The 57671-nt window shown below is 56.2% G+C and carries 51 protein-coding genes (2 of these 51 cut by a window edge); 19 read left to right on the top strand and 32 right to left on the bottom strand.

The genetic code is table 11. The annotated features are described in order from the left end of the window. On the bottom strand, positions 1-87 hold the 5' portion of the coding sequence (locus OQV00_RS18285) for a flavin reductase family protein (RefSeq protein ID WP_004859806.1). It extends 528 nt beyond the left edge of the window; 87 of the gene's 615 nt are visible here — the first part of the coding sequence; its start codon is at positions 85-87; its stop codon lies beyond the left edge, outside the window. A gap of 95 nt (positions 88-182) precedes the next feature. Between OQV00_RS18285 and rlmF the strand changes: the two genes are divergently transcribed. Next, positions 183-1103: a 23S rRNA (adenine(1618)-N(6))-methyltransferase RlmF gene (gene rlmF, locus OQV00_RS18280; RefSeq protein WP_015584842.1), complete on the top strand. Its 921-nt coding sequence runs from the start codon at positions 183-185 to the stop codon at positions 1101-1103. 52 nt (positions 1104-1155) lie between these two features. On the opposite strand, the gene ybiO is transcribed toward rlmF, so the two are convergent. The 6 genes from ybiO to rhtA all read right to left on the bottom strand — a co-directional run bounded on the left by ybiO (position 1156) and on the right by rhtA (position 7807). Further along, entirely contained in the window at positions 1156-3369 is a 2214-nt protein-coding gene (gene ybiO / locus OQV00_RS18275; RefSeq protein WP_266279196.1) for a mechanosensitive channel protein, read from the bottom strand. A 117-nt stretch (positions 3370-3486) separates the two neighbouring features. Next, positions 3487-4209 (bottom strand): glutamine ABC transporter ATP-binding protein GlnQ, encoded by a 723-nt coding sequence (gene glnQ / locus OQV00_RS18270; RefSeq protein ID WP_004859814.1) that lies wholly within the window; start codon positions 4207-4209, stop codon positions 3487-3489. After that, positions 4206-4865: a glutamine ABC transporter permease GlnP gene (glnP, locus tag OQV00_RS18265; protein WP_004859816.1), complete on the bottom strand. Its 660-nt coding sequence runs from the start codon at positions 4863-4865 to the stop codon at positions 4206-4208. Before glnP ends, glnQ begins: the two co-directional genes overlap by 4 nt. Before the next feature lie 150 nt (positions 4866-5015). Beyond that, complete coding sequence (glnH, locus tag OQV00_RS18260; RefSeq protein ID WP_004859818.1) at positions 5016-5762, bottom strand: glutamine ABC transporter substrate-binding protein GlnH; 747 nt, start codon at positions 5760-5762, stop codon at positions 5016-5018. Between the two features lie 404 nt (positions 5763-6166). Then, positions 6167-6670 (bottom strand): DNA starvation/stationary phase protection protein Dps, encoded by a 504-nt coding sequence (dps, locus tag OQV00_RS18255; protein ID WP_004859819.1) that lies wholly within the window; start codon positions 6668-6670, stop codon positions 6167-6169. A gap of 249 nt (positions 6671-6919) precedes the next feature. Beyond that, the gene (gene rhtA / locus OQV00_RS18250; RefSeq protein WP_004859821.1) at positions 6920-7807 is read right to left on the bottom strand and encodes a threonine/homoserine exporter RhtA; all 888 of its coding nucleotides are present in this window, start codon (positions 7805-7807) and stop codon (positions 6920-6922) included. A gap of 353 nt (positions 7808-8160) precedes the next feature. On the opposite strand from rhtA, the gene ompX reads away from it, so the two are divergent. Then, positions 8161-8670, top strand: coding sequence for an outer membrane protein OmpX (ompX, locus tag OQV00_RS18245; protein WP_004859826.1), 510 nt, complete (start codon positions 8161-8163; stop codon positions 8668-8670). A gap of 107 nt (positions 8671-8777) precedes the next feature. Here ompX and OQV00_RS18240 read toward each other — a convergent pair whose 3' ends face one another. Continuing rightward, positions 8778-10355 carry a phosphoethanolamine transferase gene (locus tag OQV00_RS18240; RefSeq protein ID WP_015584840.1) on the bottom strand — a complete coding sequence of 526 codons (1578 nt, stop codon included), beginning with the start codon at positions 10353-10355 and terminating at the stop codon, positions 8778-8780. Between the two features lie 269 nt (positions 10356-10624). Next, positions 10625-10750: a manganase accumulation protein MntS gene (gene mntS / locus OQV00_RS18235; RefSeq protein ID WP_004859832.1), complete on the bottom strand. Its 126-nt coding sequence runs from the start codon at positions 10748-10750 to the stop codon at positions 10625-10627. A gap of 181 nt (positions 10751-10931) precedes the next feature. Between mntS and mntR the strand changes: the two genes are divergently transcribed. From mntR to OQV00_RS18210, 5 genes are all read left to right on the top strand, one after another. Then, entirely contained in the window at positions 10932-11405 is a 474-nt protein-coding gene (gene mntR / locus OQV00_RS18230; protein ID WP_004859834.1) for a manganese-binding transcriptional regulator MntR, read from the top strand. Continuing rightward, entirely contained in the window at positions 11402-12514 is a 1113-nt protein-coding gene (locus tag OQV00_RS18225; protein WP_136342436.1) for an anion transporter, read from the top strand. Before mntR ends, OQV00_RS18225 begins: the two co-directional genes overlap by 4 nt. Before the next feature lie 107 nt (positions 12515-12621). Then, positions 12622-13662: an aldo/keto reductase gene (locus OQV00_RS18220; RefSeq protein ID WP_162661519.1), complete on the top strand. Its 1041-nt coding sequence runs from the start codon at positions 12622-12624 to the stop codon at positions 13660-13662. Positions 13663-13816: 154 nt separating this feature from the next. Beyond that, a complete protein-coding gene (locus OQV00_RS18215) occupies positions 13817-15193 on the top strand; it encodes a glycoside hydrolase family 1 protein (RefSeq protein WP_032716938.1) in 1377 nt (458 codons plus the stop codon). Between the two features lie 96 nt (positions 15194-15289). Continuing rightward, positions 15290-16006 (top strand): GntR family transcriptional regulator, encoded by a 717-nt coding sequence (locus tag OQV00_RS18210; RefSeq protein WP_015584836.1) that lies wholly within the window; start codon positions 15290-15292, stop codon positions 16004-16006. A 295-nt stretch (positions 16007-16301) separates the two neighbouring features. On the opposite strand, the gene ldtB is transcribed toward OQV00_RS18210, so the two are convergent. Together ldtB and OQV00_RS18200 are read right to left on the bottom strand one after the other, a co-directional pair. Next, positions 16302-17225, bottom strand: a complete 924-nt coding sequence (ldtB, locus tag OQV00_RS18205) for a L,D-transpeptidase (protein WP_160873486.1) — start codon at positions 17223-17225, stop codon at positions 16302-16304. Between the two features lie 191 nt (positions 17226-17416). Further along, positions 17417-18199 (bottom strand): tyrosine-protein phosphatase, encoded by a 783-nt coding sequence (locus OQV00_RS18200; protein ID WP_004859850.1) that lies wholly within the window; start codon positions 18197-18199, stop codon positions 17417-17419. A 178-nt stretch (positions 18200-18377) separates the two neighbouring features. Between OQV00_RS18200 and OQV00_RS18195 the strand changes: the two genes are divergently transcribed. Next, the gene (locus OQV00_RS18195; RefSeq protein WP_004859854.1) at positions 18378-19973 is read left to right on the top strand and encodes an ABC-F family ATPase; all 1596 of its coding nucleotides are present in this window, start codon (positions 18378-18380) and stop codon (positions 19971-19973) included. Positions 19974-20379: 406 nt separating this feature from the next. Here the strand turns inward: OQV00_RS18195 and OQV00_RS18190 are convergent, their stop codons facing one another. The 3 genes from OQV00_RS18190 to OQV00_RS18180 form a co-directional block, all read right to left on the bottom strand. Beyond that, entirely contained in the window at positions 20380-20628 is a 249-nt protein-coding gene (locus OQV00_RS18190) for a hypothetical protein (protein ID WP_071359255.1), read from the bottom strand. A gap of 144 nt (positions 20629-20772) precedes the next feature. Continuing rightward, positions 20773-23139: a glycoside hydrolase family 31 protein gene (locus OQV00_RS18185; RefSeq protein ID WP_266279193.1), complete on the bottom strand. Its 2367-nt coding sequence runs from the start codon at positions 23137-23139 to the stop codon at positions 20773-20775. Between the two features lie 14 nt (positions 23140-23153). Then, on the bottom strand, positions 23154-24455 hold the full coding sequence (locus OQV00_RS18180; protein ID WP_015584831.1) for an MFS transporter: 1302 nt from the start codon (positions 24453-24455) through the stop codon (positions 23154-23156). A gap of 284 nt (positions 24456-24739) precedes the next feature. Here OQV00_RS18180 and OQV00_RS18175 point away from each other — a divergent pair, with 284 nt between their 5' ends. Further along, positions 24740-25831, top strand: a complete 1092-nt coding sequence (locus OQV00_RS18175) for a LacI family DNA-binding transcriptional regulator (protein WP_162098176.1) — start codon at positions 24740-24742, stop codon at positions 25829-25831. On the opposite strand, the gene OQV00_RS18170 is transcribed toward OQV00_RS18175, so the two are convergent. The 6 genes from OQV00_RS18170 to moeA all read right to left on the bottom strand — a co-directional run bounded on the left by OQV00_RS18170 (position 25828) and on the right by moeA (position 33918). Continuing rightward, the gene (locus tag OQV00_RS18170) at positions 25828-27093 is read right to left on the bottom strand and encodes a DUF1479 domain-containing protein (RefSeq protein WP_064359918.1); all 1266 of its coding nucleotides are present in this window, start codon (positions 27091-27093) and stop codon (positions 25828-25830) included. The two genes, OQV00_RS18175 and OQV00_RS18170, sit on opposite strands and share 4 nt — an antisense overlap. Before the next feature lie 146 nt (positions 27094-27239). Beyond that, positions 27240-28055, bottom strand: coding sequence for a Cof-type HAD-IIB family hydrolase (locus tag OQV00_RS18165; RefSeq protein ID WP_044348295.1), 816 nt, complete (start codon positions 28053-28055; stop codon positions 27240-27242). Positions 28056-28437: 382 nt separating this feature from the next. Continuing rightward, the gene (locus OQV00_RS18160) at positions 28438-30870 is read right to left on the bottom strand and encodes a formate C-acetyltransferase/glycerol dehydratase family glycyl radical enzyme (protein WP_266279191.1); all 2433 of its coding nucleotides are present in this window, start codon (positions 30868-30870) and stop codon (positions 28438-28440) included. A gap of 4 nt (positions 30871-30874) precedes the next feature. Then, entirely contained in the window at positions 30875-31774 is a 900-nt protein-coding gene (locus OQV00_RS18155; RefSeq protein WP_088884093.1) for a glycyl-radical enzyme activating protein, read from the bottom strand. 153 nt (positions 31775-31927) lie between these two features. Next, complete coding sequence (gene moeB / locus OQV00_RS18150; RefSeq protein WP_266279189.1) at positions 31928-32683, bottom strand: molybdopterin-synthase adenylyltransferase MoeB; 756 nt, start codon at positions 32681-32683, stop codon at positions 31928-31930. Further along, positions 32683-33918, bottom strand: coding sequence for a molybdopterin molybdotransferase MoeA (gene moeA, locus OQV00_RS18145; protein WP_064359920.1), 1236 nt, complete (start codon positions 33916-33918; stop codon positions 32683-32685). The genes moeB and moeA overlap by 1 nt, the downstream gene beginning before the upstream one ends. Before the next feature lie 279 nt (positions 33919-34197). On the opposite strand from moeA, the gene iaaA reads away from it, so the two are divergent. The 5 genes from iaaA (at position 34198) to gsiD (ending at position 40526) form a co-directional block, all read left to right on the top strand. Beyond that, the gene (gene iaaA / locus OQV00_RS18140; protein ID WP_004859879.1) at positions 34198-35139 is read left to right on the top strand and encodes a beta-aspartyl-peptidase; all 942 of its coding nucleotides are present in this window, start codon (positions 34198-34200) and stop codon (positions 35137-35139) included. Between the two features lie 11 nt (positions 35140-35150). Continuing rightward, positions 35151-37007 carry a glutathione ABC transporter ATP-binding protein GsiA gene (gsiA, locus tag OQV00_RS18135; protein WP_032724625.1) on the top strand — a complete coding sequence of 619 codons (1857 nt, stop codon included), beginning with the start codon at positions 35151-35153 and terminating at the stop codon, positions 37005-37007. A 37-nt stretch (positions 37008-37044) separates the two neighbouring features. After that, entirely contained in the window at positions 37045-38586 is a 1542-nt protein-coding gene (gsiB, locus tag OQV00_RS18130) for a glutathione ABC transporter substrate-binding protein GsiB (protein WP_004859883.1), read from the top strand. Positions 38587-38692: 106 nt separating this feature from the next. Then, positions 38693-39613, top strand: a complete 921-nt coding sequence (gsiC, locus tag OQV00_RS18125; RefSeq protein ID WP_015584828.1) for a glutathione ABC transporter permease GsiC — start codon at positions 38693-38695, stop codon at positions 39611-39613. 1 nt (position 39614) lies between these two features. Next, positions 39615-40526, top strand: a complete 912-nt coding sequence (gene gsiD / locus OQV00_RS18120) for a glutathione ABC transporter permease GsiD (RefSeq protein WP_004859886.1) — start codon at positions 39615-39617, stop codon at positions 40524-40526. Positions 40527-40643: 117 nt separating this feature from the next. On the opposite strand, the gene rimO is transcribed toward gsiD, so the two are convergent. Then, positions 40644-41969 (bottom strand): 30S ribosomal protein S12 methylthiotransferase RimO, encoded by a 1326-nt coding sequence (rimO, locus tag OQV00_RS18115; protein WP_004859888.1) that lies wholly within the window; start codon positions 41967-41969, stop codon positions 40644-40646. A gap of 128 nt (positions 41970-42097) precedes the next feature. Continuing rightward, the gene (locus tag OQV00_RS18110; protein ID WP_160873497.1) at positions 42098-43336 is read right to left on the bottom strand and encodes an oligosaccharide MFS transporter; all 1239 of its coding nucleotides are present in this window, start codon (positions 43334-43336) and stop codon (positions 42098-42100) included. Positions 43337-43742: 406 nt separating this feature from the next. On the opposite strand from OQV00_RS18110, the gene bssR reads away from it, so the two are divergent. Further along, entirely contained in the window at positions 43743-44126 is a 384-nt protein-coding gene (gene bssR / locus OQV00_RS18105; protein WP_004859892.1) for a biofilm formation regulator BssR, read from the top strand. A gap of 141 nt (positions 44127-44267) precedes the next feature. Continuing rightward, complete coding sequence (locus OQV00_RS18100; RefSeq protein WP_224050162.1) at positions 44268-45356, top strand: PQQ-dependent sugar dehydrogenase; 1089 nt, start codon at positions 44268-44270, stop codon at positions 45354-45356. A 2-nt stretch (positions 45357-45358) separates the two neighbouring features. Here the strand turns inward: OQV00_RS18100 and OQV00_RS18095 are convergent, their stop codons facing one another. After that, positions 45359-45985, bottom strand: a complete 627-nt coding sequence (locus OQV00_RS18095) for a glutathione S-transferase family protein (RefSeq protein ID WP_004859898.1) — start codon at positions 45983-45985, stop codon at positions 45359-45361. A gap of 256 nt (positions 45986-46241) precedes the next feature. On the opposite strand from OQV00_RS18095, the gene dacC reads away from it, so the two are divergent. After that, positions 46242-47444: a serine-type D-Ala-D-Ala carboxypeptidase gene (gene dacC, locus OQV00_RS18090; protein WP_015584824.1), complete on the top strand. Its 1203-nt coding sequence runs from the start codon at positions 46242-46244 to the stop codon at positions 47442-47444. A 28-nt stretch (positions 47445-47472) separates the two neighbouring features. Here dacC and deoR read toward each other — a convergent pair whose 3' ends face one another. Together deoR and ybjG are read right to left on the bottom strand one after the other, a co-directional pair. Beyond that, a complete protein-coding gene (deoR, locus tag OQV00_RS18085) occupies positions 47473-48231 on the bottom strand; it encodes a DNA-binding transcriptional repressor DeoR (protein WP_004859902.1) in 759 nt (252 codons plus the stop codon). 70 nt (positions 48232-48301) lie between these two features. Next, positions 48302-48895 carry an undecaprenyl-diphosphate phosphatase gene (ybjG, locus tag OQV00_RS18080; RefSeq protein ID WP_032716955.1) on the bottom strand — a complete coding sequence of 198 codons (594 nt, stop codon included), beginning with the start codon at positions 48893-48895 and terminating at the stop codon, positions 48302-48304. Positions 48896-49221: 326 nt separating this feature from the next. On the opposite strand from ybjG, the gene OQV00_RS18075 reads away from it, so the two are divergent. Then, a complete protein-coding gene (locus OQV00_RS18075; RefSeq protein ID WP_004859906.1) occupies positions 49222-50460 on the top strand; it encodes an MFS transporter in 1239 nt (412 codons plus the stop codon). A 47-nt stretch (positions 50461-50507) separates the two neighbouring features. Here the strand turns inward: OQV00_RS18075 and OQV00_RS18070 are convergent, their stop codons facing one another. Further along, positions 50508-51320, bottom strand: coding sequence for a Cof-type HAD-IIB family hydrolase (locus OQV00_RS18070; protein ID WP_048025040.1), 813 nt, complete (start codon positions 51318-51320; stop codon positions 50508-50510). Continuing rightward, positions 51320-52522 carry an MFS transporter gene (locus OQV00_RS18065; RefSeq protein WP_048025043.1) on the bottom strand — a complete coding sequence of 401 codons (1203 nt, stop codon included), beginning with the start codon at positions 52520-52522 and terminating at the stop codon, positions 51320-51322. Before OQV00_RS18065 ends, OQV00_RS18070 begins: the two co-directional genes overlap by 1 nt. Positions 52523-52680: 158 nt before the next feature. On the opposite strand from OQV00_RS18065, the gene OQV00_RS18060 reads away from it, so the two are divergent. Further along, the gene (locus OQV00_RS18060) at positions 52681-53229 is read left to right on the top strand and encodes a TetR/AcrR family transcriptional regulator (protein WP_162661513.1); all 549 of its coding nucleotides are present in this window, start codon (positions 52681-52683) and stop codon (positions 53227-53229) included. A 43-nt stretch (positions 53230-53272) separates the two neighbouring features. On the opposite strand, the gene OQV00_RS18055 is transcribed toward OQV00_RS18060, so the two are convergent. The 5 genes from OQV00_RS18055 to OQV00_RS18035 form a co-directional block, all read right to left on the bottom strand. Beyond that, the gene (locus OQV00_RS18055) at positions 53273-54073 is read right to left on the bottom strand and encodes an SDR family NAD(P)-dependent oxidoreductase (protein ID WP_266279184.1); all 801 of its coding nucleotides are present in this window, start codon (positions 54071-54073) and stop codon (positions 53273-53275) included. 79 nt (positions 54074-54152) lie between these two features. After that, the gene (locus OQV00_RS18050; RefSeq protein WP_004859914.1) at positions 54153-54959 is read right to left on the bottom strand and encodes a DUF6216 family protein; all 807 of its coding nucleotides are present in this window, start codon (positions 54957-54959) and stop codon (positions 54153-54155) included. A 407-nt stretch (positions 54960-55366) separates the two neighbouring features. Next, positions 55367-56419: a phage integrase gene (locus OQV00_RS18045; protein ID WP_266279182.1), complete on the bottom strand. Its 1053-nt coding sequence runs from the start codon at positions 56417-56419 to the stop codon at positions 55367-55369. Between the two features lie 79 nt (positions 56420-56498). Next, positions 56499-56870: an ASCH domain-containing protein gene (locus OQV00_RS18040; RefSeq protein ID WP_044594528.1), complete on the bottom strand. Its 372-nt coding sequence runs from the start codon at positions 56868-56870 to the stop codon at positions 56499-56501. Further along, positions 56848-57671, bottom strand: the 3' portion of a protein-coding gene (locus OQV00_RS18035; protein ID WP_266279176.1) for an N-acetyltransferase. The gene runs 250 nt beyond the window's last position; the window shows 824 of its 1074 coding nt (coding positions 251-1074); the start codon falls outside the window, past its right edge; its stop codon occupies positions 56848-56850. The genes OQV00_RS18040 and OQV00_RS18035 overlap by 23 nt, the downstream gene beginning before the upstream one ends.

The following is a 57671-nucleotide window of genomic DNA, read 5'->3' as shown; positions in this document are numbered from 1 at the left end:
GATCCAGCCGATAGGGCGTGGGCCGATAATCGCGTTAAGCGGGTCGTGCGGCAGGCCATGTCCCTGTGAAGGTTGATAGAAATACATAGAGCACCCGTAACCGAATAAGAGATATCCAGACTCCCTTATTTACCGCGCCGCCGTCAACGGGTATCTTACGCGGCTGTTCAAAGGAGATTGCCATGAAAGCCCAGAAACCGGGGTTACACCCGCGTAACCGTCATCATCAACGTTATGATTTGCCCGCGCTATGCCAGGCTCACCCTGAGCTGCAAGGCTTTATCACCCTTAATCCGGTGGGCGAGCAGACCATCGATTTTGCTAACCCGCTGGCGGTGAAGGCGCTGAATAAGGCGCTGCTGGCGCATTTTTACGCGGTGAAACACTGGGATATTCCAGACGGCTTCTTATGCCCGCCGGTACCGGGAAGAGCGGATTATATTCACCACCTGGCCGACCTGCTGGCGCTGGATACCGGCACCATTCCTGAAAATGCCAGCATCCTCGATGTCGGCACCGGGGCAAACTTAATCTATCCGCTGATTGGTGCGCATGAGTACGGCTGGCGTTTTACCGGCAGCGAAATTAGCGCGGAAGCGATCGCCAGCGCGCAGGCGATTATCAATGCTAACCCGGGGCTCAGTCGCCAGATTCGTCTGCGTCGACAGAAAGAGAGCGGGGCTATCTTTAGCGGCATTATTCATAAAAATGAGTGTTTTGATGCGACGTTGTGCAATCCGCCGTTCCACGATTCTGCTGCCAGCGCGCAGGCAGGCGGCGAGCGTAAGCGTCGCAATCTGGGGCTGGGGGCGGACAGCGTGATGAACTTCGGCGGCCAACAGCAGGAGCTGTGGTGCGAAGGCGGTGAAGTGGCGTTCATTACGCAGATGATCCGCGAAAGCCAGCAGTTTGGTCGCCAGGTGAAATGGTTCACCTCGCTGGTGTCGCGCGGCGATAATCTGCCGCCGCTTTACCGTGCGCTGACCGAAGCCGGCGCGGTGAAGGTGGTGAAAAAAGAGATGGCTCAGGGGCAGAAGCAGAGTCGCTTTATCGCCTGGACCTTCATGGATGAGGCTAAACGCCGCCGTCCGCTGGCACGTTAAGGATGATGCCTCCGGGCGGCCAGGTTCGCCCGGAATATGCTTTGCGCGGTGGCTAGAGCGTCGGCTCTGCGGGCGCCGCAGGTGGCGCGGAGATGGGCGCAGGTGCCGGCAGAACCTGGTAGGTTTGCACAGGCGCCCGGACTCCGGCGAGATCGAAATGTTTCTTCACCTGCGTATCGAGCGCAAAGCGTACCGTCCACTGCTTCAGCGGCAGAGTGGTGAAGGTGACCCGCAGGGTAAATGCCGTATTGCTCAGGCCGACAAGCCCGGCAAATGACGGCTCGCCAATCACCAGCCCGCGAATCTCCTCCTGATCCATCACGTCGGCAACCGCGTTTTTCAGCGCCTGGCCGGCTTTATCCAGATCTTCCTGTCTGTCGACATCGTAGTTGGCAACCACTGAACCGATGCCGCGCACGAAGTTCGCGAAGGTGGTAATCGAGGACCACGGGATAATATGGTAAGCGCCGGTATCCTGGCGCACGCCGACGGAACGGATCGACATCCGTTCCACTGTGCCGGTTAACGGCCCGATGGTTACCAGGTCACCGGTATTCATCCCGTTCTCAAACTGGATAAAAATGCCGGTGATAATATCTTTTACCAGCGTCTGGGCACCGAACGAAATGGCCAGCCCCAGCGCACCGGCGCCGGCCAGCAGCGGCGCGATATTCACCCCCACTTCGGAGAGCAGGATCATCGCCGTGATGGTGCTGATAATGACCGCCAGCGCGTTACGGAATAACGTCAGCAGCGTACGGGCACGAGCGCCCGGTAGCGGGCGGCCGTGAATATCTGAGGCCAGGCGGTTTTCTATCAGGCTGGCGAGCAACGTCCAGCCGATGGCGGAGAAGAACAGAATCAGCGCGATGCGAATCAGCACATCCACCGCTTTTTGCCCGGCGCCGTGTTGCATCCAGTTCCAGAAATCAAACAGTCCCCAGGCGCTTAGCAGCAGCATAATCGCCACGCAGACCACTAAAATTCGCGCCACTTTGAGCGCGACGGAGATCCAGCCGTTCAGCCGCTTCTGCAGCTCGGGATAGTTGCGCTGGGTCTGCGGCGACAGGGTAATGGTTTTCGCTATCCAGCGTGACAAGATGCCGGAGAGCAGCGCGGCGGCGCCGATAATCGCCAGGCTGCGTACCGTGGCTCCCATCATAAATTTCAGGCTGTTGCCGGGGTCGAAAAGTGAAAAGAAAAACAGCACGATAAAGTAGAGGCAGGCCAGCCAGTGCCAGATAAGCGCAAAGGCGCGGATAAACAGACTGAAGAAGGCCAGCGAGCGGTCCGCCAGGTGCAGCAGCCCCTGGGTAATCCGCGTTTTATTACGGAAGATCAGATACAGCGCCCAGAGGGTGATACACAGCATAATGACCACATTCGCCAGCGCGCCGACCTGAACGTTGACCTGATTGGAGATAATCGGCACCGCGACGATCAGGCCGTAGCCAATCAGGCTGCTCAGCGCGCTCAGGCGCAGGTTCCAGTACTTCGCGCTCTCATCGCTGAGGTTAAACGGCCGCAGCTCCGTCACCCGCGGACAGAAAATCAGCCGCAGAATCGCTTTAAAAAACTCAATCAAGGCGAAGGCATTCAGAAACAGGCTTTGCTGAAAGGCGATAGTCCGGTTGCCGCCATTAAACCGATCGCTGAGCATCTGGCCAACAAACAGCGTCAACACCAGCAGCAGGAGATCGAAGATAAACGCGCCGGCGATGGTGGCCGGGAGCTGTAGCCAGTTACCGCGATCGTGGTTTTTGCGTCGCCCCCACTGACCCATTTTGCGATACAGCGGCAGCGCGGCGAGGCGGACCAGCCACCAGAAGGCGAATACCAGCACGGCCAGCAGCAGGAAATGGCCGGCGGCGTTGCGAAAGGTTTCGGCATGAAACGGCTTATGTGCAGAGGCAGTGATATTGCGCCACAGCTGAGAAAAACGTGAAGCAAAGCGTTCACCGTACTCGCGGCTCACCTGGGTGACGTTTTCCAGTACCGTCCGTTCATCTTTCTCTTCCGGCGGCGTCAGCTTTGGCGTGCTGGCCGGCGGCGTGGCGGCGGCAGAGCGCAGCTGGTCGATTAATTCTCTGCGGGCGGCATCGTTTTCCAGCACATCGGCCAGCGCCGCATAGGCGGCCTTTTTTTTCTCGAGGTCTGGTTCACTGCTGGCGGGTTGTTCAGCGCTCGCGGCCGGGACACCGGGCAGTGTGGCTGCCGAAAGCGGGGCGGTAAACAGCGTAGCAAGCAGTAACAGGATCCACGGCACGGGCGCCTCCATCTCATTCCAAAACCATTAAGTATAGAAGTTGATAGCGGGAGAAGCGGCGTGGGATGTGTCTGGAAAGCGAAAGCGGCTCCCCGCATACGGGGAGCCAGGGGAATATCAGGCGACGTGCTGCAGGAATTCGCGCAGACGCGGGCTCGGTGGGTTTTTCACCAGTACCTGCGGATCGCCATCTTCGGCGATACGCCCTTTGTCGATAAAGATCAGTCGCGATGCCACTTTCTCAGCAAAGCCGATCTCGTGAGTAACGATGACCATCGTCATCCCTTCTTCCGCCAGATCCTGCATCACTTTCAGCACTTCGTGGCGTAGTTCCGGATCCAGTGCCGAGGTCGGTTCGTCAAACAGCATCATTTTGGGTTTTACCGCCAGGGCGCGAGCGATTGCGACGCGCTGCTGCTGGCCGCCGGAGAGCTCGGAAGGGTAGTGGTGCGCGCGTTCGGCGAGTCCCACTTTTTCCAACAGATCTTTAGCCAGTTTTTCGGCAGCCTCTTTTTTAGCACCACGCACGCGTAGCGGCCCGAACATGACGTTCTCCAGCGCCGTCAGGTGCGGGAACAGATAGAACTGTTGGAACACCATCCCGGCTTCCTGACGGATCAGGCGCTCGTCGACTTTCGGGTCATTAACCTTCAGGCCATCGACGATCAGCTCGCCGCTGGTGATCTCTTCCAGTTTGTTAATACAGCGCAGCAACGTCGATTTCCCGGAGCCGGACGGCCCGATAATCACCACAACTTCGCCTTTATTGATCTTCAGATCGATATCGTGCAGCACCTTGGTCGGGCCAAAGTGCTTGGAAACATTTTTAAATTCAATCACAGGATTTTCATCCTTCTTTCAAGACGACGCAGAACAAAGCTCAACACCAGGGTGATGATCAGATAAATCACGGCCACGGCGCTCCAGATTTCCAGCGCGCGGAAGTTACCGGCAATAATCTCCTGACCCTGACGGGTCAGTTCGGCGACGCCGATGACGATAAAGAGCGAGGTATCTTTGATGCTAATGATCCACTGATTACCCAGCGGCGGCAGCATGCGACGCAGCGCCAGCGGCAGAATCACGTGGCGGATGGTTTCGCGACGGGACAGGCCAAGCGCCAGGCCGGCTTCACGGAAGCCCTTGTGAATTGAGAGTACCGCCCCGCGGGTAATTTCTGCGATATAGGCGCCGGAGTTGATCATGATGGTCACGACTGCCGCCGAGAAGGGGTCAATGCGAAGATCATTGAACGCCATCGGCAGGGCGAAGTAGATAAACATGACCTGAACCACAATCGGGGTTCCGCGAATGATCTCGATAAAGACTAACGCAATGTGGTTAGCAATCCAGCCGCCAAAGCAGCGGGCGAAACCGGCGACGAGGCCGATTATCAGGCCGCCAGCCAGGCCGAGGACGGAAATCCACAGCGTCATTTTGGCGCCTTCCAGCAAAATTGGAATGGCAGGCCAGATGGCACTCCAGTCAAACTGCATAGTTCGTTCCTGTTACCGTGTCGAAAAACAGAGGCGTGCCTCTGAGAAAAAATGACTCAGGCCTGCGGCAAAGCGATACCCGGACGGTGGCCAGTAGCCCTGTCCGGGTGATCGGAATTCAGCAGACCTGTAAGCGATCAATGCTGATTATTATTTTGGCTCAGTACCGAACCATTTTTTATAAATTTCGTTGTAGGTGCCGTTTTCACGCAGCGTTTTCAGCGCGCCGTTCACTTTCTCGCGCAGCTCGTCGCTGCCTTTCGGGAAGGCGATACCGTAGTTTTGCGCTTCCAGCGATTCCCCTACCGCTTTGAACTGACCGTTGCCGGCCGTTTTGATGAAGTACAGGATGTTTGGCGTGTCATGCAGAACGGCATCGGCGCGGCCGGTACCCAGCTCCATATAGGCGTTATCGATATTCGGGAACTGACGCAGGTCTTTGGTTTTGATATTGGCTTTCGCGTAGTCAACGGAGCCGGTACCGCCTTTCACGGCCACAACTTTACCGTTCAGGTCCTTCACATCTTTGATGTCGTTGTTATTGGCTTTCACCATCACCAGCAGACCGCTCTTATAGTAGCCATCGGAGAACTCGATCGCTTTCTTGCGTTCTTCAGTAATGGTAATCCCCGCCAGCGCGAGGTCGATGTTTTTGGTTTGCAGCGCAGGAATGATGCCGCTGAAATCCATCGGCTTCAGGGTATAGTTCAGTTTCAGCTCTTTCGCGATGGCGTCCCACAGGTCGACATCAAAACCGACATACTTATCACCTTGCTTAAATTCAAACGGAACAAACGCCGTATCGGTCGCAACAATCAGTTGTTTTTCAGCGGCCTGAGAAGAAACCGCAAAAGCCAGGGTCAGTGCAGCCAGTGAAACTTTAAATACAGACTTCATAGCATTTCCTTTTTTATCCACGGGACGATCCCCTGCGAGAACGCGTAACCATATGAAAAAATCGTGCCAGTTTTACAACTTGTTGTTTTATAACAAACGAAGTCTATCCTGTTGCACGGTTTCGGTTATAGATCACGGCAGATGCACCGCAATGGGGCGTCATTTTGGTGCGTCATAAACACGCCGCATAACAAGTGCATTTTTAACGCAAACACTGATGGTAAAACAATCTCGCCGTAACGATTGTGTGAGGTGATTATTACAATTGTTTTACTTTTGTACGTATTTTGTCCATTGTTGCGCACTAAAATGGTGCGAGTGAGGCGCGAGGAAAAAATCAGGTGGCAGAAGTGAGGATAATCTGAAAAAAAACCGCCAGCGAGGCTGACGGTGATTGTGCAGGTTTATGCGATGTTGGCTTCGATGAACCACAGGAATTTATCCAGGTCGCGGGAGGCGGCGGTAAAGATATCGGCGGTGTCTTCATCTTTTGCTTCGCCGATCGCTTTACGCACGTCATTGGCCACAATCGCGTAGCGGTCAGCCAGCTCTTTCAGGTGATCCTGAACGTTGTGAATATCCAGCGGGTAGCTTTTCAGCGGGGTTTTGCTGTTGATCACCTGAGTGGTGCCCAGCGCAACGCCGCCCAGCTGTACGGCACGTTCAGCCATGGTGTCGAGGTGGTCGGTCAGAGCGGTGCGGAAGCCATCCAGCATTTCATGAACGGCAATAAAATTGGCACCGCGCATATTCCAGTGAGCCTGCTTGGTAATCAGCGACAGGTCAATGAACTGGATCACCTGACGATTCAGCAGCTCGACGGTTGCTTTCTTCTCATTGTCTGCAACATCGTTGCGGGTATAGAGCAGATCGGATGCTTTCGTTTTAACCAGTTTTGCGGTACTCATAGTTTCATATCCTCTTGATATTTATACTCGTCATACATCAAATTTGAATCAAATGGAGCGCTTGTCCCCGGTAACTAATGGCACTAAGTATAGCAACGGATTGCCATATGGGGAGGGCGGTTGTCCCTATCGGTTCGATAGTGCGGGGAGGTTGGCTATTTTGAAAAAGGGGTGAAATTGCGTAAAAAGTCAGCGGGGTGGCGCGGTTCTGCACGATGCGAGAACCTCGTGCAGAACGGGTAACGTTGGCTAGCTGATATCCACTTTTTCGATTTTACTTTCCCGACGCATCGTCAGCGTAGAGCCCATTGAGGCGAGGATAATCGCCCCGAGCGCCAGGGTTTGCGTAGAGGTCAGCGTCTCGCCCAGAAATATCATTCCCGATAGCGCGGCGAGCGCCGGCTCCATGCTCATCAGCGTGCCGAATGTGCGGGTAGGCATACGGGTGAGGGCAATCATTTCCAGCGAGTACGGCAGCGCCGTAGAGAGGACGGCGATGGCCAGTCCCAGCGGCAGCAGCGACCACTGGAACAGCGTGTCGCTTGCCTGCAGCATGCCCAGCGGGACAAAGACCACGGCGGCAATAAGCGATCCCATCGCCACCGTTGCCGGACCGTGTTCTTCTCCGGCACGCTGGCCGGTCAGAATATAGACGGCCCAGCAGGCCCCGGCGCCCAGCGCCAGCAGCGCACCGGTCAGATCGACCTGCGCGACGTCTTGCCCCAGCGGCAGCAGGAACCACAGCCCGAGTACGGCCAGGATCACCCAGACGAAATCGAGCGGACGCCGCGAGCCAAACAGCGCCACCGCCAGCGGCCCGGTAAACTCCAGCGCCACCGCAATCCCCAGCGGAATGCGCTGAATCGATAAGTAGAAGAGATAATTCATTGCCCCCAACGCCAGACCATACAAGAGGAGCGGCAGGCGCTGCTCTGCGGTAAAGCGCAGGCGCCAGGGCTTGAAGACAATCACCAGAATCAAGGTGCCTAATGCCAGGCGCAGCGCGGTTACGCCGGGTGCGCCGACCAACGGGAACAGCGATTTCGCCAGCGAAGCGCCGCTCTGGATAGAGACCATGGCGATTAAAATGACCAGTATCGGCAGCCATGCCGGTATTTTGCGGGACGAGCCGGGCATCCTTTCTCCTGTCAGGGTTTGTCAAATGCGGTAAAGGTTCCAGTGTAAATGAATTACCTGGCTACGGTTTATCTATTGTTGAAAAAAACGCGTTCGGGAGGCGTACAATGGGGCGAGACGAGAAGAGAAATTAACCTGTTGATTAGGATTAATCTGGATGCACGTGCGGGGCTTTATCGGCCTTAATAGTAGGGTATTCGCCAAAAACGGTTGTTTTCCAGTTTGTTACAGAATTATGGAAACTTTTGGTTACATGAAAAGCTATGTTAGACAGTGTAAAGTCAAAAGAGTTTCCTGAAAGTTTTTGATATATTTAAGACTTAGGACTTATTAGAAACACATTTGAGGTGGTTATGAATAAAATTGCACGTTTTTCAGCACTGGCCGTTGTTCTGGCTGCATCCGTAGGTACCGCTTTCGCTGCAACTTCTACCGTTACCGGTGGTTATGCTCAGAGCGACATGCAGGGTGAAGCCAACAAAGCTGGCGGTTTCAACCTGAAGTACCGTTACGAGCAAGACAATAGCCCGCTGGGTGTTATCGGTTCTTTCACCTACACCGAAAAAGACCGTACTGAATCTGGCGTATACCAGAAAGGCCAGTACTACGGCATCACCGCAGGTCCGGCTTACCGTCTGAACGACTGGGCTAGCATCTACGGCGTAGTGGGTATCGGTCACGGTAAATTCCAGGACAACAGCTACCCGAACAAGCACGACATGAGCGACTACGGTTTCTCTTACGGTGCAGGTATGCAGTTCAACCCGATCGAAAACGTTGCTCTGGACTTCTCCTACGAGCAGTCTCGTATTCGTAACGTTGACGTTGGCACCTGGATCGCTGGCGTTGGTTACAGCTTCTAATCGCTTCGGTGATATAAAAAATCCGCCTCACTGGGGCGGATTTTTTTTGCCTGCAGCCCGCGACGTTCGCCCGGGTTTGCCGCCGCCGTTTCCCGGCGGCGTGCCTGCTAGTGGGTCGTGAACAGATCGCTACCCAGGTGGGTATAGTCTACTTTCTGTAGCTGGAAGTTGGTGATATAGGCCGGCCCGGCGGCTTGTTCAGAGATAAAGCGGTAGCGAGGCGTAATCTCGGCGGCGCGGATCCCGGTCCACTGGGAGAAGAACCCGAGGAAATCGTTGGCAGAGCGCCGTGCCTTAATCACTTTATGCGCTTTATCATCGCTGGACAGCACCATAAACGGCACCTGGAAATTCTGCTGGTACTTATCGTCGTGCGCCAGGTACTGAACCTCTTTACCGCGCTCTTTAAAGGCCAGACCGTGATCGGAAAAATAGGTCATCGAGAAGCTTTCGCCGGAATTCTGCAGCTGATGATAGAGCTTGCCGAGCAGCGTATCGGTTTGCGTCATGCTGTAGAGATAGCAGGACGTCTCTTTCGATTGCACAAAGACGGTATATTTTCCCTTGGTGCGATCGCAGGCCTGCGGGTGCGATCCCATCAGATGCAGGACGATCAGCTGCGGCTGGGTCCGCTGCACGGAGAGCACCTGCTCGGTTAGCTTCAACAGCTGCTCATCCTGAGTATTTTTGTTGGCCTCAAAATCGCCATTCTTGAGGAACTGCACCTCATCCGCACGCTTTGCGATGCTGGCTATCGCCGTATCGTATTCGCCAATTTGCCCCTGATTGGAAAACCACCATGTCTGGAAGCCGGCGCGGTTCGCCAGCGTGACGAAGTTATCCTGGTATTGCGGCTTGCCGTCCACCACCCGGTTGAGCGTCAGGCCGAGAGATTTTTGCGTTGAACCGCTGGCGGAAATGTAGTCATTAAACAGATAGCCGTTGACTGAACTGGCGAACGGCGTGTTGTCCCAGTGGCCGCCAAAAGCCCCAAGCGCATCGCGGCGCGCGCTCTCTCCGATGACCACGACGTAAAGCTGATATTTGGGTTTGACCGCCAGCACATGCCAGCTGTCTTTCATATTGGCCAGCTGAGCCATACGCGCCTGCTCGTCCAGCACTTCATTATTGTTGACCACCACGTCTTTCACGAAACGGAAGGCGGGATAGCCGGTATCAATCACTTTGAAGACGCCGCCCCAGGCCAGATTCTGCACCGGCTGCAGAAAGAAGATGCCGATGCTGAACAGCAGCCCCAGCACCTCCATTTTGCTCCACGGCTTACGCGCTTCCGCTTTACGACGCACGGCAATCACGCCCAGCGCAAAAATAAAGACCGCCAGCAGGTAGTTGTACCAGGGAAAGATGGTCAGAATTTCGGTGGACTCTTCGACATTGGTGGCATGCAGCGCCAGCAGAGTATTGAAGTTGGGGGCGCCGTACGCCTGGCCAAACGGGTAATAGAAGGCGGCAAGCAGCGAGTAGCCTCCTACCACAACCTTTTGCATCCGCGGGGCATGACGCCACAGCAGATGTAACACGCATGTAAATGCGACGGTATAGAGCAGGCTAAATTCATAGCCGAGTGCGAGGTTAATCAGCAGAGACTGGAGAAAATAAAATCCTGTCCACGGGTTAGGGACTAATCCGCGAGCGACCAGCGTTTCTTTCAGGGTGACATTCATAGTAATTAATCAAAAAGACGCCATGTGCATCCCCTGGCATCAAGGGGTAAAACCTGCTGGACAGTGCCTGAAGAGGGTCTCTGCGAGCCGCAGTAGTGGCAGGGCTGACAAAAGATAGGGCTTGCAAATGATAAGGTCAACCGGACATAACGGATTGTTTTGAGAGAAAGCTTACAAAACTTGAAAAAAGCGGCGAGAACGCGGCGAAACGGGTCAGTTTGACAGGGTATTGTGACGGAAAAATGAAGCGGCGTACCGCGACGCCGCATTTAGTGATGGGGTTTTTCCTGGCGATTCTTGCCGTTCATCATGTCGCACAGCATGTTAATCAGCATTAAGCGGACTTTAAAAGGAGAATGAGTAAACACGCGTAAGCACCTCTGGAATTCGTTCATGGGACCTCCTGTAATTTCGCCCTTCGCTCCTTGAAGGATGTCTGTATTACATACAGATATAGCACAGGCTATATTTTATAGCTATGGCTAAAACGTTAATTTTTTGTGCTACGGGCCCAATCATTTACAATGGGGATCTTTTGAGATGATGCTTGATGCGTCACACGTATGAGGAAGCACAATGAACCGTCGCGCCGGAAGACCTATAACAAAAAAAGTGACGCAGCTTGTTAATGTTGAAGAACACGTTGAGGGGTTTCGCCAGGTACGCGAAGCCCACCGCCGGGAGCTGATTGACGACTACGTCGAATTGATTTCAGATCTGATTCGCGAAGTGGGAGAGGCGCGTCAGGTTGATATGGCCGCGCGTCTGGGGGTCTCCCAGCCAACGGTGGCCAAAATGTTAAAACGCCTGGCCAGCGTCGGGCTGATTGAGCAGATCCCATGGCGCGGGGTCTTTTTAACTCCGGAAGGTGAGAAGCTGGCGCATGAGAGCCGCGAACGCCACCAGATCGTCGAGAATTTCTTACTTGTTCTGGGCGTGAGTCCGGAGATAGCCCGTCGTGACGCGGAAGGGATGGAACATCACGTCAGTGAAGAGACGCTGGCGGCATTTAATCAGTTCACCCTTAAATACGGGCAGCAAGGAGAATGAATCTTCCCTTTGTTCACTCTCTGGCTCGCGATCGTTTTCTGCATTTACTGGTGATCATCGCCTGCGGCTTAAGTTTCTTTGTCCCGTTTGCGCCAAAAAGCTGGCCCCAGGCTATCGACTGGCACACGATTATCACCCTGAGCGGCTTGATGCTGCTGACTAAAGGGATTGAACTGAGCGGCTATTTTGATGTGCTTGGCCGCAAAATGGCGCGTCGGTTTGCCACCGAGCGTCAGCTGGCCATATTTATGGTCCTTGCGGCGGCGCTGCTCTCGACGTTTCTGACCAATGATGTGGCGCTGTTTATCGTCGTACCGCTCACGCTGACGTTGAAAAAATGGTGCGCGATACCGGTTAACCGGCTGATTATTTTCGAGGCGCTGGCGGTCAACGCCGGATCTTTGTTAACACCGATCGGTAATCCACAAAATATCCTGCTGTGGGGGCGATCCGGCCTCAGCTTCCTTGGGTTTATCGGGCAAATGCTACCGCTGGCGGCGGCAATGATGTTGACGCTGCTGGTACTGTGCTGGTGCTGTTTCTCCGCCACCCGTCTGCACTTTCAAAGCGCGGACCGGGCGCCATCGTGGCAGCCGAAGCTGGTGTGGGGCTGCCTGGCGTTTTATCTGATCTTCCTGACGGCTTTAGAAATGAAGCTTGAACTGTGGGGGCTGGGACTGATTCTTCTCGGCTTTCTGCTGCTGGCGCGGGCGGTGATTATCCATGTGGACTGGTCGCTGCTGCTGGTCTTTATGGTGATGTTCATTGACGTTCATCTGTTGACGCAACTTCCCGCGCTGCATCAGGTTTTAAGCGGGGTGGGGCAGCTTTCTGCCGGCGGCTTGTGGCTGTCGACGATTGGCCTGTCGCAGTTCATCAGCAACGTACCGGCCACCATACTGCTGCTCAACTATGTTCCTCCTTCGCCGCTGCTGGCCTGGGCGGTCAACGTCGGCGGCTTTGGCCTGCTTCCCGGCTCGCTGGCGAATTTAATTGCACTGCGTATGGCATCAGATCGCCGCATCTGGTGGCGCTTCCATCTTTACTCTCTGCCGCTGCTGCTGTGGGCGGCGCTGGTGGGCTACGCCTTACTGTTATTCATCGCCTGATTTTCAGAGGATTGGGCAAGAAAGAGACAGAATCACCCCATTCGCCCGTTCCGCCGCGGGCGTATAACGTTAACGCTGAGGTTTAATATCCTGATGAGGAGAGTCCAATGCGTTATCAAAAACTCGGAAATACCGGTCTGTTTGTCTCCCGACTGTGCCTGGGCACCATGACTTTTGGCGGCGAAGGCGGCATGTGGGGAAAAATTGGTCAGTTGCGCCAGGCTGAGGCCGAACAGCTGATGGGCAGTGCGCTGGATGCGGGCATTAACTTTATCGACACCGCCGATGTCTATTCTGAAGGCCGTTCGGAAATGTTAACCGGTCAGGCGCTAAAAAATCTGAAGGTTCCGCGCGAGAACGTGGTGGTGGCCACCAAAGTCTTTGGCGAAACCGGCACAGCCGGCGTCAACTCCCGCGGCAGTTCGCGCTTTCACATCATGGGGAGCGTCAAAGAGAGTCTGCGACGGCTGCAGCTCGATCACATCGATCTTTATCAGCTGCACGGTTTCGATCCGGCAACGCCCATCGAGGAGACGCTCTATGCACTGGATAATCTGGTGCAGCAGGGACATGTCCGCTACATCGGTGTGTCAAACTGGGCGGCCTGGCAAATCGTGAAAGCGCTGGGGATTTCCGCGCGTCTGGGGCTGTCGCGCTTCGCCTCCCTCCAGGCTTACTACACGATTGCCGGGCGCGATCTCGAACGTGAGCTGATTCCGATGATGCAGAGTGAAGGGGTCGGTTTGATGGTCTGGAGTCCATTGGCCGGCGGTCTGCTGAGCGGAAAGTACGATCGTGACGGCCAGAGCGCCGAGGGCGGCCGTCGGCAGGCGTTTGATTTCCCGCCAGTAAATAAAGATCGCGCCTTCGACTGCATCGATGTCATGCGCGTCATCGCGGAGGCTAAAGGTGTTTCGGTCGCGCAGATTGCCCTCGCCTGGCTGCTGCATCAGTCGGCGGTCAGCAGCGTGATTATCGGCGCCAAACGTCCCGAGCAGCTGGCGGACAACCTCGCCGCCGTCGATATTCAACTGAGCGAGGTGGAGCTGGCCCAGCTGGATGCGGTCAGCGCACTGCCGCGCGAATACCCCGGCTGGATGCTGGAGCGGCAGGGTGAATATCGCCGCGATCAGCTCGCACAGCAGTAAATACAGGTCGCTGTCTGGCCGGATCGGGGCCCCCGATCCGGCTTTTTTTATTTGCTGCGCTCACAAAAAACGATCCTTTGTTTTGCCTGGGTGGTGAAGATCGTTTATATGACTAGTCATGAAATTTAAATGACTAGTCATATAGAGGCGTGAGATGAACAATAGACTACCGGCGGACTTTTTGTGGGGTAATTCGGTTTCCAGCATGCAAACGGAAGGGGCCTGGAATGAAGGGGGGAAAGGGATGTCGGTGTACGATATTCGCGAGCCTGCGGAATTCGCCTCCGACTGGAAAGTCGCCACGGACTCATACCATCGTTACCGGGAAGATTTCGACCTGATGCAGGATCTGGGGATGAACTGCTATCGCTTCCAGATTGCCTGGAGTCGGGTGTGTCCGCTGGGCGACGGCGAATTTAATGAAGAGGGGATCGCTTTCTACCACCGGTTTATTGATGAACTGATCGCCCGCGGTATTGAGCCGATGATCTGCCTGTATCATTTCGATATGCCGCTTTCACTGGCGGAACGCTATAACGGTTTCACCGACCGTCGTGTGATGGACGCCTTTATTCGTTACGGCCAGAAGATGATCGCCTGCTACGGCGATAAGGTGAAGTACTGGCTGACCTTCAACGAGCAGAATCTCTACCATATGCCGGAGGCGTTCCTCATTACGGGCTATCTGCGCGGTGAGAAAACTCTGCGCGAGCTGTACCAGATCCAGCACCACGTGATGATGGCCCATGTTCACCTGACCCACTATCTGCATCAGGCGAAACCGCACTGCCTGATGGGCGGTATGCTGGCGCACGCGCTGGTCTATCCGGCGACCTGTAAGCCGCGCGATATGCTCTGCGCCCAGCAGCTTGATGAGTTCTTTAACCAGAACCTGCTCCGCGCATTTGCCGGTGAAGGCTACAGCCCGGAAGTCATGCACTTCGTGGCGCGGGAAGGTTTTAGCGAGATCTATCGGGAAGAGGATCTGGCGCTGATGGCGACGGTAAAAGTCGACTATCTGGCCTTCAGCTACTATGCCAGCCGGACTCTGGACAGCGATCCCGTTCCTCCCGGTACGCCGGTGAACAACTATATGCTGTTCGGCGATAAACCGAATAGCTGGCTGAAAGCGACGGAATGGAACTGGCAGATTGATCCGCTCGGTTTCCGCATGATCATCACGCGCTATTACAACGACTGGCGTTTGCCGGTATTCCCGATTGAAAACGGCATTGGCGTGATTGAGTCATGGGATGGTGAGACGCCGGTGGCCGATGATTACCGTATTGCCTATCATCGCGATCATATCAACGCCATGAAAGAGGCGATATTTGAAGATGGCGCGCAGGTGATAGGCTACCTCGGCTGGGGACTGATTGATATCCTCAGCTCTCAGGGCGATATGCGCAAGCGCTACGGCGTGGTGTATGTGAATCGCGAAAACCACGATCTGAAAGACCTTAAGCGCGTGCCGAAGAAAAGCTACGCCTGGTTAAAGCAGGCTATCCGCAGCAATGGTGCAGAGATGTAGCGGGGCGAGCGGCGGGCGTTTGGTGTATTCTTAGGCCCGCCAGCCCTGGTGCAGCAGAGTATATCCAGAGACAATCATCATAAAAAAGGACGGGGAATGACGGCGAAGTATCTTTCGATCGCGCGGGAAATAAAAAAACGGATTATCAGCCAGCAGTACCCCGCCAGCGCCCCGTTACCCGACCAGTTTGCGCTGGCGGCGGAATTTAACACCAGCAGGATGACCATCCAGCAGGCGATGCGCCAGCTTATTGTCGAGGGCCTTATTTATACCCGCAAAGGGCAGGGCACCTTCGTGCGGAAAAACTTTCTGCAGCTCTCGCAGTGGGAACTGCCGGGCAGCGATTACTTCGGCGCCACCAAAACCTGGGAGCATCTCGGGGAAGTGGCCAGCCAGGTGATCCGCTTTGAACTGCGCTTTGCCACGGAAAAAGAGCAAACCTCGCTGCTTATCGACGCCGATGCCCCAGTCTATGATTTTGTCCGCCTGCGGGTGCTCAACGGCGAACCGGTCTCGCTGGATATGACGGTGATGCCCGTGGCGCTGGTGCCGGGGCTAAATAAAACGCATCTGGAAAGCTCGGTGTTTCGCTACGTGCAGGAGACGCTGGGGCTGAAGCTAATGGGCTCGTATCGCGTGGTGCGGGCGATGAAGCCGGATGCCCTCGACCAGCTGCACCTGAACTGCGGCGAGAGCGACCCGGTACTGGAAGTTGAGCAGGTTATCTATCTGGAAGACGGGACGCCGCTGGAGTATGCCCGCTGCCACTATCGCTACGATCATGGCGGCATTATCCTGGTCAATAACGGATAAAAAAGGCGGGCACCGGGCCTAATGGCGATCGTTCAGGGGGCGGTTGACCGATCCGCCAGAGGTGTAAGAATCCGTCATCTCACAGAGATTGCCGTTTCGATTCGGCTTCAACATATCTGTAGGCGTTCCTGCCCCGTAGGTCGCTGTTAAGCCGGGGATTTAGTTTTTACGGTGGTGCAAACCACCGTTTACCGGCATCGCCCTGGCCGGCGATAAACCAAAAAAAAGCGGGTCACCTTTCAGTGACCCGCATTAGGCGCAAGGCCTGCTTTTTTTATGTCGTTACGTCAGAAGATTAGTTCAGACGAACCGGCATACCGGAACGGTTCTGGACAGCCTGCTCGACCACGGTCTGATCGACATCGGACTGACTGGTGACCGCCTGGACTTCTTTGGTCAGCGTAATCGGTACGATTTCACCGCCCTGGAACTGCGCTTCGGTGGTGGAGAGCGGGTTATGTACTTCGACATAACGGCTGCCGTCCGGCTCGGTAGTGGCTTTCACCGGCTCATCGATAAACTCGACGCGGGTACCAACCGGCACATTCTCAAACAGGAATTTGATGTCTTCGTTACGCAGACGGACGCAGCCGTGGCTGACGCGCAGCCCGATACCGAAGTTAGCGTTGGTGCCGTGGATCGCATACAGACGACCAATGTACAGCGCATACAGCCCCATCGGATTGTCAGGACCCGCCGGTACGACGGCCGGCAGCGGGTTACCCGCCGCGATGTATTCCGCGTGCATCTTCGCCGTCGGCGTCCAGGTTGGACCCGCTTTCTTACGTTCTACCTTGGTGACCCATTTGATCGGCGTATCTTTGCCCAGCTGGCCGATACCAATTGGCAGCACGATAACGGTGTTGGTGCCTTTCGGGTAGTAGTAAAGACGCATTTCCGCGCTGTTGATAACGATACCTTCATGCACGGTGTCCGGCAGAATCAGCTGCTGCGGGATATTCAGCACGGTGCCGCTCTTCGGCAGATAGGTATCCACGCCCGGGTTGGCTTCCAGCATGTTGGACAATCCCATCTGGTATTTAGCTGCGAAATATTCCAGCGGTTGCTTGTTGTTATCAGGAACCGTAATCACCTGGTTCTGACCAATCAGTCGGCTACCGTCGGTCGGCAGCGGATAAGTGACAGCGGATGCAGTGTTGCAAAAGCCGACGAGGGCGAAGGCTGCCGCTAAGAGTGTCGATATTTTCATATTCTTCATGTCGTGTGCAGTGGCAAAGCCACAAAGGCCTTTGTCAGATGATTCAGCTAATAGATGGGAGCGCATTATATGTGCATTCCATCCAACAGGGAAATCAGATGTGTACGAAATCACACTTTTTTGCCAGTTGTTTCAAGTGTAGTTCGCCGTTTTTCATTTCTGCGGCAAATCGTGGCAGGAAAAAACGGCATTTACCCCTCGAGAAAGCGTGAGCGCAGCGCTTCGCGCGCGTCGGGCGTCAGCTGATATTCCTGTTCCAGCCATGCATCCACGCTGGCATAGCGCTCGTGAATTGCCGATAGCGCCGCCGCGAGGTACGACTCATGTACCGTCAGGATTTCTGCCAGATTCTGCCGTCCGCGGGAGCTCAGTTGATCGCCGAGCAGGCCGAGGAGTCCGGTTTCGACCTGGTTCAGCGTACCGTGGGTGAGGAGATACTCCTCCATCACCGTCGGCGTGTCGCAGCCAAGGGCGAACAGCGTCAGCGCGCAGCCCACGCCGGTACGATCTTTACCCACCGCACAGTGCTGCAACAGCGCACCGTCAGCTGGCTGCATCAGCCAGCCGGCAAGCTGGCGATAAGCGGCGTTATTAAAGGGCAGCTGACGATAAAGCTGCAGCATAAATTTCTCGCCGCTCATGGCATTGAGCGTCGCGGCGTTAAGTTCCGTGACTTTGGCATCGACGCCTGGCGTCAGAGGATTGGCGGGCGCATTGAGATAACGCATCCGTCCATTCAACCTGTCGGGGCTGCGCTGGACCTCGTGCGGATCGCGGTAATCAATGACCCGGGTCACCGGCAGATTGTCCAGATGGCTCAGATCCTCGTCGGTCATCCGATGTAACGCGCCGGAGCGCAGGAGTTTCCCCTCGCGTATGCGGCGGCCGTCGGCGGTATGCAGGCCGCCGAGGTCACGAAAGTTGATGCCGCCCTGAAGCGATAAGAATGCCGGATGGCGGGAGTATGTGGTCATAGGTTCCTTCCAGATTAAGGGAAAAAATCATGTATCGGTTAAATGAATCGCGCAATATGAGAGAGACCGTACCACAGGCGCTGCCTGCGATTTTATTGCAAACCGTGAAAAGTGATGGCTTTGCTGGCATAATGCCCGATGTATCACACTTCTCATTCTCTTTTTTCAGGATAACCCCGTGCTAGTATCCAGCAACGTCACCATGCAGTTTGGCAGTAAGCCGCTGTTCGAAAACATCTCCGTCAAATTTGGCGGCGGCAACCGTTACGGCCTGATTGGCGCCAACGGTAGCGGTAAATCCACCTTTATGAAGATCCTCGGCGGCGATCTTGAGCCGACGTTGGGTAACGTCTCTCTCGATCCGAACGAACGTATCGGTAAACTGCGTCAGGATCAGTTCGCCTTTGAAGAGTTCACCGTGCTGGATACGGTCATTATGGGCCACGGCGAGCTGTGGGAAGTGAAGCAGGAGCGCGATCGCATCTATTCTCTGGCGGAAATGAGCGAAGAAGACGGCTATAAAGTGGCCGACCTCGAAGTCACTTACGGTGAGATGGACGGCTATTCTGCCGAAGCGCGCGCCGGTGAACTGCTGCTCGGCGTCGGGATCCCGGTTGAACAGCATTACGGCCCGATGAGCGAAGTGGCGCCAGGCTGGAAGCTGCGTGTACTGTTGGCGCAGGCGCTGTTTTCGAACCCGGATATCCTGCTGCTCGATGAACCGACGAACAACCTGGACATCGACACCATTCGCTGGCTGGAGCAGGTGCTGAACGAACGTGACAGTACCATGATTATCATTTCGCACGACCGTCACTTCCTGAACATGGTCTGCACCCATATGGCCGATCTCGACTACGGCGAACTGCGCGTTTATGCTGGTAACTACGACGAGTATATGACCGCCGCGACCCAGGCTCGCGAACGCCTGCTGGCCGACAACGCCAAGAAAAAGGCGCAAATTGCCGACCTGCAATCCTTCGTCAGCCGCTTTAGCGCGAACGCCTCAAAATCTCGCCAGGCGACTTCCCGCGCCCGCCAGATTGACAAAATTAAGCTGGATGAAGTAAAAGCGTCCAGCCGTCAGAACCCGTTCATCCGTTTTGAACAGGATAAGAAGCTGTTCCGTAATGCGCTGGAAGTGGAAGCGCTGGCGAAAGGTTTTGACAATGGTCCGCTGTTCAAAGGCGTCAATCTTCTGCTGGAAGTGGGTGAGAAGCTTGCCGTGCTGGGGACCAACGGCGTGGGTAAATCCACGTTGCTGAAAACCCTGGTGGGTGAGCTGGAACCGACCAGCGGCAGCGTAAAATGGTCTGAAAATGCGCAGATTGGCTACTATGCGCAGGATCACGAGTACGAATTTGAAAACGATCTGACCGTCTTCGACTGGATGAGCCAGTGGAAGCAGGACGGCGATGACGAGCAGGCGGTGCGCAGCATCCTCGGTCGTCTGCTGTTCAGCCAGGACGATATCAAAAAGCCCGCTAAAGTGCTGTCCGGTGGTGAAAAAGGCCGCATGCTGTTCGGTAAGCTGATGATGCAAAAGCCGAACATCCTGGTCATGGATGAACCGACTAACCACCTGGATATGGAATCGATCGAATCGCTGAACATGGCGCTGGAGATGTATCAGGGAACCCTGATCTTCGTTTCCCACGACCGCGAGTTCGTCAGCTCTCTGGCAACCCGCGTGATCGAAATTACGCCGGAGCGCGTGATCGACTTCAGCGGTAACTACGAAGATTACCTGCGTAGCAAAGGTATCGATAACTAAGTGTCTGCGTTCCCGGCGCGCCTGCGTGCCGGGATAACGTTGTTCAGCGCCATCCTGCGCTGAATCTCTCCGCTGCAATCCGCCCTGCATTCAGACCCCTTAATTTACTCATCTTTCCTGCACAATACTGTGAATAAATAGCCGCTGAATTATCTGTTGCAGGAGGGGGCCATGAGCGCGTTTTCGCTGAGTGATTGCGTGGCTGAACCCCGTCTTCTCTGAATCTGAACGGGGTAGCGTGCAATGATTATTGTTCTGACTTTGCTGAGCCTGGTGCTTTACTGCGTGCTGATTGGTTTTCTGATTGCTGCGGTTTGAGGGGGACGGCCGCCCGGCGGTACGACCTGATGAGCCGGACAGGTTCGCGACAGCGGCCGCCCGGCACCAACCGAAGAGGCAGGGCAAGTTAGTGGTGATGGACGGCGGCGGCAGGGGCCGGGAAACCGCGGGAGGTTGGCGCGGTACCGGTAAATGTCCCGGGGCTATAGGCCTGGGCGATCGCCGCATCGTTTTCATCAGCGGCAAAGCGGCTGATGGCGGTGGTTTTGGCCGCGGCGGAGGGCAGCGGCATTTCAGGAGAGGGTTTTTCCTGAAATGCCAGTGCGCTGGTGGAACATAACATCAGCCAGACAATAAGAGCGCTCGGTAGTTTCATCGTCAGAGGTCCGGATCCAGAGAAGGGGCACTCTTACGGTATAACCGACGCCTCAAAAACGCCACGCCGCCTTACAGTTATGGCGTAGTTAGTTACAGCTGGACATCAATTAGCGGCCCTTCCCGACAGGGAAGGGCTCCGGGACTACTTCAGACGCCATTCTCCGGCTTCTTCACCATTTATCAGCAGCTTGCGCTTTTCACCGGCGGGTAAAGTCACTTTCAGCGCATGCCAGGCCGGGCAATAACGGCCGCGATGGGTTAGCTGCAGGCGGATGGTGCTGGCGTCGCAGGCCATCTCCCACGTCAGCCACAGCGCATCATCCTCTTTATAGCCCCAGCTTTCGCCATCGTCCTCAAACAGCAGACCCTGCGACGACCCCACGCCTTTTAGCGGGTATAGCTTCAGCTCGCGCCGATCGTCTTTTGTCGCGCTGACGTGGGTGATGCGTTCGCTGAGCGGCAGGCCGGCTCCGGCGCGGACCAGCAGCGGCAGATGTTCCAGCGGCGCATCTCGCGTTATCCACTGGCCGCCGGAGAACCACTCCCCGCTATAAAAATCGTACCAGCCGGAGCAGTTTTCCGGCAGCCACACCCGGCGTTGACGCTGGTCCGGTTCGACGACGCTGGCGACCAGCAGATCGCGCCCCAGCAGGAAATCATCGCACTCTACAAAGGTTTGCGGATCGTGCTCATGATCGAGGAACGTCGGTCGCAACATTGGCTCATCGTCAGCGTGGGCCTGCCACAGGAGCGTATACAGATAGGGCAGCAGACGATAGCGCAGTTCAATCGCGCTGCGAATCGCCGGGGTCACGCCCGGATACATCCACGCCTCGTTGACCGTCTGGTCATCGTTCCATGAATGAATGGTAAAGCGCGGGTGCATCACGCCATTCTGCACCCAACGTACGAACAGCTCGGCATCCGGTTTATCACCGGAAAAACCGCCGACGTCGTGGCCCACGTTATATAAGCCGGATAAACTCATCCCCAGCCCCATGCGGGTGTTATAGCGCAGGGTCTCCCAGCTGGTACGGTTGTCGCCGCTCCAGGTCTGGACATAGCGCTGCATTCCGGCGCAGCCGGAACGGGAGATCAGATACGGTCGCTTGTGTGGCGCGAAACGCTGCTGGGCTTCCATTGAGGCGCGCATCATCAGCAGCGGCATCACCGGGCGAATATGCTTGATGGCGATGTTCTGGCCAAAGCCGTGACAGCGGGCCTCGCCATCCCAGACTTCAAATTCGTTATTATCATTCCAGGTGGAATCGATGCCCATCTCCAGCAGCTGGCGGGTAACGCCGTCCTGCCACCAGGCGACGGTTTGGGGATTCGTGAAGTCGAGGTGCGATCCTTCGTCATCCCAGAAGCTGGAACGTTCCGGTGCGTCGGTCTCCGAGTCGCGAATAAATAACCCCTTTTCCGCCACTTCGCTATAGCGCGGATGGTCCTGCAGCAGACAGGGTTTAATATTGGCCGCCAGCTTGATGCCGGCGTCATGGAAGCGCTGACTCATCACTTTCGGCTGCGGTACCTTGTCGTAGTTCCAGTTAAACACGTAGCGCTTGCCGTTGATCGAGGTGTAGCCGGAAGAGAGCTGAAAAGAGTCGCAGGGAATCGCATGCGCTTCACACAGACGGATAAAGTTCATCAGCTGATTTTGCGCATCCGGCGCGTCGGTGTAATGCATGGTGGAGCCGCTGTAGCCGAGACTCCACTTCGGCCCGAACAGCGTTTTGCCGGTCAGGCGAACAAACGCTTTGGTGACGTCCAGCGCCCGTCGGCCGGTGAACAGGTAGTAATCGATATCGCCCGCTTCCGCCTGCCAGCGGCGATAGGCGGTGTGGTAGTTATCAATTTCATTGCCCAGATCCAGCCAGCTGCTGCTCAGGTTATCGTAGAACAGGCCGTAGCTGATGTCGCTACGCTGGGTGAGGGTAAAGGGGATATGCTTGTACAGCGGGTCGGTACTGACGGCGTTATAGCCCATCGCATCGAGATTACGCATTTCATAGCGTTTACCGTTGCGCTGAAGATCGCCGGCCTTCTCGCCAAGGCCATAGAATCGTTCATCCTTGCGGCGGCTCAGATAGTGTGCCGCGCCGTCGCCGTGGGCGTTGAGCAGATAGGCGCTGGTGGGGCGGTCATTGACCAGCGGGAGCCATTCGCCGTCGTCATGACGATAGCTCCATTCCAGCCACAGCGGCTGGTGAACGGTGACGCGCAGCTGCCCGGTGGCGACCGTCAGGCTGTCAGCGCGTTGTTCAAGCGTCCACGCGGGCAGACTAAAGCCGCTCAGATCCTCGCGAGGACGTCCTTCCCACGGCACGTCCTGCTGCGGTGCAATGCTCCAGGTACGGTCCAGCGCCAGCTGACCTTTGCGCTTTAGCAGGACGCGGAACAGGTTCTCCTCCAGTACATACAGGCACAGCGTGTGCTGCCCGTCGATAGTTAACTCAACGTGATGAGCCAACCGTTGGTGCAATGTCCAGTGTTTCAGCGTTTTCATCTTTGTATCCACTCTCAGGCGCGTTTGGCGCGACGTTCAGCAATAAATGCCACCAGGAAGATGGCGCCAATCAGGTCAAAGAACCCCATGGCAATAAACAGCGGGTTGAAGCCAATTTTGTCGGCAGTTACCCCGATTAATAGCGAGAACAGGAAGCTGGCAATCCAGGCCGCGGAACCGCGCATCCCGTTGACGGTTGCCATCTGGCCTTTATCAAACGACTCCACCACCAGCGCGCTCAGCATGCAGGAGATGATCTGGTGGCCGAAGCCGCCGATGGAGATCAGCACGATGGTGATATAGGGGTCGCGGGTAATGGCAACGAGGGCCAGCGAAATCATCAAAAAGGCGCCGGTCACCGAACTGGCGACGACGGCGTTAACCCGGGTATAGCCGAACCAGCGGGTATACAGTCTGGTCAGATAGCCGCTGACGACGCTACCGAGGTCGGCGGCAAGAAACGGCAGCCAGGCGAACATGGCAATCTGTTTCAGATCCATGCCGTGCTCTTTAGCAAGGTACAGCGGGACCCAAAAGCTCAGCACGGCCCAGGCCGGTTCGGCCATGAACGCCGGAATCGCGATACCGTAAAAACGCTTGTTTTTCGAGACGGTTTTTAACGCGGTGAAGAACGGCAGCTTAACGGCCGGCGGCTCATTGTCCTGACGAATGAACGCCAGCTCGCTTTTGTCGAGGTTCGGGTGTTTTTCAGGGTTGTGATAAAGCGCCCACCACAGCACGACCCACAGCAGCGCCAGCACGCCGGTGAACATGAACGCGCCCTGCCAGCCGAAAGAGGCGTGGGCGAAGTAGATAATCGGCGGCGCCAGCATCGCGCCAATCGAGAAGCCGACGCCGGCCCAACCGGCGGCGATTGGACGTTCCGATTTCGGGAACCATTCGCCGATAGTTTTGGCGTTTGCCGGCGTGGCGGCGGCTTCCGCACCGCCCATAAAGAAGCGCAGGATGGCCAGGTGCAGCCAGCTACCGGCACCGGCATGAGCGATACAGGCAACGGCCCACAGGGTGGCGCAAATCATAAAGCCGAGCTTCAGGCCGATGACGTCGATAAGCCAGCCGCACAGCGGCTGGAAAAGGGTGTAGGCCAACTGAAAAGCGCCGACAATCCACGAATACTGTTCGGTGGTGATGCCGAGCGAGACCTTCAGCTCCGGGGCGATAATCCCCAGAGAGTTACGTGTGATGTAGTTGACGGTAACGCCGAGCAAAAAAAGGACCAGCATCCACCAGCGTAAATTTTTTATCACCCGCCGGGATTTGCTGGCGGCGATATCGTTGTTGAGGCCTTGACTCATAGAACTCTCCACGAGGTTTTTTTAATGTAGGGTAATGAGCGACTCGCACCACGAGTTGTCATACCGGTTCCTGTAATAGTTTGAATAATATTGTTTTATTTCTTCTTATATCCGGGTAACTAGTATGGAAGCTATCGGACCAATTCAGGTTAGGCGAGAAAATCGGCGGGCAGTAGCGTTATTTATGAAAGTTTTTTCATAAGATGATGAAATGCTCACTGAAGAGGCAAACATTTACTTGATAATCTGGCTTTGTCGATGATGAAAATTCTTTCATTTTGAAGATGGAGCTGGATCACAAAATGGATAAAAAGCTCAAAATAGCCGAGATCGCCAGCCGGACGGGGATGTCGGCGAGCACGGTTTCCAGAGTGCTGGCAGGAAAAGCGAACACCAGTGACAAGGCCCGGCGGGCCGTTCTGACGTGCGCGCGCGACATGGGGGTGCTGGAAGGCATTGCCGCCGGGCGTATGCTGCTCAACAGCCTGGTCGTCTTTGCGCCGCAGCGGGCGTTTGATGAGCGTTCTGATATCTATTACTACCGGGTCATTCAAAGTATCCACCATGCGCTGGCTGCTCATGAGGTGCGCCTGCGAACCTGCGCGCTGGAAGAGAATGACAGCGATGCCAATCAGTTCCTGGCCCGCATGAACGAACCGGAAACCGAAGCGGCGATCCTGCTGGGCATTGACGATCCGCATATTCACGATCTGGCGGTAGATCTGGCGAAACCCTGCGTGCTGATCAACTGCCGCGACGAAGCGATGCGCCTCTCTTCCATTGCGCCGGATCACCGGCTGATTGGCCAGTTTGCCGCGCAGTATCTGTTTGATATGGGCCATCGGGCGGTGCTGAATGTCATGTGCCTGCGGCGTTACACGATGGACCTGCGGCTGGCAGGTATCAAAGAGGCCTGGCGGATGCGCAACCTGCATTTTACCGATGGGCGTGACCTGCTTACGGTCGCCAGCTTTAGCGCCAGGGACAGCGAAGAGCGGGTAGGCGAATGGCTCGACGCGCGGGCAGGCAAATCGCTGCCAACGGCATTTTTGGTCGGCGGAGATTTTATGGTCGCCGGGACGGTGAGTGCGCTGCAAAAGCGCGGGCTGCGGGTGCCGCAGGATATTTCGGTGATGAGTATCGACGGTTTCAATCTGGCCGCCATTCAGGATGTGCCGCTGACCGCCGTTCACGTCCCGCGTGACGAGCTGGGTACGGAAGCGGTACATCTGCTTCAGCAGCGGTTGATTCGCCCGGATGCGCCGCGCGGCTCGCTGCTGCTGCACGGCACGCTGGTGGTACGGGATTCGGTAAGGCGGATACGTTCCGGTAACCGCCTTACCACGGTTGTGCAGGCAGGGCTCTACGACGACTAGACGGCGATACCCAGCGCCCGTTTACCATGAATATTGAGATCGTCCAGGGTAAAACGCTCCTGCCAGTCGGCCTCATAGTCTTCACGGGGGAAGTCCCCCGGCGAAGCGCCGTTTTCCAACGCCAGCTTGACCTTCTGCGCGTAGGCGAGGTTTTTCTCGCACATCGGGGCGGCGGGAATGTACATCACATTGCCCCAGCCCTGCTGGTTTTCCACCGGCGCCACCGAATGAATCACATCGCAGTGCCACCATACCGAATCGCCGGCATTGAGCGCCGGGATAGAGCTGAGCGCTTTGATCAGCAGCGGATGCCATTTCTCGGAAACCGGCAGTACTTTCCCCGGCGCCACGCCGCACAGCTCATCGTCCGGCACATCGTCCAGCAGCGGGCGCAACAGGATATACGCCATCGCCTCCGGAATCGGCACTACGTGCAGCAGCCCCTGATCGGGAATCATATCCGAGAGCGCGGTCCAGCCCTGGAAAGTCCGGAAGACGGAGCACTTGGTGGTGTTGTCGACGGTGTACTCTTCGACTTCAGTACGGTGCGCCGCATTCCACGGGTCATAGGCATCAAGATTGCCGTTGAAGACGTTGGCAAAGACGCGCTGATAGGCCGGCAGCAGCCAGCGCTCCAGCGCGCCGGAATCGGTGTGTGCGCCCAACCCTTTCGAGGTGGTTCCCGGCGGGCGACGGCGGATGCGATCCGGATAGATAACGCTCACGTCCGGGTCGAACCACTGCTTGCCGTCATGGTTAAAGGTCCACAGGCGGTTAAGGAAAGACTGCACGGCGGCCATCTCATCGCTCTGACGCGCCTGCATCTGTGCCTGTGACCAGTAAATCGGGTAAATCTCCGGGCGCGAAGCGTCAAGTGAGCCGAAGAAGGTGTCGCCAGGGCCTTTGTAGACATCGTCGAAATGGTTGCGATCGAGATATTCAAGCATCGCGTTATCCCAGGCCAGCGCTCGTTCGCGCGAGAAGTGACCTTTGATCACCGCACAGCCGCGGCGCTTAATGGCCTCGCGCTGGGCGTCGCTGACTTTCCCTTGCGCGATATCGCTGAACGGGATCACCGGCCAGACATCCTCGCCGCGGGCTTTCAACGCCTCAATCTCTTCCAGGCGGGCGCTAATCTTTGCGCTGAGGCGATCGAATACCGCCTGCACATCGCCGATTTGCGCGCGCAGATGCTGTTTCATTTGGCGAATCGCCGCTTTGTGGTCGGCGGGTAATGTTTCGTGGGTGTAGATAGCAGCCATGGTGACCTCACTCAGCTTTCAGCTTTCATTCGAAAGTATTAAATCTTACAAACGTTAATTTAAGTTAAATTAAAGTTAATGCAAGTTTAAAATTTAGAGGAGGTGCACAAAATGGAAAAAACCGGGGCAGGGGCCCCGGTCAGCGGTCAGCAGGAGAAGGGAGGCGTCTTATCGAGAACGGCCTGAATGACCTTCAGCGCGCCGTGATGGTTGTTGTCGTCAGTCGTGTAATCGGCGATAGCTTTGATGCTTTCAGCGGCGTTGCCCATGGCGAATGCGTATTTCACCAGCTTCAGCATTTCCGCATCGTTGCCGCTGTCGCCGATGGCGACGCACTCCTGCGGCGAGAGCTGCCAGCGTTTGAGCAGGCGGCTGATGCCGTTCGCTTTGTGCAGCCCGGGAATAATTAAATCAACGAAGCCGAAACCGCTGGTCACGGGCTTCATGATGCCATCGAGTGAAACGTGCAGTTTATCGATAAGCTGCGGGATATCGCTATCCGGCAGATTGAGCGAGAATTTGAACAGGGTGTCGTTAATGTTCTGATAATCGCTGATTCGCTGCAGGCGATGATAGTGTTTTGACATCAGGGCGACGAACGCGTCGGGGGCGTTGTCGCTGACGTAGGCGCTCTCCAGACCGCAGGCGACGAAGTTCAGCTGGCGGTCTTTCAGCAGCTCGCCAATCACCACCTGGGATTCATGGCGGGTCAGCTCGCCGTGGAACAGCTGTTGGCCGTGTTCGTACACCAGCGCACCGTTCTCGGCGACAAAAGAGATCTGCTCGCGAATTTCCGGGAAAAAAGAGATCAGCTGATAGTACTGGTTGCCGCTGGCGACAACAAATTCAATACCCTGCTGCTGAAGTTGCGCGAACTGCGCGAGAAAACGCGGGCGATCGTACTGCTTGGCGTCATTGAGAAAAGTTCCGTCCATATCGGTGACGATAACTTTAACGGTCATAACAAATGCTCCTGGCTAACTTCGACCAGTAACATTCTAATTACAATGTGACCTGAAGCACAAATTTATTTCGAATGAAACTTCATCCGCCTCGTTGCGCTCCAGATAGGTGGGTTGACTCCGCTAGCGGCTGACAATGTACGGGAGAAAATCCCCGGGTTGCGGCGCTCACGTCTGACCCGGGCTACTGGCGCGCAAATGGCCGTGAATCCGTAGCCCGGCTCAGCGCAGCGCCAGCTGGGGCTTTTCTTACAGCGTAGGCCCGGTACGGGCAATGAACTCGTCTCCGGGTTGCGGCGCTCACGTCTGACCCGGGCTACCAGCCAGCAAATGGCCGTGAATCCGTAGCCCGGCTCAGCGCAGCGCCAGCCGGGGCTTTTACTTACAGCGTATGCTCGGTACGGGCGATGATATCGTCCTGGGCATCCGGCGACAGGGCGGTAAAGAACGCCGAGTATCCCGCCACGCGGACCACTAAATCACGATACTGGTCAGGGTGCTTCTTCGCTTCCAGCAGCGTCTCCCGCGACACGATGTTGTACTGAATATGCCAGCCTTTATGCACTTCGAAGAAGGTACGCAGCAGCACCATCAGTTTCTGCTTATCGGACTCGTTCTCCAGCGTCGCCGGGTTCAGCTTCTGGTTTAGCAGCACGCCTCCGAGAATCGAACCGGTCGGCAGTTTGCCGACGGAGCTGATGACCGCCGTTGGCCCCAGATGGTCAGTCCCGGAAGCCGGGCTGGCACCTTCCGCCAGCGGTGAGTGCGCTTTACGTCCGTCCGGCGTGGCCATGGTCTGGGCGCCAAACGGCACGTTAGCAGAGATGGACGAGGTACCGGCGTAGTAGTTACCGCCGATTGGACCGCGGCCGTAGCGCGGGTTGTGGTACTGCTTCAGCTCATCGATATAGGTCTGGTACGCGCGCGCCAGCAGGGTATCCACGCTGTCATCATCGTTACCATACTTCGGTGCGCCGTTGATTAAACGCTGACGCAACTGCTCGTGGGTCAGGCCTTCAAAGTCTTCCGCCAGCGCTTTCGCCAGCTGCTGCTGACCGATTGCCCCCTGCTCAAACACCAGCTTTTTCACGGCGACCAGGCTGTTGCCGAGGTTGGCGATCCCGACCTGCAGTCCGGATACCCAATCGTATTTGGCGCCGCCTTGTTTAATGCTCTTCGCCCGCTCGATGCAGTCATCCACCAGCGCCGAGCACAGAATGTCATGGACGTTCTCTTCCAGCATGGTATCGACGACGTACTCAATCTCGATCGATTTACGCGTGTAGTAGCGAATCTGGGTATCCCAGTCTTCCAGCACCTGCTCGAAGCGGGTGAAGTTGCCTTTCGACAGCGCGTGTTCCTGCGGCAGGAACACCTGACCGCTGGTAGCATCGCGGCCACCTTCCAGGGTGGCGAGCATTACGCGGGCGAAGTTGATAAAGCTCATCCCGGTACAGCGATAGCCCCACTTGCCGCCGACGGCGGTTTCGATGCAGCCGATGGCCGCGTAGTCGTAGGCATCCTGCGGTTCGATACCGAGTTTGATGAATTCCGGAATAACGATTTCGTCGTTATTAAACGCCGGCATCCCGAAGCCGCAGCGAATGACCTGTACGCAGGCGTCAAGGAAGTCATTACTCATACCGGCGTGGTAGCGCACGCTGAGGTTCGGCTGGGTGGAGCGCAGACGGCCGCAGGATTCGAGAATCGCATAGGAGAGCGGATTCACCGCATCCTGCGCGTTGCCGTCCACCAGGTTCTGGCCGCCGATCGTCACGTTCTGATATAGCGGGCTGCCTGCGGAGGCTTTCGAGTGCGAGCCGGAGCGGATTTTGTTCACTTCCAGCAGCTTCAGCCAGCAGCTATGCAGCAGTTCAATCGCTTGTTCACGCGCCAGCGATTGCTGCAGCTCGACGTCGCGACGGTAGTATGGATAGAGGTACTGGTCCATACGGCCGAAGGAAACCGAGTGGCCGTTGGATTCAATTTGCAAAATCAACTGGATGAAGTAGCACAGCTGCAGCGCCTGCCAGAACGTTTTTGGCGGTTCATGGGCGATGAGGTCGCAGTTTTCGGCGATGGCCAGCAGCTCGTCCCGGCGCGTTTCGCGTGTCTCGGCGGCAGCCATGGTACGGGCCAGTTCGGCAAAGCGTTGGCAGTGTTCGCTCACCGCTTCCAGCACGATATCAATGGCTTTGAGGAACTGCTCACCGTGCAAATCTTCCAGCACCGTAAGGTTGATGCGTGAACGGCGTTCGGCTACTTTGGCGCGCATGCCGTCGAGGCCTTTTTCCAGCAGCAGCGGATAGTTGACCGCCAGGTGGGCGTCGCCGGAGGTCATATTGCCTTCCGCTTTAATAATGCCGGTGGCCAGCAGCGCTTTTTGTTCATTGGTAAACATCCCGTAGCAGCGATCCTGAACGGTCTGTCCACGCCACCACGGGCAGATCTCATGCAGCACCCGCTTGTTCTCTTCGCTGACGGCGAAACCGGCTCCCGGACGATCGGCCAGATCATCGATCTCTTTTTCAATCCAGCTGACGGTATATTCCGGGAAGATCGGCGCGGCGCGGACTTCGCTTGCCTGGTTGCCGACGATCAGCTCGTCGTGTTTGATCCAGATAGTCCGCTCCGCCAGGTGATGGGCCAGCGCCAGCGCGCGACGTACCGGGATCGGCTTATCCAGATGCTGTTGATAAGCGGCGGTGTAATGCTGCGCGCGCTCGGTGCATACCGGCGGCTTAACGATATGAACCAGCGCCATTTTATGCGCCTGAATGCGAGCGCTCAGCGTATCCAGTTTCAGGGTAGTCATGAGTTTATCCTCGTAAAGTAGCCGTTAAACCTTTGCTCTGAGCATAGTGCTGCGCGAAGGCGAGCAGCTCGGGTGCAGCAAGCGGTTTGTCCGGAGCGGTATAGGGCTGACTGAGTAACTGATATTTGTTCATTCCCAGCGTGTGGTACGGCAGGAAGTGAATCTCCTCGACCTTCAGACGGTCGGCGGCAAAATCGGTGATGGCGGTAATGGCGGCTTCATCGGCATTAAATCCCTGAATCAGCGGGACGCGGATGATAATTTTTTTCCCGGCCTGCGCAACGCGTTGCAGGTTATCCAGCACCCGGCGAGCGCTGCCGTCCGTCCATTGGTTGAAAATCGCTTCGTTCACGTGCTTAAGGTCGGCGAGAAACAGATCTACCCACGGCAGCGAAGGCGCAACATATTTCCACGGCACGTGCAGACAGGTTTCGACGGCGGTGTGAATACCGGCTTCATGACTGGCCTGAAACAGCTGCTGCGCCAGCTCAGGATTCATAAACGGCTCACCGCCTGAGAGGGTAACTCCGCCGCCGCTGCGATCGTAGAATGGTTTATCCCGCAGTACCGTGGCCATAATCTCCTCCACAGGCTTCTCTTCGCCGCAGACGGTGAGTGCGGTGGTCGGACAGCATTCGCGCAGCCGCGCATAGTGGTCGTCGGTGAGCTTTTCACGATGGATAATCAGGCCATCCAGCTTGCGGGTTATCACCTCCGGCGCCACCTGCTGGCACAAATCGCAGCCGTCGAGACACAGACGAGCGTCATACAGCAGATCCGCGGTGCGGGAACGACTTTCCGGATTCTGACACCAGCGGCAACCCAGCGAGCAGCCTTTAAGGAATACGACGGTGCGAATCCCCGGGCCGTCGTGGGTTGAATAGCGCTGAATGTTGAAGATCATGTTGAGCCCTCTCTTTGCATATGAAGATTAAATTACTTTCGAATGAAAGTTACATTGATGCAAATCAACAAGCAGAACGGATACGATCGGGGAGAAGAGGGAAAGGTGTAGCGGGTCACAGATTATCCGGCGACGGTCGCCGCCGGTGGGGGGTTAGTGGCTTGCGCATACCTCGCACTGCGGATTACGCGGCAGCTTCATCTCACGAAACTGACAGGTCATTGCGTCGTACATGACGATTTTGCCTGCCGCCGGCGTGCCGTAGCGGCTGAGCACTTTAATCGCTTCCATCGCCTGTAACGCGCCGATGACACCCACCAGCGGCGCCATCACGCCCGCCTCAACGCAGGTGAGGGCGTTGTCGCCGAAAAGACGGCTCAGACAGCGATAGCACGGCTCACCCTCCTGCCAGGTAAAAACGCTGATCTGACCTTCCATGCGAATCGCCGCGCCGGAAACCAGCGGCGTTTTGTGCCGGAAACAGCCCGCGTTAAGCTGGTTGCGGATAGCGACGTTATCGGTACAGTCGAGCACCAGATCGTGGGCGGCGATCTGCGCCCGCAAGGCTTCCTCTTTCAGCACCGCATTCAGCGTCGTGAGCTGAACGTGCGGGTTGATGCGTGCCAGCGCGTCGCGCGCGGAGTCGACCTTCGGTTGGCCGAGGGTCGCATCGCTGTGCAGCGTCTGACGCTGCAGATTGGAGAGCGACACGGTGTCGAAATCCAGCAGCGTGAGCTGACCGATGCCCGCCGCCGCCAGATACTGCGCGGCCGCGCAGCCGAGCCCGCCCAGGCCAACCACCAGCACCCGGGAGGCTTTCAACTGCTCCTGACCGTCAAAGTCGAAACCGCGCAGGATGATTTGACGGTTGTAGCGCAGCATCTCCTCATCGCTCAGTTCAACCGCCATTACAGCCCCCCGAACAGATGGTTAAAGGGCTCGACTTCAACCCACTCACCCGCTTCAACGGCGCCGCGCTCGCGTTCGAGAACGATAAAACAGTTGCCGAGACTGAAAGAGCTGAAGATGTGCGACCCCTGATGACCGGTCGATTCAACCACCAGCTCACCGTCCGGATTGCGTCGCAGCACGCCGCGCTGGAAGTCGAGACGGCCCGGTGATTTCTTTAGCCGCGTAGCGGCGCGAACGCGCAGGCGCATCGGCTGCGCCTGGCCGCCGTTGCCCCCCAGTTTTGCCAGCAGCGGCTGCACCAGCTGATAGAAGGTGAGGGTGGCGGAAACCGGATTACCTGGCAGGCCGCAGAACCAGCTGTTATTCAGTTTTCCGAAGGCAAAAGGTTTACCCGGCTTGATGGCCAGCTTCCAGAAGCCGATTTCACCCAGCTCTTCGAGTATCTCTTTGGTGTAGTCCGCTTCCCCGACGGAGACGCCGCCGGAGCTGATGACTACATCGGCCTGCCGGTCGGCCTCGATAAACGCCTCGCGCAGTCGATCCGGATCGTCGGGAATAATGCCAAGGTTAATCACCTCGCAGCCCAGCTGCTCAAGCATCAGGTGAACGGCGAGGCGGTTGGTATCGTAAATTTGCCCGTCGCCCAGCGGCTGGCCCGGCAGCTGCAGTTCATCCCCGGTCGAGAAGACCGCGACGCGCACTTTGCGCACCACCGCAACTTGCGCAATCCCCAGCGAAGCGAGCACCGGCAGTTCGGCGACGGTAAGCGGGGTTCCTGCCGGGAAGACCACGGCACCATCGGCGATATCTTCCCCACGGCGGCGAATGTTCTGCCCGGCTTTGACCGGCGCGATGAAGCGGATGCCCTCTTCGGTCTGCTCCGTCTCTTCCTGCATCACCACCGCGTCGCAGCCTGGCGGGACGGGTGCGCCGGTCATGATGCGAATACAGCTTCCGGCAGGCCAGGCATCGTGGAACGGCTGTCCGGCGAACGCTTTACCCGCCACCGGCAGCGCCGTGCCGTCGGCGAGGTCGGCCAGGCGTACGGCATAACCGTCCATCGCCGAGTTATCAAAACCCGGGACGTCCAGCGGTGAAATGAGATCATGGGCGGTTACGCGCGAAAAGGCCTGCAACAGCGGGACGGTTTCCACCGCGCTGAGCGGTGTAATTCGATTGAGCATCTGAGTCAGGGCTGTGTCGAGCGGCATCAGTCCGGCGGTAAAATCCATGGGGGTCTCCTGCGGGCAAAACATCGAAAACACCTATTATGACAGAAAAGCGCTGGCGGCTATATGCCACCACGGTACAGGGTTTACACCGCACTCCGCGCTTTCTATATTCAAAAATTGTATAGGACAGTCAGCACGATAATGATATTTATACACAAAATCATCCTGAATACAGCGGGGCAGCAGGGGAATACACCTGGAAAAGAGCGGGTTATCCGTCGCCTGTCAGGAGCGGTTTGCAGGATGTATCAAGACACTTTATCGGTAAAGGATCGCTGAATGGGCAAGGCGGTGATAGCAATTCATGGCGGGGCGGGGGCGATTACGCGTTCCGCCCTGACGCCGGAACGTGAACGACAATACGTGGCGGCGCTTTCAGCGATCGTCGATAGCGGGCAAAAAATGCTGGCGGCAGGTGCCAGCGCGCTGGATACGGTGACGGAAGCGGTGCGGCTGCTTGAGGAGTGTCCGCTGTTTAACGCGGGTATCGGATCGGTCTTTACCCGCGATGCAACCCATGAACTGGATGCCTGCCTCATGGACGGCAACCGGCTGCAGGCCGGGGCGGTTGCCGGAGTGAAACATTTGCGTAATCCGGTGTTGGCCGCGCGTCTGGTGCTGGAACAAAGCCCGCACGTGCTGCTGATTGGTGAAGGGGCGGAAGCCTTTGCCGTTTCTCATGGCATGGAACGGGTCGAGAACCATCTGTTTTCGACCACCGAGCGTTTACTCCAGCTACAACAGGCCCAGGCCGACGATGAAATCGTGCTCGATCATCGCCCCGCGCCGCTCGATGAGCGCCATAAGATGGGGACCGTCGGGGCGGTAGCGCGGGATTTGGCCGGTAATCTGGCGGCGGCGACCTCGACCGGCGGCATGACCAATAAGCTCCCCGGGCGCGTCGGTGACAGCCCGTTGCCGGGGGCCGGCTGCTATGCCAATAACGCCAGCGTCGCGGTCTCCTGCACCGGAACCGGCGAAGTGTTTATGCGCACGCTCGCGGCCTACGATATTGCGGCGTTGATGGAGTATGGCAATCTCAGCCTGTATGAGGCCTGTGAGCGGGTGGTGATGGAAAAACTGCCGGCGCTCGGCGGCAGCGGCGGCCTGATTGCCATCGACAGAGAAGGCAACGTGGTTCTGCCGTTTAACAGCGAAGGCATGTATCGGGCCTGGTGCTATGCCGGGGATACGCCGACGATTGGTATTTATCGGGAATAAGGGGAAGCAGGTTGCCGCATAGTCAAGAAATCGACGCCGATGATGTTCTGGTGGTACGCGATCTGAACGTGGCGTTTCGCCAGCAGCAGGAGACGTTTTCCGCGGTGCGTCAGCTGTCGTTTACCCTGCGGCGGGGCGAAACGTTAGCCATTGTCGGCGAATCGGGTTCAGGAAAATCCGTGACCGCGCTGGCGCTGATGCGCCTGCTCGATCGGGCGGTAAGCGAGGTCAGCAGCGAAGCGCTGTGGCTGCGCCGTCGCAACCGTCAGGTCGTCTCCCTGAGCGAGCAGTCCGCCGCGGGGATGCGCAGCGTGCGCGGGGCGGACATGGCGATGATTTTCCAGGAGCCGATGACCTCGCTAAACCCGGTATTTACTATCGGAGAGCAGATTGCCGAGTCTATTCGTTTGCACCAGGGGCTGGGGCATGATGCGGCGCTGCGCGAAGCGAAGAAAATGCTCGATCAGGTCAGGATCCCCGAGGCGGAAACGGTGCTCTCGCGCTATCCCCATCAGCTTTCCGGTGGGATGCGTCAGCGGGTGATGATCGCGATGGCGCTCTCCTGTCGTCCTGCGGTTCTGATTGCCGATGAGCCCACCACGGCGCTGGATGTGACAATTCAGGCACAGATTCTTCAGCTCATTGCCGTGCTGCAAAAAGAGATGGCGATGGGGGTGATCTTTATTACTCACGATATGGGGGTGGTCGCCGATATCGCCGATCGGGTACTGGTGATGTACCGCGGAGAAGCGGTGGAGAGCGGCACGGTGGAGGAGATCTTCCGCGCGCCGCAGCACCCCTACACCCGGGCGCTGCTGGCCGCGGTCCCGCGGCTCGGGTCGATGCGCGGTAGCGATCTGCCGCGTCATTTTCCGTTATTACAGCAAGCTGCGCCTGACGAGGGCGAGCAGAATACCGTCGTCGCCGGCGAGCCGATTCTTAAAGTGCGCGATCTGGTGGCGCGCTTCCCGCTGCGCAGCGGCATTCTGAATCGCGTCACCCGCGAAGTTCATGCGGTGGAGAAGGTGAGTTTTGACCTGTGGCCAGGAGAGACCCTCTCTTTGGTCGGCGAGTCCGGCTGCGGGAAGTCAACGACCGGCCGGGCTCTGCTCCGGCTGGTGGCGACGCAGGGCGGCACCATCGTCTTTAACGGCGAGCGGATTGATACGCTGGCAAACAGCAAACTTCAGGCGCTGCGCCGCGATATCCAGTTTATTTTCCAGGATCCGTTTGCGTCGCTCGACCCGCGACAAACCGTGGGTTATTCGATCATGGAGCCGCTGCGCGTACACGGCATGCTGGAGGGGGACGCGGCCCGCGCGCGCGTCGCCTGGCTGCTGGAGCGAGTCGGTTTGCAGCCGGAACATGCCTGGCGCTATCCGCACGAGTTTTCCGGCGGCCAGCGCCAGCGTATTTGCATCGCCCGCGCGCTGGCGCTCAATCCGAAAGTGGTGATTGCCGACGAGGCCGTGTCAGCGCTGGATGTTTCCATCCGCGCGCAGATTATTAATCTGATGCTCGATTTACAGCGCGAAATGGGCATCGCATTCCTGTTTATTTCACACGATATGGCGGTGGTTGAACGCATCAGTCATCGCGTGGCGGTGATGTATCGTGGGCGAATTGTCGAGATAGGCCCGCGGCGCGCCGTGTTTGAAAACCCGCAGCACCCTTATACCCGTAAATTGATGGCCGCCGTACCGGTTGCCGACCCGACGCATCGTCATCCGCAGCGCGTACTGCTCTCTGACGAACTGCCGGGCAATATCTATAAGCGGGGCACCGAGGTTAGCAGCATGCCGTTACAACAGGTGGGGCCGGGCCATTTTGTCGCCAGGGAACCCGTCGCCGACGTGCTGGGAAGATAACAACGACACCAACAGTACAGCCTTTCAGGAGAACAACATGACACAACGTGTATTACGCAAAGGGTTGCTGGCGCTGGTCGTCACGTCAGCGCTGGCGGCAGGCCCGGCTTTTGCCGCGAAAGATGTGGTCGTCGCGGTCGGCTCTAACTTCACGACCCTCGACCCGTATGATGCCAATGACACCCTGTCCCAGGCCGTCGCCAAATCGTTCTATCAAGGGCTGTTTGGTCTGGATAAAGAGATGAAGCTGCAAAATGTGCTGGCGGAGAGTTACACCATCTCGCCGGACGGACTGGTTTACACCATCAAACTCCATGCCGGGGTGAAGTTCCAGGATGGCACCGACTTTAATGCCGAGGCGGTGAAGGCCAACCTCGATCGCGCCAGCAATCCTGATAATCATCTCAAGCGCTACAACCTGTATAAAAATATCGCCAGTACTGAAGCGCTCGATCCGACGACGGTAAAAATTACCCTGAAGCAGCCGTTCTCCGCGTTCATCAATATCCTGGCCCACCCGGCCACGGCGATGATCTCTCCGGCGGCGCTGAAAAAGTACGGCAAAGAGATCGGCTTCCATCCGGTGGGAACCGGGCCGTATAAGCTGGACACCTGGAATCAGACCGATTTCGTGAAGGTGACGAAGTTTACCGGCTACTGGCAGCCAGGCTTGCCGAAGCTCGACTCGATCACCTGGCGTCCGGTGGTGGATAACAACACTCGTGCGGCGATGCTGCAAACCGGCGAAGCGCAGTTCGCATTCCCCATCCCTTATGAACAGGCACCGCTGCTGGAAAAAAACAGCAAGCTGGAGCTGGTGGCCAGCCCGTCGATCATGCAGCGTTACATCAGCATGAACGTGACGCAAAAACCGTTCGATAACCCGAAAGTACGTGAAGCGATCAACTACGCCATCAACCGCCAGGCGCTGGTCAAAGTGGCGTTCGCCGGCTATGCGACACCGGCCACCGGCGTCGTACCGCCGTCTATTGCCTATGCCGAAAGCTTTAAGCCGTGGCCGTACGATCCGGCGAAAGCCCGCGAGCTGCTGAAAGAGGCCGGTTTCCCTAACGGTTTCAGCACCACGCTGTGGTCATCGCATAACCACAGTACCGCGCAGAAAGTGCTGCAGTTCACCCAGCAGCAGCTGGCGCAGGTGGGCATTAAGGCCCAGCTGACGGCGATGGATGCCGGCCAGCGTGCGGCGGAAGTCGAGGGTAAAGGGCAGAAAGAGAGCGGAGTACGCATGTTCTACACCGGCTGGTCGGCTTCAACCGGCGAAGCTGACTGGGCGCTGTCGCCGCTGTTTGCTTCGCAAAACTGGCCGCCGACCCTGTTCAACACCGCGTTTTATGGCAATCCGCAGGTGGATAAAGATCTGACGGATGCGCTGAAAACCACCGATGTGAAGGAAAAAACGCGGCTCTATAAAGAGGCGCAGGAGACTATCTGGAAAGAGTCCCCGTGGGTGCCGCTGGTGGTGGAAAAACTGGTCTCAGCGCACAGCAAAAATCTGACCGGTTTCTATATCCAGCCGGATACCGGGTTCAGCTTCGAGCAGGCGGATTTAAGCCAGTGATGGAAGGGACTTTGACCCTCTCCCGCAGCGGGAGAGGAAGGTGGCGCGAGGGGCTCTGCTCTTCATTCGCGCCCGAGGGCGACAGGGATACCAGCAAGGGGGGACGATGCTCAATTATGTGATTAAGCGTCTGCTGGGGCTGATTCCCACGCTGCTGATTGTGGCGGTGCTGGTATTCCTGTTCGTGCATATGTTGCCTGGCGATCCGGCGCGGCTGATTGCCGGACCTGAGGCCGACGCGCAGGTGGTGGCGATGGTGCGCCAGCAGCTGGGGCTCGACCAGCCGCTGCATGTCCAGTTCTGGCACTATATCACCAGCGTATTGCAGGGCGATTTCGGCACCTCGATGGCGTCACGCCGTCCGGTCAGCAGTGAAATAGCCAGCCGCTTTATGCCGACGTTGTGGCTGACTCTGGCCAGCATGAGCTGGGCGGTGATCTTCGGCATGGCGGCGGGCATTGTGGCGGCCGTGTGGCGCAATCGCTGGCCTGATCGCCTGGGGATGGCGCTGGCGGTGACCGGTATTTCGTTTCCGGCTTTTGCGCTCGGTATGCTGCTGATGCAGGTCTTCTCGGTGGAGCTGGGCTGGCTGCCGACGGTGGGCGCCGACAGCTGGCGGCACTATATTTTGCCTTCCCTGACGCTGGGGGCGGCGGTCGCGGCGGTGATGGCGCGTTTTACCCGCGCCTCTTTTGTCGATGTTCTGCATGAAGATTACATGCGCACGGCGCGCGCCAAAGGGGTCAGTGAGACCCGGGTGGTGCTGAAACACGGTCTGCGCAACGCCATGATCCCGGTGGTGACCATGATGGGACTACAGTTCGGTTTTTTGCTCGGTGGGTCGATCGTGGTCGAGAAGGTCTTTAACTGGCCAGGTCTTGGACGGCTGCTGGTGGATTCGGTGGAGATGCGCGACTATCCGGTCATTCAGGCGGAAGTCCTCCTCTTTTCGCTGGAATTTATTCTTATCAATTTAGTGGTGGATGTTCTGTACGCCGCCATTAACCCGGCTATCAGGTACAAGTAAGGTGCGATTGCTCAACTGGAGAAGACAGGCGGCTATTAACGCCATGCCGGGAGTTAAGCCCGGACAAATACGCACGCCGTGGCGTGAGTTCTGGCGGCGATTTCGTCGTCAGCCGGTGGCGATGGGCGCCGGTGTATTTGTCCTGCTGCTGATTGCAGTTGCTCTCGCGGCGCCGTGGATAGCGCCGTTCGATGCGGAAAACTATTTTGATTACGACCGGCTCAACGACGGTCCGTCGATGATGCACTGGTTCGGGGTGGATTCGCTCGGGCGCGATATCTTTAGCCGGGTGTTGGTGGGGGCGCAGATTTCGCTGGCCGCCGGCGTGCTGGCGGTGCTGATTGGCGCGGCGATCGGTACCGTGCTCGGTCTGCTGGCCGGGTATTATGAAGGCTGGTGGGATCGCATCATCATGCGCATCTGCGACGTGCTGTTCGCCTTCCCGGGGATCCTGCTGGCGATTGCCGTGGTAGCGGTGATGGGCAGCGGGATGTCGAACGTGATCATTGCGGTGGCGATCTTTTCGATCCCGGCATTTGCCCGCCTGGTGCGCGGTAACACCCTGGTGCTCAAGCAGCAGACCTTTATTGAATCGGCGCGCAGCATCGGCGCCAGCGATACGACGATTCTGTTCAGCCATATTCTGCCCGGAACGGTCTCGTCGATCGTGGTCTATTTCACCATGCGTATCGGGGTATCGATTATCTCCGCTGCCAGCCTCTCTTTCCTGGGACTCGGGGCGCAGCCCCCGACCCCGGAATGGGGGGCAATGCTCAATGAAGCGCGGGCGGATATGGTGATGGCGCCGCACGTGGCGCTGTTCCCGGCGATTGCGATTTTCCTGACGGTGCTGGCGTTTAACCTGCTGGGAGACGGCCTGCGCGATGCGCTGGATCCGAAGATAAAGGGGTAGGGGCTATTCCCCGGTGGCGCTGTCGCTAACCGGGGCTACGATTGGTGCGGATGAGTGCAGTTTTGTAGCCCGGATCAGGCGCGTTAGCGCCGCAATCCGGGGATAAGAGGCGCAGGATTAAACCCGGCTGCCCCACAGGTCGTATTCGTCGGCATGTTCGACTTTCACACGGACGACGTCGCCAGGTTTGACCTTCGTTTCGCCGTTCAGGTAGACCGCACCGTCAATTTCCGGGGCATCGGCCATACTGCGGCCAATGGCGCCTTCTTCGTCCACTTCATCGATCAGCACCATGATCTCGCGGCCGACCTTCTCCTGCAGACGTTCGGCGGAGATCTGCTGCTGCAGCTGCATAAAGCGGTTCCAGCGCTCTTCTTTTACCTCTTCAGGCACCTGATCCGCCAGCTCATTAGCGGTCGCGCCTTCAACCGGGCTGTACTTAAAGCAGCCGACGCGGTCCAGGCGTGCCTCTTTCAGGAAGTCGAGCAGCATCTGGAAATCTTCTTCCGTTTCACCCGGGAAGCCGACGATGAAGGTCGAACGCAGGGTCAGGTCAGGGCAGATTTCACGCCACTGCTTAATGCGTGCCAGCTGACGGTCGGCAGAACCCGGACGTTTCATCAGTTTCAGAATGCGCGGGCTGGCATGCTGCAGCGGGATATCCAGATACGGCAGAATTTTACCTTCCGCCATCAGCGGAATCACGTCATCGACGTGCGGGTACGGGTAGACGTAGTGCAGACGGACCCAGATACCCAGTTTCGCCAGCTCTTCGCACAGGCTGACCATGCTGGTTTTTACCGGCGCGCCGTCGTGAAAGCCGGTGCGATGCTTCACATCGACGCCGTAGGCGGAGGTATCCTGAGAGATAACCAGCAGCTCTTTGACGCCGGCATCGGCCAGGCGTTTGGCTTCGGACAGCACTTCACCAATCGGACGGCTGACAAGGTCGCCGCGCATCGACGGGATAATGCAGAAGGTGCAGCGATGGTTACAGCCTTCGGAAATTTTCAGGTAGGCGTAATGACGCGGCGTGAGCTTCACGCCCTGTTCCGGCACCAGGCTCAGGAACGGGTTGTGTTTCGGCTTCGGCGTATAGTGATGGACATGCTCCAGAACCTGTTCATAGCTGTGCGGCCCGGTTATCTCCAGCACTTTCGGATGCACTTCGCGAATCTGGTCTTCTTTCGCGCCCAGGCAGCCGGTCACAATAACTTTGCCATTTTCTTTTAACGCTTCGCCAATGGCTTCCAGAGACTCCTGAACGGCGCTGTCGATAAAGCCGCAGGTGTTGACGATAACCATATCGGCATTGTCGTAGGTGGGGACCACGTCATAACCTTCGGTACGCAGTTCGGTCAGGATGCGTTCTGAGTCCACGAGGTTTTTCGGGCAGCCCAGAGAGACAAAGCCGATCTTCGGCTGATGCGTTACATTGCTCATAGTTTAAAAAGTGTTCGATTATTGGAATGGTCAGGGCAGGAATTTTACAGATCTTTATGAAAAAGAGTATAGCCACGGTGTGACAGATGATGAAAAAGCCCGGGAGATCCCCCCGGGCGGATGGTTCGTTATGGCTGCGCGACGCCTCCTGCCGGTGCTGAACCTGGGGCGGTGGGTTCTCGCTTATCGCGTAGGGTGAAAATCGATATCAGGGTGAAGAGCCCGGCGATGCTGCCGAGAATATAATATGTATGCGCGAAGCCGATGGTGTCATACAGATAGCCGGCCAGCGGCGAGTAAATCGCCGTGGCGATGGAGGCCACAAACAGCACCAGCAAATAGACCGTTGATGACAACTTATGGTCGAAGTTGGCGGCGATGAATTTAAATACTGATACCAGGATCAGTGGTTTTTCCAGCGCGTGCATCATTTTCACCGCGCCAATCCACACCGGACCAAGCGGGATGGCGGAACCCACGATACGTACCGACATAATCAATCCGGCAATAATCAGCGCCCACTTGGCCCCGGTGCGGTTAACAAACCACGGCATCAGGCAGAGAAAGAGCGTTTCACCGCAGACCTGGATGGAGGCCAGAATTCCGTACCAGCGGTTGCCTTCTTCCGGGGTCGGGAACTGCAATGAGAAGTACTGCGCAAACTGCTGATCGTAGGTGTCATAAATTTGCGTAACGAATAAGGTAAAGATCAGCAGCATCCAGAACTGCCCGTTTTTCGCCAGCTCCAGCGCATGGGAGACCTTCAGCGCGCTGGTTTTTTCCATCTCGGCTTCGGTGAGTTCGATTTTAGTCAGCATGAAGCAGATGGCGGCAATCACAATGGCAATACTGGCCAGCCAGAAGGCCAGATTGGGGTTGCTGTCGATATATTTTCCCACGATCCACGCGGCGGCGGCCCAACCTAACGAGCCCCACATCCGCACCCGGCCATACTCAAAGTGATAGCGCCGCGAAATTTTGTCGATATACGAATCAATCACTCCGCAGCCGGAGTTAAAAATTATCCCCAGGTAGATACCGCCCAGTAAGGCGCCCAGCCAGAAGCTGTGGACCAGCAGCGGGGCATAGAGATAAATAAAGAACGGGCCGACCGGCAGCAGCATGGCCAGCAGGATCCAGATAAGCCGTTTTTTCAGACCAAATTTATCGGCAATAAAGCCAAAAAAAGGCTGCATCAACAGAGCAATGAAGGCGTTGACGGAGTACAGCAGGCCGGTTTTGGTGGCGCTGATGCCGAGATGCTGAGTTGTCCAGATGACAAAGAACGCCATGGTGGATGACCAGGCGAATAGATAGAGGAAATCGAAAAGACTCAACAAGATATAGTTTCTTTTGCCGGGCGTAATCATTTCAGTTCCTTCAGGCGGATCGGAGTTAATGCTGCGGGCAATGGCCGCAGATTGTGTTTTTTATTAAATGTTATACGTATTACATTAATGGCGTTGATATGACACCCGCTGGAAATTTTGATCAATTGAAATGATGGTTATTTGTGATCTTAGCGGCAAAAAAGAGTTATTTATTGATATTCACACCTTCATTACGATGGGGTGTTTTATGAGAGCGTATAACATTGATTGTGATTTTTTTCATGGGAGCCTGAAAGAGAGGGCGAGCGGATCGCAATTTTGAACATAAATGTAACATTGTAAATGATGTTAATTAACCAGGAATTATTGACCTCGCGCATCATTTTGTACGAAAAATAGCCATATTCTGATAATGGTAATGGATGACAGAGGAGGAACCCTGATGAACGTTGACAGACTGTATCGTAACCTTCTGAATAAGCTGATTAATGCCAATATTGATCTCGACGCTTATTTGCAGCTACGCAAAGCGAAGGGCTATATGTCAGTCAGCGAAAATGAGCATCTGCGTGATAACTTGTTCGAACTGTGTGGTGAAATGCGTAAGTACGGGCTGCAGTTGCAGCACGATCTTGCACCGGAAGAAAAGGACGCTCTCCGTCTTGCAGGTGGAGCCATCGCGTCTGCGGCGGTTTGCCTGATGAGCGGGCATCATGATTGCCCGTCGTATATTGCGGTTAACGTAGAGACGCTAGAACGCTGTCTGGCAGAGCTGACGATGAATATTCGTAAACTGAATAAACAGGCGCCAGTGACCCACGTCTGAATTCAGGGGGAGGTCAGCTCCCCCTGCTTAATGTTATGTAAAAATCCCCTCCTGATGTTCCCCCGCTGGCTACCCTTAGCGCATTGCCGAAAATATTGCCGATGAAAGGAAAATGCCATGCGCCAGGTCGCCATTTCGCTGATGCTCGCCACCCTGCTGTTTCCCGTCGTGACTCTCGCCGGGAAGGTGCGTGTTGAGGTTTTGCAAAATCAGCTCGCCCATCCGTGGGCGCTGGCCTTTCTCCCCGATGATCGGGGAATACTGATAACCCTGCGTTCCGGCGAACTGAAGCGCTGGCGGCAGGGGGAAGGTCTTTCGCCCGCGATAACCGGCGTCCCACCGGTCTGGGCCAGCGGCCAGGGAGGATTGCTTGATGTGGCGCTGGCTCCGGATTTCGCCCACTCCCGCCGGGTCTGGCTGAGTTTTGCTGAAGTCGGCGATGACGGCAAAGCCGGTACCGCCGTAGGCTATGGCCGCCTGAGCGACAACCTTCAGCATCTGGAGCATTTTCAGGTTGTCTTCCGCCAGCAGCCGAAGCTCTCCACCGGCAACCATTTCGGTGGGCGCCTGGTGTTTGATGGGAAAGGGTATTTATTCATCGGCCTGGGCGAAAATAACCAACGCCCCACGGCCCAGGATCTGGATAAACTGCAGGGAAAAGTGGTGCGTCTGACCCAGGACGGCGAAGTGCCTGCCGATAATCCTTTTGTTCATCGCGCGGGGGCGAGACCGGAAATCTGGTCTTATGGCATCCGCAATCCGCAGGGAATGGCGATGAATCCCTGGAGCGATACGCTGTGGCTCAACGAACACGGGCCGCGCGGCGGTGACGAGATCAATATTCCGCAGAAGGGTAAGAACTACGGCTGGCCGCTGGCGACGCATGGCGTCAACTACAGCGGACTGGCGATCCCCGAAGCGCAGGGCACGGCGGTCGCCGGAACGGAAGCGCCGCTTTTCGTCTGGAAGCACTCTCCGGCGGTAAGCGGGATGGCTTTCTACGCAGCGTCGACCTTCCCACAGTGGCAGCATAAGCTGTTTATCGGGGCGCTGAAGGACCAGTCGCTGATTGTTCTGAAGGTGGATGGCGATAAGGTGCGCGAAGAGGCGCGTATTCTGGGCGAGCGCGGCAAGCGGATCCGCGATGTGCGCGTCGGACCCGACGGCTATCTGTATGTATTAACCGACGAGTCCAACGGTGAACTGCTGAAGGTCAGTCCGGCCGACTAGCATCAGGTGACCGGAATCATCACCACATCGCGCCACGCCTGGCGTTGGTTAAGCTGCTGGTACCAACGCTGCAGGTGCGGGCGCGGCTGCCAGCTTTCAACAATCGTCATCAGGTTATAAACGAACGGCGCCACGGCGATGTCGCCGAGGCCAAAGGCCTCTCCGGATAGCCAGGCGGAGGTCGCCAGCTCATCATCAAGCATCGCGAAAAGCGCCTCACAGGCGGCAATACCGGCGGCGATGGCCGCCGGGTCGCGCTTATCCGCCGGCGTTCTGACCAGCCCCATTAACACCGGACGATGGGCGGGAGAAAGCGAACCGTTTGCCCAGTCCATCCATTTGTCGCTCTGGGCGCGCTTGCGCGGCGAAGTGACCCATAAACGGTCCTGTCCATACTCGGCGGCCAGATAGCGAATAATGGCATTCGATTCCCAAAGGACGAGATCATTGGCATCATCTTTCAGCAGCGGCACCAGGCCATTCGGGTTCATCGCCAGATACTCCGGGTCATGATTTAAGCCAAACTCCAGCCCTGCCATAATATGCTGATATGGAAGGCCCAGCTCCGCCAGCACCCAGCGTACTTTCTTCACATTCGTCGAGTTATTTCTGCCCCATAGCGTAATCATATCGGTTCCTGCCTGTTATTGAGCCGTCGTTGCAGCATGGTGAGCAATCATGTTGGAATAAAGATAATATTTAGGCAATCATGATCAAAAAAATTGCTCTGTTTTCAGCAGGGAGCGAGGTTATTGCGTAAACTTTAAAAACTTTACCAACTCGCTGTTTCTTTAAGGTCATTTGTACGCTTTACTCACCGGCTGCTGCTGCGCCGATAGAGTGTTGCGGCATATTTTGTTTGGAAAGGATACTTGGGTGGCTCTTATGACGCATGACGCTTTTTCTCTTCGCGGCCTCGTGGCAGGCTGCGCGCTTCTCGTTCTTGTCGCACCTGCGGTGCAGGCTGCGGAACAACTCCCCGATGCCCCATCGATCGATGCCCGAGCCTGGATCCTGATGGATTACGCCAGCGGTAAAGTGCTGAGCGAGGGCAACGCCGATGAAAAACTCGACCCGGCAAGTCTGACCAAGATCATGACCAGCTATGTCGTCGGACAGGCGCTGAAGGCGGGCAAGATTAAGTCCACCGATATGGTCACCGTCGGTCGCGATGCCTGGGCTACCGGTAACCCGGCGCTGCGCGGGTCATCGGTGATGTTCCTTAAGCCGGGGATGCAGGTTTCAGTCGAAGACCTGAATAAAGGCGTGATTATCCAGTCCGGCAACGATGCCAGCATCGCGATCGCCGACTACGTGGCGGGGAGCCAGGATGCATTCGTCAGCCTGATGAACGGCTATGCGCAAAAAATGGGGCTGACCAATACCACCTTTATGACCGTGCACGGCCTGGATGCGCCGGGCCAGTTTAGTACCGCGCGCGACATGGCGCTGCTGACCAAAGCGATGATTCATGACGTGCCTGAAGAGTACGCCATTCATAAAGAGAAAGAGTTTACCTTCAATAAGATTCGTCAGCCGAACCGCAACCGTCTGCTGTGGAGCTCAAACCTGAACGCGGATGGCGTCAAAACAGGGACCACCGCCGGTGCTGGCTACAACCTGGTCTCCTCGGCTACCCAGGGAGACATGCGTCTGATTGCCGTGGTGCTCGGCACCAAGACCGACCGTATTCGTTTTAATGAATCCGAAAAGCTGCTGACCTGGGGCTTCCGTTTCTACGAGACCGTGACGCCGATTAAACCGGATGCCACCTTTATCACCCAGCGCGTCTGGTTTGGCGACAGCAACGAAGCCAAACTCGGGGCGGGCGAAGCCGGTTCGATCACCCTGCCGCGCGGGCAGCTGAAAAACCTGAAAGCCAGCTATACCCTGACGGATACGCAGCTGACGGCGCCGCTTAGCAAAGGGCAGGTGGTCGGGACCATCGACTTTAAGCTCAATGATAAAACCATCGAGCAGCGCCCGCTGATCGTCATGGAAGCGGTCAATGAAGGCGGTTTCTTTAGCCGGATGATGGACTTCGTGCTGATGAAACTGCACGGCTGGTTTGGTAGCTGGTTCTCATAACCGACAGGCCGCGCCCTGCGGGGCGCGGTCAGTAGAGTAGTGAAATCTGCTTTTCTTTCGCCAGCGCGAGCAGATCTTCATCCGGACAGACATCGCTGGCAATCACATCAAAACGCGATAAATCGCCCATCCGCGCCGGTCTGACTTTGCCAAATTTACTGTGATCGACAACCAGTACGTGATAGCGCGCGCTGCTCATCGCCCAGTGTTTAACCGGCAGCTCTTCGAGGTTATAGCAGGTGGCGCCCTGCGCGCAGTCGATTCCGGCCGCGGAATAAAAGGCGATGTCCGGGCACAGATGGCTGAGCGTATCCTGCAGGCTGAGTGGTTTAAAAATGGCATTGCTGGCATGGAACTCGCCGCCGCAGAGAATGGCCCGACACTGGGGTTTTTCCTGCAGCGCCAGAAAGGTATTCAGCGAATAGCAGACGCCGGTAAAGGGCAGGGCGTTATCGATCGCGTCAATGATCCAGGGCGTGGTGGTCCCACAGTCGAAAAAGGCCATTTGATGGGCTTCAAGCAGCGCGGCAGCGTGACGGGCGGCACGGCGTTTTTCCTCCACCAGGCGGGTTTTCTGGTCGCTGAGCAGGTAATGGGTTGCGCTGCGCGGTTCGAGAACGATATAACCGCCTAACAACACCACCGGGCCATTATGGCCGTTCAGGTCGCGACGAATGGTCATTTCTGATACGCCAAGCAGCGCGGCGGCCTCTTTTAAATGAAGCTTATCGCTGCGCTTGAGCGCCTGAATGAGCTGGCTGATACGTTCATCACGACGTGTTTCCATATTCCCTCTACGCTGAAATCGCCCTGCATCGGCAGGGCGTCAGTGGGCAATTTTACCTGCCGAAAGAGGGTTAGTCACGCACCCAGCCTTTACGAATCGGCAGGGAGAAGCAAACCCGGTACAACTGCTGCAGGTATTGATACAGCGGTTGACCGCCGGCCTGCCACAGTAATCCGGCGGCCAGGCAACCGCACATCCCGGTCAGCAGGCCGCCCAGCATATCCAGCGGCCAGTGAACGCCAAGATAGACCCGGGACCAGGCGATCGCCACGGCAGTCGCCAGCAGCGCGATCCCGGACCACAGGCGATGCCAGAACAAGAAGGCCAGCGCAAAGGTAAAGCTGATGGTGCCGTGATTGCTGGGGAAGGAGTTATTCGGCGCGTGATGCAGGAACTGATAGCCGACGCCTGCGGCAAACGGACGCTCATGCGGGAAGAGCAGGCCAAAAATCCATGACAGACTCAGGCTAATCGCCAGCGCCAGGAGCACTTTAAACACCAGCTGCCGCTGGTTTGGCCCCCAGAGCCACAGCGCCGCGGTCAACAGAGGCACAATCAGAATCACCTCTTTGGCAATGAATGTCGCCAGGGCGATGACCCACGAGGGCGAGGCGGGGGTGGCGTTGATTAAGACAAACAGCGCGTCGTTGATATTTTCCAGCATAGATTCAGGCTCTTGGTATCCGATAGCAATCAGCCGCCCACCTTAAAAAACGGTGGCGATAAGGTAAAGCAGTATTGTCTTAATTATCAGCTTGTTAAGAAGCCGTGGGCGCGGCATATGGTGGTGAATATGCCGCAGAGGATGAGTATATCGCCTGTAACCTAATTGAAATATAAACGAAATATAGACAGGTTTAATTAAAATGGCGGCAATATCCGCCGGCTGAAGGCGCATTGCGCTATTTTTAATTGTCACTCACAATTCACTATCTCCTCCGCAAGACTTTCATTAAACTTTGCGCGATTTTTGTTTAACGAAGAGATTGCATGCAGAATTATTCGCTTTCAGGCAAACGCCTCGGACGGCAGGCGCTTCTGTTCCCGCTCTGCCTGGTGTTATACGAATTTTCCACTTATATCGGCAACGATATGATCCAGCCGGGAATGCTCTCGGTGGTGGAAGAGTTTCAGGTCGGTAATGAATGGGTTCCGACCTCGATGACCGCCTATCTCGCCGGCGGTATGTTTTTGCAGTGGCTGCTGGGGCCGCTGTCGGATCGTATCGGCCGTCGCCCGGTGATGCTCACCGGGGTGGTGTGGTTTATCGTCACCTGTCTGGCCACGCTGCTGGCGCAGACCATTGAGCAGTTCACGCTGCTGCGCTTTTTGCAGGGCATTAGTCTGTGCTTCATCGGCGCGGTGGGATATGCCGCCATTCAGGAGTCGTTTGAGGAGGCGATGTGTATCAAAATCACCGCCCTGATGGCGAACGTTGCGCTGATTGCCCCGCTGCTCGGTCCGCTGGTGGGAGCGGCCTGGGTCCACATCCTGCCGTGGGAAATGATGTTCGTGCTGTTTGCCGTGCTGGCCGCTATTGCCTTTGTGGGCCTGCAGCGCGCGATGCCGGAAACCGCGACGCGGATGGGCGAGAAGCTGTCGATGAAAGAGCTGGGTCGCGATTATGGCCTGGTGCTGAAGAATCTGCGCTTCGTCGCCGGCGCGCTGGCGACCGGGTTTGTCAGCCTGCCGCTGCTGGCGTGGATTGCCCAGTCGCCGGTGATTATCATCAGCGGCGAAAAGGCCACCAGCTATGAGTATGGCCTGCTGCAGGTGCCGATTTTCGGCGCGCTGATTGCCGGTAACCTGGTGCTGGCGCGACTGACCTCGCGGCGGACGGTACGCTCGCTGATTATTCTCGGCGGCTGGCCGATTATGTTCGGGCTGCTGCTCTCTGCGGTGGCGACGGTGGTATCGACCCATGCTTATTTGTGGATGACCGCCGGGCTGAGCGTTTACGCCTTCGGGATTGGTCTGGCGAACGCCGGGTTAGTCCGCCTGACGCTGTTTGCCAGTGACATGAGCAAAGGTACGGTTTCGGCCGCGATGGGGATGCTGCAGATGCTGATATTTACCGTCGGCATCGAGGTCAGTAAGCATGCGTATGAGCTGGGTGGTAGCGGGGTATTCAGCCTGTTTAACTTGCTCAGCGGCGTAGTGTGGCTGGCGATGATTGTCTATTTTCTCAAAGACAAGAGCGTCGGCAGTTCCAACGACCCGCAGGCATAGCGGCGAAGCGTTCCGGGTGGGGCACGACTGCCGCACCCGGACGAAGGTCAGGCGAACGGCGCTTCGCGATTCAGCACTTTGTCGATGATGTGCAGCACACCTTCCTCATTGTTATGCGGCGCATCATAGTCGGCGACGGCTTTCACCGGTGCTGCCGCGTTGGCCATCGCAAAGCCAAATCCGGCATGTTGCAGCATTTCAATATCATTTCCGCTGTCGCCAAAGGCGACGACTTCATGATTCTCAATGCCCCAGCGCTGTTGCAAAATACGCAAACCGTTGGCTTTGTGCACACCGGGAATAATCAGATCGATACTGCCGTAGCCGGTTGCCACGGCGGTCACCATATCGCCCAACGCCGCGTGTAGCTGCGGCTGGATTTGCGGAATCAGTTGGTCAGGTACGTTGAGGCCGAATTTCAGTATCACGTCATCGATATGGTTGAAATCGTCCACCAGCTGCAGGCGATGGTAATATTTCGCGGCGACCGTCTTTAACTCATCGTTATAGCTATTGAGGGTATACGCGCTGCGTTTACCGCAGGCGATAATTTCAATATTGGTCAGCGTCTGCAGATAGTCGATGACGGTGTGGAAATGATTTTTCGGCAGCTGACAGTTAAAAACGTCATCGCCGGCGCTGACCACCCAGCCGCCGTTTTCGGCGACAAAGGCTATCTCGTGGGCGATGTCCGGGAAAAACGAAATCAGCTGGTAATACTGGTTGCCGCTGGCGACGACGAAGCGAATATTCTGTTCGCGCATGCGCTGATACTGGTTCAGGAAGCGCGGGCGATTGTAGGTTTTGGCATCGCTTAAGAAGGTGCCATCCATGTCTACCGCAATCAGTTTGATGCTCATTAACTGTTCTCCATGACAGGTTCATGTTGTGGTTTAGCCACCGCTCTGGCGACCAACGCCGCTACCATAACCAGACCCAGCACCACCATCATGGCGCTGCGCAGGCCGAAGTGTTCGCCAAGGAAGCCCAGCAGCGGCGGCCCGACCAGGAAGGCAAGATAGCCGGTTATCGCTACCACGCTGACGCGCTTCGGCGCATCGGGACCGGTGTCGCTGGCGGCGGAAATGGTCAGCGGGAAACCGAGCGATGCGCCAAGACCCCACAGCAGTACCGAGACGCCGGCCACCCACGGGTTGTCGACGAAGATAATCAGGCCGATACCCAGCGCGCCCATCACGGCGCTGGCACGGACTACCGTGACCCGGCTGTAGCGATCGATAAACCAGCCGCCGGTAAAGCGACCTATTGTCATCCCGAGGGTGAAGCCGGCGTAAATCAAGGAGCCGGAGGTGGGGCTAAAGCCGTGGCCGTCCACCATCAGCAGCGGCAGCCAGTCGTTGGCAGATCCTTCAGCAAAGGCCATCGCCAGCACCACGACGCCAATCAGCAACAGCTGAACATCACGCCATACCGGCAGACCTTTTTCCTCATGATGCGCGTTTTCTGCCGCATTTCGTCCGGTTCCATCCGGGATGGCGCGAATCGCAATAGCAATCGGGGCTATCGCCACCAGCGCAGCCAGCAGAATATGCGGTGCGGCGGGCAGACCAAAACCGGTCACCGCCATCCCCACGCCGGCGCCGAACAGCGTGCCGAAGCTGTAAAATCCATGCATCATCGGCAGGACGGTTTTATTCATTTCGCGCTCGACGGCGGCGCCTTCAACGTTAATCGCCACCTCCGCCGAACCGAAGCTGGCGCCGAAAATGGCCAGCCCGATGGCAAACAGGACCGCCGAGGTGAGCCACAGCGCCACGCTGAGTACCATCATGCCGACCACGGCGCACGACATGGTGGTGCGAATCACCTTGCGGGTGCCAAAACGTTTGACCAGCCACGCCGAGCAGAGAATCCCGCTCATCGAACCAATCGACAGGCCAAATAAAACGATGCCCATTTCCGCCGTTGACAGCGTCAGCAGGTCACGGATCGCCGGAGTACGGGTAGCCCATGAGGCCATCAGCAATCCAGGGATAAAAAAGAACATGAAAAGGGCCCAGAGTCGGAGCTGTAAGGCCCGGCGGGAGGTTTGCGCTGTCATCCGTAAACGCCTGTGAATGAGAAGATGGAGACAACAGTAGCAAGAATGTGTACATTTGTACATATTCTTCAGAATGCGTATTCGGACAAGAACCGGGCGCCTGGGAGCGTGATATTGCTGCCGATTGCCTGCGCATGACAGCGACTAAGAGGAAAGATATGGCCCGTCGACCGAACGATCCGCAGCGCCGGGAGCGCATTTTACAGGCCACGCTGGATACCATTGCCACCCACGGGATTCACGCGGTAACCCATCGTAAAATTGCCAACTGTGCGGAAGTCCCGTTAGGCTCGCTGACCTACTATTTCAGCGGCATTGACGCGCTGATAGAAGAGGCGTTTCGCATTTTTACCCGCGATATGTCCGCGCAGTACCAGCAGTTTTTTACCTCGGTCAGCAGCCGTGAAGAGGCCTGCGATGCGATTGCCGAGCTGATCTTTAGCGCCCAGGTGACGACCGCGCGAAATATGGAGTTGATGTATCAGCTGTATGCGTTTTGCAGCAGCCAGCCGGCGCTGAAGGCGGTGATGCAGCACTGGATGCGGCGCAGTCAGCAAACGCTGGAACAGTGGTTTGAGCCGGCTACGGCTCGCGGGCTGGATGCGTTTATCGAGGGAATGACCCTGCATTTTGTCACCGATAGCGCGCCGCTCTCAAAGCAGGCTATCCGCCTGATGGTCGGACGCCTGGCCGGAGAGGGGCAATAGCCAGATAAAGCGCTGTACGCCGAGGTATTGCGAGATCCGAGGGCTATCCGCCGGTAGTGGCACCGGCCGTCATATTCACCATCGTTGCCGTCATGGCGTCGGCACGATCGGATGCCAGAAAGGTGATGACATCCGCCACCTGCGCCAGAGTCGGCAAACGTTTGAGCATGGTGCTGTGTGCCGCACCGCCAACCCACTGTTCGACCGTCAATCCCATCGCCTGCGCTTTTGCCGCAAAGACTTCCGCGGTGTAAGAGCCGGCCTCAACCGCGTCGGTAATGGCGTGCGAGCGCACGCCGAGGACGCGGATATTCTTCGGCCCCAGTTCGCTGGCGAGCGCTTTGATAAAGGCTTCGCTACCCGCACAACCGACGATATGGCCCAGGTGGCCCGGCATGGCCATTGTTGCCGCCGGAGCCACGACGGTGATAATGGCGCCCGGGCGAGCGCCGCCCATATGGGGGATAACGGCTTTCGCCAGGTTGAACTGGGCCGCCAGGAACGGGGTGATGCCCTGCATAAACTCGGCGAGGGAGAGCGTCGTGATCTCCTTGCCTTGATTATGGACGAAGCCGGTAGCATTGATGACGATATCGAGCCCGCCGCTGTGCTGCGTCAGCTGCGCTATCCGCTCGCCGGTCGATCGCTCATCGAGGACATCAACGACAAAGGTCTCGGCCCTGTTGCCCGCGGCACGAATGTCATCCGCCACCCGATCCAGCTTCTTCCGATCGCGCGCGCCGAGGTAGACTCGCGCCCCCTCGCGCGCCATAGCATGCGCCACGGCGGAGCCTATCGCACCGCTACCGCCGAAGATGACGGCAACTTTATCTTTCACCAGCATCGCCTTTACCTCTCACCGGACTGAGCTGGTCAAAGTATGAGCAATAACCGGAAGGATGCCAATGCGACGGAGCATACAGTTACCGCCGGGGTCTGCGAGCGTCTCTCTCCTCCAGCTCCTGATAGATGGCGTAGATACCTGTCGCCGCGAAGCTGCCCTGGACGCAATGAATCGCTTTTTGTTGTTCAAGCAAAATAAAGTGCCTGACTTTATTGGTGTAGTGAATCATTAACATGAATCCCAACAGCAGCCATAGCAGCATAAATTCAATAATAAAAATGGATGAGTAAGTGAAGATTTTATCTTTTTCGAAGTTTTTAATTGATTCTTCTAAATACTCCTTGCCTTCGGCTGTTGTCAGCAAGCGGCAAAGATCGTCACGATATTCGCGATCCAGGACGCTGGCGGTGTTTTTCGTCGGGGCTTTATTGGCCTGACAGTCGTTGGCTGTGACGGTCCAGCGAGGGGGCGTCAGCAGCGTAGCCTCCGTGGCTGCTGTTCTGGAGATGTAAAAGCGATCGCCTGACTTTTTCCAAATCAACAGTGCCGTGTCTGGCGGGGCGGTAAAGGTTTGCACAAGCGGTGGGACAAAATACCACAAAGACCATGCAAAAAGAGCTGAGAACAAGAGGGTGATTAATTTCTCGGGCCAGCCTGTCGAGGGCAATTTTTTCAATGGGATGGAGATGGCAAAGAAGTTCAAAATGAAGGGGGGCACCCCCGCATTCTTTAATACGCTGCCGTGGCCTTTTTTATATTTGAAAATCCCATTGACGGCTTTTCGCAATGGCTGGAACAGAAAAGCGAGAACGGTCAGGGCCGCGACAGTTGTGCTCAGCGGCGCGCCGGAGAACTCAGAAATAACATCAGGTTGGAAAGCGGGCATCAACATCTCCTGTGGTGAACATTCCTTATGAGTATGATTTGACTGGGGGGGCAAGCGGGAGGCGTCGCGAGCGGATCGCTCTGTTCTTTGCTGATGACGTGTGCAACTCGGCGCTTCACCCGGCGTATCAGTGTACATCACCCGCGGCGTCAGGGGAGGGCAACGCATCCATGAGTTCTGGGACAACAGAAATGGTGGGGTGAGGAGCAGGTCCAGGGAAGATGCCTGGCTGAGGTGGCGGCGGCGGTCGCCGGGCTTTCGCCAATGGTACCGCCTGGCGGTTGTAACCGAATAATTTTAAACATCATAAAATTCAGGCAACAAAAAACCCATTTATGTAAACGGGTTAATGAAAACAATGACTTGCAAGATAATCAATGAGTTAGGTTGGTGGTAAGGAGTGGCGATTACGGGGCAATGCCAACCGCTGCCGCCATTTTGTCGCCACTTGGTAATGTAGCTAATGGGTTAAAGCGCAGGGCCGTTTCAAGGTGATCTGGGGCCAGGTGAGCATAGCGCATGGTCATTTTTATGTCGTGATGGCCGAGGATTTTCTGCAGGGCAAGGATGTTGCCGCCAGACATCATGAAGTGTGCTGCGAATGTATGGCGTAGAACGTGGGTAAGCTGGCCGCGAGGAAGCACGATGGAAGTTTTGTCCATCACAGACAAAAACTGGAAGTAGCAATCCGTAAAGAACTTGAAGCCGTCCAGGGCAATGATTTCCTCATACAGCTCTTTGCTGATCGGAATACTGCGGTTCTTCTTGCCTTTGGTCCTGACGAATGTGATTCGGTACTTTGTGACCTGGGAGCGGGTGAGGTTCACCGCTTCGCGCCAGCGCGCTCCGGTGCTCAGGCAGATTTTAACCACCAGAGCGAGCAGGGCGCTTTGGCGTTGGCAGTCATAAAGAAGCTCGGTAATCTGTTCATGTGTCAGCCAGGCCATTTCTTTTTCGGCAATGGTGAATTTGCGCATATTCTCTAGTGGATTCGGTGCAGTCCATTCACCTAGGCGAGCCAGTTCGCTAAAGACTCCGCTAAGATAGCTTTGCTCAAGGTTGATCGTTACCGGGCTAGCTCCTTTCTTCCATTTTTCGCTAAAGTAGATTTCGCCTGTCAGGCGTTTATCACGATAGTGCGCGAACAATTTAGAACTGAGATCGGTAGCGAGAGGATTTTCGAGAGCATCAACAATCAGCAGCAGTTTGTCATAAACGTGCTCGCCAGCGGTTAGGGATTTGCCATGCAGTTTGAACCAGAGTTCAACCACGTCTTTCAAAGTTCGACGGTCAACCGATTCACCCAGCCAAGGCTTAGCCTCTGCCTCATCCATCGTGTGGCGCTCAAAGGCCAGCGCTTCGCCTTTAGTGGCGAACTGCTTACGCACGCGACGCCCACTACGTCCGGCGGGGTAACATTCGCAAATCCATTTTCCTGTGTCGAGTTTTCGTACTGCCATGAAAAATGCCCTCCATATGGAGAGCATTTTTACTGTATACATAAACAGTGTCAACGTATGTTGTTCTAAGTAACATACATCACAGGTATCTATAAGATTGAGGTGCTGTGATGTTTTCGCCTAATGAGCTAAGGTGACGGGGCTGATCGTAAATTTTTAACTCACCGATTTTTATAGCAAAGGCTTTCTCTTTACTGTGAAAATACGAATCAAAAAACTGTTTGCTAATGCCAGCATAACGACAGGTTTTTTTCCATACGGTACTTGGATTGTCTTCTATAACATCAGCGATATCAAACTCAGCAACAATCATACCTACTGGCATAGTTGAGTAAATAACCACAGATTTGACATCCGGGTTTTTGAAGATTCCTTTTCTGAATTCAAACTTCTTTGTTCCATCAAGAATCTTTTCAACATATTCAGGTTTAATTGACAATAACACTTTCATCTACTTCACCAAGTTTAATAATATGTTCAAATTGTTGGTCGGATAAATCTAATACTCCCCAGTAAGCATTAGGATTCAAACCAACTTCAGAAATAAGTTTAGCACGGTTTGGTCTTTTAGGAAAAGCTAAATTATATGTAAATGAAACTATGAATGGATATTTTTTTGAACGATAGAAATAACTTAAATCTTTAATGTCAAAAACACTATATTTTTTACAATAATTTATAAAGCTATCTTCTGTATCAAATTCATCTATATGCCTAATATTACTAACCACACATAATGAAGTGATTACTGAATTATAATACGCAGAACCAGATAGTCCTTTGTTCGTCCTATAGATTAAAACAAGGTCATTAGGTCTAAATGATGTAACACCGTGCATTGCACAAATATATATTTTTCTTATGCTATTCGTATGTGACACGTCGCTGACGATGCTAGGAGATTCTGTACGGAGTATGGAGTCCGGGAAAAGATTTGTATGGTAATGAGGATCTACCGAGAGAATGAATTTTCTATTACTATCTGAATGATGCATGAATGGATAGTCATTGACTATATCCCCAGTCAACTGAACGTTGTGCATTTCTTTTAGTAAAACGTCTTCCGCATTATCGTCAGGACCTTTCGAACCAACAATATCAAATCCAAACGATTTGAATAATCTAATAAGATAAGCGTGTTTTGGATAAACCGTTACATAAATATCATCTGCATCGCATTCTAAAGCATGGTCGAATATCTTCTTAATAAAACGTTCACCTCGAAGAGTTCCACGTGATTCAAATTTGAATG

Source organism: Klebsiella sp. DY2415, from assembly GCF_026314315.1.
Taxonomy (GTDB): Bacteria; Pseudomonadota; Gammaproteobacteria; order Enterobacterales; family Enterobacteriaceae; genus Klebsiella; species Klebsiella ornithinolytica.
Note: the sequence above shows the minus strand (reverse complement) of the source record. Positions and strands in the feature narration are given on the sequence as shown.

Coding starts and splice junctions, on each gene's coding strand:
- rlmF (WP_015584842.1), top strand. CDS start 183: ATGAAAGCCCAGAAACCGGGGTTACACCCGCGTAACCGTCATCATCAA.
- glnP (WP_004859816.1), bottom strand. CDS start 4,865: ATGCAGTTTGACTGGAGTGCCATCTGGCCTGCCATTCCAATTTTGCTG.
- glnH (WP_004859818.1), bottom strand. CDS start 5,762: ATGAAGTCTGTATTTAAAGTTTCACTGGCTGCACTGACCCTGGCTTTT.
- dps (WP_004859819.1), bottom strand. CDS start 6,670: ATGAGTACCGCAAAACTGGTTAAAACGAAAGCATCCGATCTGCTCTAT.
- rhtA (WP_004859821.1), bottom strand. CDS start 7,807: ATGCCCGGCTCGTCCCGCAAAATACCGGCATGGCTGCCGATACTGGTC.
- ompX (WP_004859826.1), top strand. CDS start 8,161: ATGAATAAAATTGCACGTTTTTCAGCACTGGCCGTTGTTCTGGCTGCA.
- OQV00_RS18240 (WP_015584840.1), bottom strand. CDS start 10,355: ATGAATGTCACCCTGAAAGAAACGCTGGTCGCTCGCGGATTAGTCCCT.
- mntS (WP_004859832.1), bottom strand. CDS start 10,750: ATGAACGAATTCCAGAGGTGCTTACGCGTGTTTACTCATTCTCCTTTT.
- mntR (WP_004859834.1), top strand. CDS start 10,932: ATGAACCGTCGCGCCGGAAGACCTATAACAAAAAAAGTGACGCAGCTT.
- OQV00_RS18225 (WP_136342436.1), top strand. CDS start 11,402: ATGAATCTTCCCTTTGTTCACTCTCTGGCTCGCGATCGTTTTCTGCAT.
- OQV00_RS18220 (WP_162661519.1), top strand. CDS start 12,622: ATGCGTTATCAAAAACTCGGAAATACCGGTCTGTTTGTCTCCCGACTG.
- OQV00_RS18215 (WP_032716938.1), top strand. CDS start 13,817: ATGAACAATAGACTACCGGCGGACTTTTTGTGGGGTAATTCGGTTTCC.
- OQV00_RS18210 (WP_015584836.1), top strand. CDS start 15,290: ATGACGGCGAAGTATCTTTCGATCGCGCGGGAAATAAAAAAACGGATT.
- ldtB (WP_160873486.1), bottom strand. CDS start 17,225: ATGAAGAATATGAAAATATCGACACTCTTAGCGGCAGCCTTCGCCCTC.
- OQV00_RS18200 (WP_004859850.1), bottom strand. CDS start 18,199: ATGACCACATACTCCCGCCATCCGGCATTCTTATCGCTTCAGGGCGGC.
- OQV00_RS18190 (WP_071359255.1), bottom strand. CDS start 20,628: ATGAAACTACCGAGCGCTCTTATTGTCTGGCTGATGTTATGTTCCACC.
- OQV00_RS18185 (WP_266279193.1), bottom strand. CDS start 23,139: ATGAAAACGCTGAAACACTGGACATTGCACCAACGGTTGGCTCATCAC.
- OQV00_RS18180 (WP_015584831.1), bottom strand. CDS start 24,455: ATGAGTCAAGGCCTCAACAACGATATCGCCGCCAGCAAATCCCGGCGG.
- OQV00_RS18175 (WP_162098176.1), top strand. CDS start 24,740: ATGGAGCTGGATCACAAAATGGATAAAAAGCTCAAAATAGCCGAGATC.
- OQV00_RS18170 (WP_064359918.1), bottom strand. CDS start 27,093: ATGGCTGCTATCTACACCCACGAAACATTACCCGCCGACCACAAAGCG.
- OQV00_RS18165 (WP_044348295.1), bottom strand. CDS start 28,055: ATGACCGTTAAAGTTATCGTCACCGATATGGACGGAACTTTTCTCAAT.
- OQV00_RS18160 (WP_266279191.1), bottom strand. CDS start 30,870: ATGACTACCCTGAAACTGGATACGCTGAGCGCTCGCATTCAGGCGCAT.
- OQV00_RS18155 (WP_088884093.1), bottom strand. CDS start 31,774: ATGATCTTCAACATTCAGCGCTATTCAACCCACGACGGCCCGGGGATT.
- moeB (WP_266279189.1), bottom strand. CDS start 32,683: ATGGCGGTTGAACTGAGCGATGAGGAGATGCTGCGCTACAACCGTCAA.
- moeA (WP_064359920.1), bottom strand. CDS start 33,918: ATGGATTTTACCGCCGGACTGATGCCGCTCGACACAGCCCTGACTCAG.
- iaaA (WP_004859879.1), top strand. CDS start 34,198: ATGGGCAAGGCGGTGATAGCAATTCATGGCGGGGCGGGGGCGATTACG.
- gsiB (WP_004859883.1), top strand. CDS start 37,045: ATGACACAACGTGTATTACGCAAAGGGTTGCTGGCGCTGGTCGTCACG.
- gsiC (WP_015584828.1), top strand. CDS start 38,693: ATGCTCAATTATGTGATTAAGCGTCTGCTGGGGCTGATTCCCACGCTG.
- rimO (WP_004859888.1), bottom strand. CDS start 41,969: ATGAGCAATGTAACGCATCAGCCGAAGATCGGCTTTGTCTCTCTGGGC.
- bssR (WP_004859892.1), top strand. CDS start 43,743: ATGAACGTTGACAGACTGTATCGTAACCTTCTGAATAAGCTGATTAAT.
- OQV00_RS18100 (WP_224050162.1), top strand. CDS start 44,268: ATGCTCGCCACCCTGCTGTTTCCCGTCGTGACTCTCGCCGGGAAGGTG.
- OQV00_RS18095 (WP_004859898.1), bottom strand. CDS start 45,985: ATGATTACGCTATGGGGCAGAAATAACTCGACGAATGTGAAGAAAGTA.
- dacC (WP_015584824.1), top strand. CDS start 46,242: ATGACGCATGACGCTTTTTCTCTTCGCGGCCTCGTGGCAGGCTGCGCG.
- deoR (WP_004859902.1), bottom strand. CDS start 48,231: ATGGAAACACGTCGTGATGAACGTATCAGCCAGCTCATTCAGGCGCTC.
- ybjG (WP_032716955.1), bottom strand. CDS start 48,895: ATGCTGGAAAATATCAACGACGCGCTGTTTGTCTTAATCAACGCCACC.
- OQV00_RS18075 (WP_004859906.1), top strand. CDS start 49,222: ATGCAGAATTATTCGCTTTCAGGCAAACGCCTCGGACGGCAGGCGCTT.
- OQV00_RS18070 (WP_048025040.1), bottom strand. CDS start 51,320: ATGAGCATCAAACTGATTGCGGTAGACATGGATGGCACCTTCTTAAGC.
- OQV00_RS18065 (WP_048025043.1), bottom strand. CDS start 52,522: ATGACAGCGCAAACCTCCCGCCGGGCCTTACAGCTCCGACTCTGGGCC.
- OQV00_RS18060 (WP_162661513.1), top strand. CDS start 52,681: ATGGCCCGTCGACCGAACGATCCGCAGCGCCGGGAGCGCATTTTACAG.
- OQV00_RS18055 (WP_266279184.1), bottom strand. CDS start 54,073: ATGCTGGTGAAAGATAAAGTTGCCGTCATCTTCGGCGGTAGCGGTGCG.
- OQV00_RS18050 (WP_004859914.1), bottom strand. CDS start 54,959: ATGCCCGCTTTCCAACCTGATGTTATTTCTGAGTTCTCCGGCGCGCCG.
- OQV00_RS18045 (WP_266279182.1), bottom strand. CDS start 56,419: ATGGCAGTACGAAAACTCGACACAGGAAAATGGATTTGCGAATGTTAC.
- OQV00_RS18040 (WP_044594528.1), bottom strand. CDS start 56,870: ATGAAAGTGTTATTGTCAATTAAACCTGAATATGTTGAAAAGATTCTT.